Genomic DNA, 55740 nt, shown 5'->3' with positions numbered 1-55740 from the left:
CCGGGGTACCGCACCGAGCGGACTGCGGGGTGAGATCGCAGCGCAGCGGCCAGCGCTTCGGCGTTGCGGCACTGGCGTTCGAACCGCAGACCGGCGGTGCCCAGACTGCGCAACACCAGCCAGGCGTCGAACGCACCGAGAATCGGCCCGCTCAGCAGACGCTCTCCGGCCACCGCCGCAAGAATCTCCGGCCGGCTGCCCGCCACATATCCGGCGACAACGTCGCTGTGTCCGGCCAGAGACTTCGTCGCGCTGGCCACCACCACATCTGCGCCCAGCGCCAGCGGCTGCTGACCCAAAGGTGTCGCGGTGGTGTTGTCGACGACCAGCGTCGCACCGCGGCCCCGGCAGATCGTCGCCAACCGGTGCAGGTCCACGACATCGAGAAGCGGATTGACCGGCGACTCGGCCAGCACCACGTCGGCGTCGACGGCCGCGTCGTGCATCTGATCCGACGCCGCTTGGCGTACCGTGACACCTTGTGCGGCAAGGTATTCCGCCGCATATCGGCGCACCTGATAGTAGCCGTCGGCGGGCACCACGAGCACCTCGCCGGGCCGTGCCAATACGCGCAGCACCGCGGTGATCGCCGCCATGCCCGAGCCGAATACCAACGCCTGCGCCGCACCTTCAAGCCGCGCGATCGCTGACTCCAGTTGCCGCCACGTGGGATTGGACGCGCGACCGTAAGTGTCGAACTCGTCTGATTCGTCTGGTGAAAGGTGATACGCAGATGCCGGCACCGGCGCCGGTCCCAGCGGCTGGCCTGGAACCGACTGTGCTTCAACGGCTTTCACACAGCGAGTGGAGTCACCGTACGAGGCCGACACCGTCGCTCACTCCGGCCGGGTGCGCCGCCCGAGCAACAGCGCCATCGCGTCGTGCACAGAAAGACCGTAGTGGCACACCTGATTCACCGCGTCGGTCAACGGCATTTCGACGTCATAGCTCGACGCCAGCGCCAACACCGATTGGCACGATGTCACGCCCTCGGCGACGTGCCCGGCGGCGGCCTCCATGGCCGACTCCATGGTGCCGCCGCGACCCAGCCGCTCGCCGAAGGTGCGGTTGCGCGAGTACGGCGACGTACAGGTAGCCACCAGATCACCCACACCGGCCAGGCCCGCCAAAGTCGCCGGCTTCGCGCCGACCGCGATGCCCAAGCGCATGATCTCGGCCAGGCCGCGAGTGATGATCGCCGCGGCCGTGTTCTCGCCCAACCCCACCCCGGCCGCCATACCGCACGCAAGCGCGATGACGTTCTTGCACGCACCACCGATCTCGACGCCTATCACGTCGGCGTTGGTGTACGGCCGGAAATAGCCGGCGCTCAGCATTCGCTGCACTGCCACCGCGCGGCCGGAATCGCTGCATGCGATCACGGTCGCCGCAGGTTGGCGCTCGACGATCTCGCTGGCCAGGTTCGGTCCCGACAGCACCGCGACACGCGACGGGTCTGCGCCCGTCACCTGCACCACAACCTGACTCATCCGCATCAAGGTGTCCATCTCGATGCCCTTGGCCAGGCTGACAAGTGTCGCGTCTGCTTCGATCAGACCCGTCCATTCCGACAAGTTGGCACGCAACACCTGTGCCGGCACCGCCAGCAGCACAGTCGTCGCACCGGTCAGCGCCTTGGCCGGATCGGCGGTCGCCCGCACATCCGTCGGCAACTTCGCGTTGCCCAGGTAGCGGCGGTTGCGATGTTCGGAGTTGATCTCGTCGGCGATGTCGGGGCGTCGTGCCCACACCGTCACCGAATTGCCGGCATCGGCGAGCACTTGCGCCAGCGCGCTGCCCCAAGCACCCGCCCCCATCACCGCGACGTCACAAGTCGGTCGCTCCGTCCCCACCGCCTTACCCTAACCGCACATCCCCGGCTGGCAGGATGACCACTATGGGCGGTGACGTCGGTCTGATCATCGCCGTCAAGCGGCTCGCGGTGGCCAAGACCCGGCTGGCACCGGTCTTCTCGGCGCAGACCCGCGAGCGGGTGGTGCTGGCAATGCTGCTCGATACCATCACCGCGGCGGCGAAGGAGCCTTCGCTGGCGACCTTGACGGTGGTGACGCCGGATGACGTGGTCGCGGAGGCGGCGCGGCAGCTCGGCGCACACACTCTGGCCGATCCCACACCGCCCGGCCACCCCGACCCGCTCAACAACGCGATCCTCGCCGCCGAATCGGTGATCGCGGACTCATCGACTCCGCCGCCGAACAAGGTTGTGTTGCAAGGGGATTTGCCCGCGCTGCAAACCCAGGAGCTCGGCCAGGCGATCGCCGCGGCACGCGCACATCGACGAAGCTTCGTCGCCGACCGGCACGGCAGCGGAACGGTGGCGCTGTTTGCCTTCGGCACCGCGCTGAAACCGGCCTTCGGCGCGGATTCGGCTCGGCGGCACCGTGATTCGGGTGCAATCGAGCTGACCGGCGCATGGCCCGGATTGCGCTGCGACATCGACACTCCCGACGACTTACAAGCGGCCCGTCGACTCGGGGTGGGTCCGGCCACCGCTCGAGCGATCGCACTGTGCAGGTGAACGGAAATAGGACAGCGAGTTGCCGATCGTCACTTCTTCGGCGGTGAGTAGCCCGTCCGGCCGCCGATGAGGAATGATCGACAGGGTGACTGAAACCGAAGCCGACGTCAGTGCGCCAGAAACACAGTGGCGCTCCGCTGCCAGGCCTGGCGCGGTTGACTCAGCCCCGGAGGCGCCGCCGGCGGCCACCGCGGAAGAGGTCGTCGATGCCCTGCCCGACGACCGGTACCTCAACCGAGAACTGAGCTGGCTGGACTTCAACGGCCGTGTCCTCGCGTTGGCCGACGACACGTCGCTGCCCCTGCTCGAACGCGCCAAGTTCCTGGCGATCTTCGCGTCCAACCTCGACGAGTTCTACATGGTGCGAGTGGCCGGGCTCAAACGCCGCGACGAAATGGGACTGTCCGTTCGCTCGGCCGACGGGCTGTCGCCGCGGGAACAGCTGCGACGGATCGGCGAACGCACCCAGCAACTCGCGATCCGTCACGCCAGAGTGTTCTTGGACTCGGTCCGCCCGGCGCTCGCCGAAGAGGGCATCGTCATCGTCACGTGGGACGACCTCGACGACGTCGAGCGCGCCGAGTTGTCCACCTACTTCCACGAACAAGTCTTCCCGGTGCTGACGCCGCTGGCGGTCGACCCCGCACACCCCTTCCCGTTCGTCAGCGGCCTAAGCCTCAACTTGGCGATCACTGTCAAGCATCCCGAGGACGGCGGCCAACACTTCGCGCGAGTCAAAGTGCCCGACAACGTCGACCGGTTCGTCGAATTGGGCAGCCGCCGCGGCGTCGACGGCGCCGTGCGTTTCCTGCCGATGGAAGAGCTGATCGCGGCATTCCTGACTGTGCTGTTCCCAGGCATGGAAATCGTCGAGCACCACGCGTTCCGCATCACTCGCAACGCTGATTTCGAGGTCGAAGAGGACCGCGACGAAGACCTGCTGCAGGCCCTCGAGCGCGAGCTGGCCCGGCGGCGGTTCGGTTCCCCGGTGCGGTTGGAAGTCTCGGACGACATGACCGAGCACATGCTCGAGTTGCTATTGCGTGAGCTCGAAGTCGACCCGGGCGACGTGATCGAAGTTCCAGGCCTGCTGGATTTGTCGTCGCTGTGGCAGATCTACGGCGTCGATCGCCCGGCGCTCAAAGACCCTCCGTTCGTCCCGGCGACGCACCCGGCGTTCGGTGAACGCGAAACACCCAAGAGCATTTTCTCCACTCTGCGCGACGGCGATGTGCTGGTGCATCACCCGTACGACTCGTTTTCCACCAGCGTGCAGCGCTTCATCGAACAGGCGGCCGCGGATCCGAATGTGTTGGCCATCAAGCAAACTCTGTACCGCACGTCAGGTGATTCACCGATAGTCAACGCGTTGATCGATGCCGCGGAAGCCGGCAAGCAGGTGGTGGCGCTGGTCGAGCTGAAAGCCAGGTTCGACGAGCAGGCCAACATCAAATGGGCCCGCACGCTGGAGCAGGCGGGCGTGCACGTGGTGTACGGACTCATCGGATTGAAGACGCACTGCAAGACCTGCCTCGTAGTGCGCCGCGAGGGATCGGTCATCCGGCGCTACTGTCACGTCGGCACCGGCAACTACAACCCGAAAACCGCACGGCTGTATGAGGACATCGGTCTGCTCACTGCCGCACCGGACATCGGCGCAGACTTGACCGACCTGTTCAACTCGCTGACCGGATACTCGCGCAAGGTGTCGTACCGCAACCTGTTGGTCGCGCCGTATGGGGTGCGAAAAGGGATCATCGAGCGGATCGAGCGTGAAGTCGACGCCATGCGCGCGGGTGCGCAGGGCCGAATCCGGCTCAAAGCCAATGCGCTTGTCGACGAGCAGGTGATCGATGCGCTGTACCGGGCATCGCGGGCCGGCGTGCGGGTCGAGGTGGTGGTCCGCGGCATTTGCGCATTGCGGCCAGGGGCTGCCGGTTACTCCGAAAACATCAGCGTGCGTTCAATTCTGGGCCGCTTCCTCGAACACTCACGTATCTTCCACTTCAATGCAATCGACGAGTACTGGATCGGCAGCGCCGACATGATGCACCGCAATCTCGACCGGCGCATCGAGGTGCTGGCTCAGGTCAAGGACCCCAAGTTGACCGCCCAACTCAACGACATATTCACCTCGGCGCTGGATCCGTCGACGCGCTGCTGGGAACTCGGATCCGACGGTCAATGGACTGCGGCACCTCAGGCAGGTCATAGCGTGCGTGATCACCAGGTCTCGCTGATGGAGCGGCACCGGCATCCCTGATGGCAAAACCGATTCGTGCAGCCGGTGCGGTGCTGTGGCGTTTTGTCGACGGCTCTGCGGACATCGAAGTGGCATTGATCCACCGGCCCCGCTATGACGACTGGTCCCTGCCCAAGGGCAAATTGGATCCGGGTGAGACCGAACCGGCGGCAGCGGTGCGCGAAGTCTTCGAGGAGACGGGCCAACTCGCTCATCTGGGGCGCGCACTGGGCACGGTGCGCTATCCGATCGACGAGGGCATCAAACGTGTGCGGTACTGGGCCGCGCGTGGTCTGGGCGGGCACTTCACGCCCAACGGCGAAGTCGACGACCTCGTGTGGCTGTCGGCGACCGACGCGATGGGCAAGGTGTCCTATCCCCATGACCGGAAAATCTTGCGGCGCTTCGGCGAGCTGCCCCCGGACACGAAGACAGTGCTGATCGTCCGCCACGGCACAGCGGGCAGCAAAAAGCGGTACAAGGGTGACGACCGAAAGCGGCCGCTGGACAAGCACGGTCGCGCGCAAGCCGAATTACTGGTAGGCCAGCTGCTCGCGTTCGGCCCCACCTCGGTGTACGCCGCGGATCGTGCTCGATGCATCCAGACGGTTGCACCCCTTGCCGACGAGCTGCACACCGAAATCGCCGCAGAGCCCACGCTGACCGAAGAAGCCTATTGGCATGATCGCGACAAAGCGCGTCGGCGCGTACTGGAAATCGTCGAGCAGGACGGCACTCCGGTGATTTGCAGTCAAGGAAAGGTCATTCCGGACCTCATCCAGTGGTGGTGTGAGCGCGACGGGATCCGGCCGGCCAAGAGCCGAAACGCCAAGGGCAGTACGTGGGTGCTGTCGCTGCACGGCGGCAAGCTCGTCGCCGCTGACCACATCCCGAGCCCAGCGCCGCACTGACGGCACGTAGCTGCCGGCAACGCAAAACCGCCGCGGGCGTTTCGCACCCGCGGCGGTCAGCGTCGGTGAATCTACTTGCGGCCGCGCTTGGCCGGAGCCTTCTTGGCCGCAGTCTTCTTGGCCGGCGCCTTGGTGGCCGCCCGCTTGGTGGTGGCCTTGCGCGCGGTTGACTTCGCAGCAGTCTTCTTTGCGGGGCTCTTCTTGGCGGCCGACTTGGTGGCCGTCCGCTTGGTCCCCGCCTTCGTCGCGGTGGTCTTCTTGGCGGCCGACTTAGTAGCGGTCCGCTTGGTTGCGGCCTTCTTGGCGGGCGCCTTCTTGGCCGCCTTCTTCGCCGTGGCCTTCTTGGCTGGCGCACGCTTGGTTGCCTTCGACGCGGCAGCCTTCCTGCCCGAGCGACCGCCTCCACTCGATCCGCGCTTCACCGCTGGACCTTCGGCCGGGAGTCGCTGTGCGCCAGACACAATCGCCTTGAACTGTGCGCCGGGACGGAAAGCCGGAACAGAAGTCGGCTTCACTTTGACCGTTTCACCGGTGCGCGGATTGCGCGCGACGCGCGCCGCGCGGCGACGCTGTTCGAATACACCGAAACCGGTAATGGTGACGCTTTCGCCCTTCTGCACCGCGCGCACGATGCTGTCGACGACACCTTCCACGGCCTCTGTCGCGTGGCGACGATCCGAGCTCAATTTCTTTGTCAGTTCGTCGATGAGCTCTGCCTTGTTCATGCATACCCTCCGAAGCCAGCGGTCCCAATCCGGACCGACTAGAGGACACGGTAAACCCTCGACCTGCTGATTTCCAAGAGCCACGCGCAATTTCAGGCAAATTCGGACGAATTATCCGCAATCCGCTTGCCGCGCTTGGCAGGTGGTCGGAAGGCGCCGAAACGGCGGGCGACGCCGCCGATTTGGCCGATCTTGATCGCTCAGATCGCCGCCGACGTGGTTGGTTTCCACGCCGGCCGAGCCGCTTCGAAGGCTTCGATCTGATCGACTTTCCGCAGCGTAAGGCCTATATCGTCGAGTCCTTCGAGCAGCCGCCAGGCGGTGTAGTCGTCAATCGTGAACGGCACCACCACGGTTGCTGCTGCCACTGTCCGATCTTGAAGATTGACAGTGATTTCCAAGCCCGGATTCTGCTCGATCAGCTTCCAGAGCAGTTCGACATCCGGCTGGGCGACTTCGGCTGCCAGCAAGCCAGCCTTACCCGCATTGCCGCGGAAAATATCGGCGAATCGCGACGAGATCACCACCCGGAAGCCGTAGTCCATCAGAGCCCACACCGCATGCTCGCGGGACGAACCCGTGCCGAAGTCGGGGCCGGCCACCAACACCGACCCCTTGTCGAACGGTGCGATGTTCAATACGAAATTGGGATCGTTGCGCCAGGCGGCGAACAAGCCGTCGTCGAATCCGGTTCGGGTGACTCGTTTCAGATACACCGCGGGGATGATCTGGTCGGTGTCAACGTTGGACCGCCGCAGCGGAACTCCGATCCCGGTGTGGGTACGAAACGCTTTCATTGGCTGATCTCCTCAGAATTCAGTTCAGGTCCGCGGGGGCGGACAATCTGCCGCGGACGGCGGTTGCGGCGGCAACCGCCGGTGAGACCAAATGTGTCCGGCCGCCCTTGCCTTGGCGGCCCTCGAAATTGCGGTTCGACGTCGACGCGCACCGCTCGCCGGGCGCGAGCTGATCCGGATTCATGCCCAGACACATCGAGCAGCCGGCCTGACGCCACTCCGCTCCGGCAGCGGTGAATATCTCGTGCAGTCCTTCGGATTCGGCTTGCGCGCGCACCCGCATGGAACCTGGCACCACGAGCATCCGAACGCCGTCGGCGACTTTCCGGCCGCGCAACACGTCGGCGACCACCCGCAGATCTTCGATTCGCCCGTTCGTGCAGGACCCGACGAACACCGCATCGACGGCGATGTCGCGCATTGGCGTACCGGGGCGAAGGTCCATGTACGTCAACGCTTTTTCCGCGTCGCGGCGCTGGTCCTCGTCGGTCATCAACTCCGGGTCGGGCACTGCCTCCGACAGGGGAACGCCTTGGCCGGGATTGGTACCCCAGGTGACAAACGGGCTCAACGTGGAAGCGTCGATGTACACCTCGGTGTCGAACTCGGCGCCGTCGTCGGTGCGCAGCCGGTCCCATTCGGCGACCGCGAGATCCCACTGGTCGCCCGACGGCGCATGCGGGCGGCCGCGCAGATAGTCGTAGGTCGTCTGGTCGGGTGCCACCATGCCTGCGCGTGCGCCGGCCTCGATACTCATGTTGCAGATGGTCATCCGGGCTTCCATCGACAGCGATTCGATGGTGCTGCCCCGGTATTCGATGACGTATCCCTGGCCGCCACCCGTTCCGATCTTGGCGATCACCGCCAAGATGATGTCTTTGGCGGAAACACCGGGCGGCAGCTGGCCGTCGACATTCACCGCCATTGTCTTGAACGGCCGCAACGGCAAAGTCTGCGTAGCCAGAACGTGTTCGACTTCCGATGTGCCGATGCCCATGGCCAACGCGCCGAAGGCGCCGTGCGTGGACGTGTGGCTGTCGCCGCAGACGATCGTCATGCCGGGCTGCGTGAGACCGAGTTGCGGACCGATGACGTGGACGATGCCTTGCTCGGCATCTCCCATCGGATGCAGGCGGATGCCGAATTCAGCGCAGTTGCGGCGCAACGTCTCCACTTGAGTGCGCGAGACCGGGTCGGCAATCGGCTTGTCGATGTCGACCGTCGGCACATTGTGGTCCTCGGTCGCGATCGTCAGATCCGGCCGCCGCACCTTTCGTCCGGCAAGACGTAGCCCGTCGAAAGCCTGCGGGCTGGTGACCTCGTGGATGAAGTGCATGTCGATGTAGATCAGGTCGGGCTCGCGCGAGGCGCCACTGCCCGATCCACGGGCGACGACGTGCGCGTCCCACACCTTCTCTGCCATCGTGCGCGGGCGATCAGGGCTCATGACTAGCTATCTCACAATCTGGGACGTTAGTATCTCGATATGAGACAGGATAGCGGCATCGGAGTGCTCGACAAAGCGGTGGGGGTCTTGCACACCGTGGCGGATGCCCCGTGCGGGCTGGCGGAGTTGTGCGAACGCACCGGGCTGCCGCGCGCGACAGCTCACCGACTGGCCGCCGGCTTGGAAAAGCATCGGCTGCTTGCCCGCGATGGCCAGGGCCGGTGGCGACTGGGCCCCGCGCTGAGCGAGTTGGCAGGGCAGGCGGCGGATCCGCTTGTCGCCGCTGGTGCGGCAGTGCTGCCGCGGCTGCGCGAGCTCACCGGCGAGAGCGTGCAGCTGTACCGGCGCGAGGGAACCTGGCGGGTGTGCGTCGCCGCGATGGAACCGCCTGCGGGGCTGCGCGACACGGTTCCGGTGGGCACACGGCTGCCCATGACCGCAGGCTCCGGCGCGAAGGTCTTGTTGGCATATAGCGATGCGGCCACCCAGCAGGCGGTGCTGCCGTCGGCGAAGTTCACCGAGCGGACCCTGGCTGACGTCCGCCGCCGCGGGTGGGCGCAAAGTGTGGCCGAACGCGAGCCGGGGGTGGCCAGTGTTTCGGCACCCGTGCGCGACGGCCGGGGCAACGTCATTGCTGCTGTGTCGGTGTCCGGCCCGATCGACCGAATGGGCCGGCGGCCCGGCGCACGCTGGGCCGCCGATCTTCTGGCCGCCTCCGAGGCGCTGACGCGGCGGCTCTGATCGCCTGACAGACTGACCGCCATGGGCACTAACCAACGGGCGCAGATTGTGATGTCGCAGGCCGAGATCGACGAGTTCGTCGCCAAGAGCCGTAGTGGAACGCTGGCCACCATCGGACGCGACGGACAACCGCACCTGACGGCGATGTGGTACGGCGTCGTCGACGGCGAGATCTGGTTCGAGACGAAAGCCAAGTCGCAGAAGGCTGTCAATGTGCGCCGCGATCCCCGCATCACGTTTTTGTTGGAGGACGGCGACACGTACGACACGCTGCGTGGCGTGTCGTTCGAAGGCACCGGCGAAATCGTCGACGATCCGGACGCGATCTTCCGCGTCGGCGTCAGTGTCTGGGAACGCTACACCGGCCCGTACACCGACGAGGCGAAGCCGGCGGTGGACATGATGATGAAAAAGCGAATCGCAATTCGGTTGGCTGTCAAGCGCGTTCGCTCATGGGATCACCGGAAGCTGGGGATGCCTCCAATGCCGCTGGCCGGATCGACGGCACCGAACGCGTAGCAGTCAATCGTCGGCTCTGATCTCGGATCGCGATTTCACGCCTACGGATCGTCATCGTTTTCTCCTTCGAGATAGCGAAGGGGATGAAAGTAATTGTTGGTGACGGGTTTTCGGCGCAGGTGTGGCGGGGGCGTCCATTCGACGATGCCGTTGTCGTTGAGGTGGGCGCTCCAGCCTTCGTCGTGGAGCCTGTGGTCGGTGTGTGCGCCGAGCTTGGCGATCACCGCATCCAACGTTGCACGCAATTGCGGATCAGCGACGAGCGTGCCCCTGGTCATCCCGTCGCATCGTTGTGGCCCCCACCGGAAGCCGCGCTTGCGGGCGCGGTCGGCTTCGGAGAAATGGCCGTCGGGGTTTGTCAGCGCCGCCATCCGCTCCGCTGCCTTTTGCAACTGATCGGGCCGCAAGTCGGCGGCCATCGCCCCCAACATGGCCTCGTCATGTTCTCGCGCCTCGGCCGGAGAGGCGCCCGGCAACTCGTGAAAGAACTGACGGATCACCGCCAGATGCTCTTGACCGATCGTCCCTGCCCGCACCTGGCCTGCGGTGGTGAGCCAGCGCGGCGCGAGCCGCTCACCGGTGATCGTGCGCCGATGCCCCCACCTGTGCGGCTTCGGCGATCATCCGCCGCGCCGCCGAGGGCCGGATTCTGAGCCGGTCAGCCAGCGGCCCGCGCCAGCGGCCCGCCTATATCGGACGGCACAGCGCGCTGGTTGATCAGTTCGTACTGAGGTGCCGAGCACTTGCGGATGATTGTCGTGAGCCGCTCCATGACCGCCACACAGTCGAGCTCCGGCAACGCGTCGAACGACAGCCCCGCCAATGCGTCGGCCGCGGCCTCCAGCCGGTCCAACGCCGCAACCACCGTATTCGAACACATGAGCGAATGTTATCGCTTCAGTCCGACTACTTGTCCCCAACCGAAATGACCTGCGGCGAAGAACGATTCGGAGCAGCGGAAATGTCAGATGGTCATGCTATGGCCGCTGACGGCAACGCCGCATTTGTAGCCCCGATGGGATTCGAACCCACGCTACCGCCGTGAGAGGGCGGCGTCCTAGGCCGCTAGACGACGGGGCCGTGAACAAACCGGGTTGCCAGCATAACCGACGCACCGACGCGGACACTAATCCGCGACGCGCTGGGGTACCAGGACTCGAACCTAGAACGGCTGAACCAGAATCAGCTGTGTTGCCAATTACACCATACCCCAATGGTGGCCATCATCGCTGGTCAGCGCCCTAATAGACGAAGCCGACCGGCAATTACGGGCCGACGTGCAGGTTATCAAACATCTGAGCTCGCCCTCTCATTCCCCGGCACTGGCCACGAGGCCCCGGGCGTCGCGCAACCGCTCGAGGCTGCGCTCACGCCCTAACAGCACCAGCGACTCGAACAGCGGCGGGCTGATCGTCGAGCCGGTCACCGCCACCCTGATCGGCCCGAACGCCTTCCGCGGCTTGAGGCCTAGACCGTCGATCAGCGCGCCCTTCAGCGCGGCCTCGACGGCGTCCACCGACCACTCCCCGACCGCATCGAGCGCAGGCACCGCCGCGTCCAGCACCGGGCCCGCCTGCGGGCCGAGCTCCTTGGCAGCCGCCTTCTCGTCGATGACGTAGGCGTCGTCGTTCAAGAACTTCAGCAATCCCCACGCGTCCCCCAGCACGACAATGCGGGTCTGCACCAGTCGCGCTGCCTCACCGAACTGCTCGTCGGTCAGCCCGAGTGCGTATCCGCGCTCGGCGAAGAAACGGCGCAGCCGCGCTGTGAAATCCTCCGGATCGAGCAGCCGGATGTGCTCAGCGTTGATCGCGTCGGCCTTCTTCTGGTCGAACCGGGCAGGGTTAGCGTTGACGTCGGCGACGTCGAACGCGGACACCATCTCGGCGAGCGTGAACACGTCGCGGTCCGGCGCAATCGACCAGCCCAGCAGCGCAAGGTAATTCAGCAGGCCTTCCGGAATGAAGCCACGCTCGCGGTGCGCGAACAGGTTGGACTGCGGGTCGCGCTTGGACAACTTCTTCGTGCCCTCGCCGAGAACCGTTGGCAGGTGACCGAGTTCGGGCAGACGATCTGCGACGCCGATCCGCATCAGCGCCTGGTACAACGCAATCTGGCGCGGGGTGGACGGCATCAGGTCCTCCCCCCGCAGTATATGGGTGATCTTCATCAGTGCGTCGTCGACCGGATTGACCAGCGTGTACAGCGGTTCTCCGTTGCCCCGGGTCAACGCGAAGTCCGGGATACTTCCTGCGGCATAGGACATTTCACCGCGCACCAGGTCGTGCCAGCCGAGCTCGGTGTCGGGCATGCGCAACCGCACCACCGGGCGCCGACCCTCTGCGCGGTACGCCGCGCGCTGGGCCTCCGTCAAGTCGCGGTCGTAATTGTCGTATCCCAGTTTGGGATTGCGCCCAGCAGCCACATGTCGCGCCTCGACCTCCTCGGGGGTCGAGAAAGCCTCGTATGCCTCCCCCGTCTCGAGCAGCCGGTGCAGGACGTCGCGGTAGACCTCGAGCCGCTCGGACTGCCGGTACGGGCCATACGGGCCGCCAACTTCCGGCCCTTCGTCCCAATCCAAACCGAGCCACCGCAGCGCCTCGAGCAGCGCCAGGTAACTCTCCTCGCTGTCGCGCTGGGCATCGGTGTCCTCGATGCGAAACACGAACACCCCGCCGCAGTGGCGCGCATAAGCCCAGTTGAACAGTGCGGTGCGGATAAGCCCCACATGCGGCACCCCGGTTGGCGACGGACAGAAACGCACCCGGGTCGATGAACCGCTTCCGCGAAGAGCATCCATGTCGCTCATGACTTCCCCTTGCGCACAACGGGATTCGTCAATGTCCCGATGCTTTCGACTGTCACGCTGACCGTGTCGCCGTGTTCGATCGGCCCCACACCGTCGGGCGTTCCGGTCAAAATCAGGTCACCGGGCAGCAAAGTCATCACTGCCGACACCCATTCGATGATCGCCCCGACGTCGTGAATCATCAACGACGTGCGGCTGTCTTGGCGGACCTCACCGTTCACCTCGGTACGGATCGCCAGATCTGACGGGTCGACATCCGTAGCGATCCACGGCCCGACCGGACAAAACGTGTCATGGCCTTTGGCGCGCGTCCACTGTCCGTCTTTGCGCTGTTGGTCGCGCGCAGTCACGTCGTTGGCGACGGTGTACCCGAGGATGTTCTCGGCGGCCCGAGCGGCGGGAACGTCCTTGCACGGCCGCCCGATCACGGCGGCCAGCTCACCTTCGAAGTGCACCGGATCCGCGTTCGCCGGCAGCTGGATCGGCACATTCGGTCCGATGATCGCCGTATTGGGCTTCATGAAGATGATCGGGTCGTCGACCTGCCCGCCGCCCATCTCCTCGATGTGCGCCGCATAGTTCTTCCCGATGCAGACCACCTTGCTGGCCAAGATCGGCGCCAGCAGTCGCACGTCCGCCAGCGGCCACTGCCGGCCGGTGAACGTCGGCGTGCCGAACGGGTGCTCGGCGATTTCACGTGCCACCGCGTCGTCGTCGTGCCCTTCGATCGCGGCGAACGCGACGCCGTCCGGGCTGGCTATTCGACCAAGGCGCATTCCGAACAGCCTAACGGCGGGTGAGCATGCGCTGCGCAGGCCTCTGGTTCCCACATAGTAAGAACCTAATTCAACATCATGGGACATCGGTGCGACGATAGGCCGGTGAGCACCCACTCGATCGGCACCGCACGACGCTGGACGATGCTCGCAATCGCGTTGTCGTCGACCATGTTCGCCAACGTGTTCATCAACGGCGTCGCATTCCTCATCCCGACGTTGCACGAACGTCGCGGACTCGACCTCGCCGACGCCGGATTGCTGTCCGCGATGCCCAGCATCGGCATGGTGGTCACGCTGATCGCGTGGGGGTACGCGGTCGACCGCCTCGGTGAGCGACTGGTCCTCACAGTCGGTTCGGCCTTGACGGCCGCCGCCTCGTTCGCCGCAGCCGCATCGCACGGGCTGGTACTCACGGGCGTTTTCCTGTTGCTAGGCGGAATGGCGGCGGCGAGTAGCAACTCTGCCAGTGGCCGACTGGTGGTCGGCTGGTTCCCCGCTGAGCAGCGCGGCCTCGCCATGGGCATCCGGCAAACCGCACAGCCGCTCGGTGTTGCGTTGGGTGCACTGGTGATTCCGCGGCTTGCGCATGGCCACGGCATCGGTGCGGCCCTGCTTTTTCCCGCGGTCGTGTGCGCGCTCTCGGCGGTGGTCAGCGCCGTGGGCGTGCTGGACCCACCGCGCCCCCCGCGCGAGGACGCGGCCCAGCGCGACCTGGCCAACCCCTACCGGGACTCCTCGGTCCTGTGGCGCATCCACGCGGTCTCGGTGCTTCTTGTGGTGCCGCAGGTGGTGGTGTGGACCTTCACGCTGGTGTGGCTGATGACCGACCGTGGCTGGTCGGCGGGCGCGGCAGGCGTGCTGGTCACGGCCGCGCAGGTGCTCGGCGCTGCTGGCCGGATCGCGGCGGGCCGCTGGTCGGACCGAGTGGGATCGCGGCTTCGGCCCATCCGCTCGATCGCTGTCGGCGCGGCGGCCGCGATGGCGGCGCTGGCCCTCACCGACCACCTGAGATCTCCGCTAGCGGTCGCCGTGATGATCGTCGCCTCGGTGATCACGGTCAGCGACAACGGCCTGGCGTTCACCGCGATCGCCGAGATTGCCGGTCCGTTTTGGAGCGGCCGCGCGCTCGGCACCCAGAACACCAGCCAGTTGCTGACGGCAGGCATCGCGCCACCTCTGTTCGGCGGCCTGATCAGCGCTGCCGGCTATCCCCTTGCCTTCGCAGTGTGCGCGATCTTTCCGTTGATTGCGCTGCCCCTGGTTCCGGTGAAGACGGCGTCGACGGCACTGCCCGAAGCCAACGGCTGACCCTCCTACAGCAGCGCCAGAATGCGCTCGCCGATCTCCGTCGTGGAGAACGTCGCGTCGCCGCGGCTGGCCAAATGCCCCTCGACCGCTTTGTCCACGCGCGCAGCAGCATCCGGTTCGCCGACGTGGTCGAGTAGCAGCGCGATCGACATCACTGCGGCGGTCGGGTCGGCGAGCCCCTTGCCGGCGATGTCGGGGGCGCTGCCGTGCACCGGTTCGAACATCGACGGGTTCTTGCGCGTGGCGTCGATGTTGCCACTGGCCGCTAGACCGATGCCGCCACACACAGCGGCCGCCAAATCGGTGATGATGTCGCCGAACAGGTTGTCGGTCACGATCACGTCGAACCGACCGGGATCGGTGACGAGGTGGATCGTCGCGGAATCGACGTGCTGATAGGCCACTTCGACGTCGGGATACTCCTGCCCGATCTCCTGCACCGTCCGCCACCACAAATCGCCGGCGAACGTCAGCACGTTGTTCTTGTGCACCAGAGTGAGTTGTTTGCGGCGGCCCGCGGCCCGCGCGAAAGCGTCCTGGACCACCCTGCGCACACCGTAAGCGGTGTTGACGCTCACCTCCGTGGCGATCTCGTGCGGGGTCCCGACCCGAATCGCCCCGCCCGTGCCGGTGTAGGGCCCTTCGGTACCCTCGCGGACCACCACGAAATCGATGTCCGGCTTGCTGGCCAGCGGACTGCTCACACCGGGGTACAGCCGTGCGGGGCGCAGATTGATGTGGTGGTCCAGGGCGAAGCGGATCTTGAGCAGCAGCCCCCGTTCGAGCACACCGCTGGGTACCGACGGATCGCCGATGGCGCCCAACAGGATTGCGTCGTGACCGCGCAACTCGTCGAGCACCGATTCCGGCAGCACCTCACCTGTTTCGTGGTATCGCCGAGCGCCGAGGTCGTAGTGCGTTTTCTCGACATCGGGAACCACGGCGTCGAGCACTTTGACGGCCTCGCCGATGACCTCCGGCCCGATCCCGTCGCCGGCAATGATCGCCAGCCTCACGAGAGGTCCACCACCTCAAGCAGATTCGCGCCGACGGCCGGCGCGATCGACGACAGCACCTCGTCGGGCGGGCGCCGGTCGAGGCGCAGCAGGATCGTCGCGCCCGGACCTTCTGCGTCTTCCGACAGCTGCGCCGCCTGGATGTTGACGTTCGCCTCACCCAGCAGCGTGCCGATCCGCCCCAGCGCTCCGGGCCGGTCGATGTAGTTGATGATCAAGTTCACGCCCTCTGCCCGCAGATCGAAGTTGCGGCCGTTGATCTGGACGATCTTCTCCACCAGCTGCGGACCCGACAGGGTTCCGGCGACGTTGACCACAGAACCGTCGGCGGTGACCGCACGCACGTCCACGACGCTGCGGTGGTTGGGGCTTTCCGGTGCGGTGCTGATGCTTGCTTCCACGCCGCGCTCGGCCGCCAGCGCCGGGGCGTTCACGAACGTCACCGGATCCTCGATCACCGCGGAGAAGAGGCCGCGCAATGCCGAAAGCCGAAGCACCCCAACGTCTTCGGAGGCAAGCTCACCGCGCACCTGAACCGATACCGACGCCGGCAGTTCGGGCGACAACGCCGCGACCAGCAGTCCCAGCTTGCGCACCAGGTCCAGCCACGGCGCGACTTCGTCGCTGACCACGCCGCCGCCGACGTTCACGGCATCGGGCACGAATTCGCCTGCAAGCGCGAGCTTCACGCTCCTGGCGACGTCGGTGCCGGCGCGGTCCTGCGCCTCGACCGTCGACGCACCGAGGTGGGGCGTGACGACGACCTGCGGCAGCTCGAACAGCGGGCTGTCGGTGCACGGCTCTTTCGCGAAGACGTCGAGCCCGGCGCCGCGAACATGTCCGCTCGCGATGGCTTCGGCCAATGCCTGTTCGTCGACCAGCCCACCGCGCGCGGCGTTGACGATGATCACGCCCGGCTTCGTCTTCGCCAGCGCCTCCTTACCGATCAGCCCCGCCGTCTCAGGGGTTTTCGGAAGATGCACCGAAATGAAGTCCGCCACCCCCAACAGCTCGTCGAGGGTCAACAAGTCGATACCCAGCTGAGCGGCCAGCGCGTGCGACACGTACGGGTCGTAAGCCACCACCTTGGTGCCGAACGCTGCGAGGCGCTGAGCGACGAGCTGGCCGATGCGGCCGAGTCCCACCACGCCGACCGTCTTACCGAAGACCTCCGTGCCGTTGAACGACGAGCGCTTCCAGGTGTGTTCGCGCAGCGAGGCGTCGGCTGCCGGGATCTGCCGGGCGGCCGCCAGCAGCAGCGCGATCGCATGCTCGGCGGCGCTGTGGATGTTCGACGTCGGCGCGTTGACGACGAGGATGCCGCGCGCGGTGGCGGCTTCGACGTCGACGTTGTCCAGGCCGACTCCGGCACGCGCGACGATCTTGAGCTTGGTGCCGGCATTGAGTACCTCGGCGTCGACCGTGGTGGCCGAACGCACCAGCAGTGCGTCGGCCTCGGGGATGGCGGCCAGCAGCTTCTCCCGGTTGGGTCCGTCGACCCAGCGGACCTCGACCTCGTCGCCCAGCGCGGCGACAGTCGATTCGGCGAGTTTGTCGGCGATCAACACAACAGGCAGGCTCACTCGGCCAGCCTAATAGGGTCTACTTGGCGGGTGGACGTCACCGTGGTGGGCAGTGGCCCCAATGGGTTGGCAGCAGCTGTCGTCTGTGCACGCGCAGGGCTGTCGGTGCAGGTACTGGAGGCGCAACCGACGCTCGGAGGCGGCGCCCGCACGCTCGTCGACCCCGACTACCCTGGCGTCTCCCACGACGTCTGCTCGGCGGTGCATCCGCTGGCGCTGGGGTCACCGTTCTTCGCGCAATTCGACCTGACCGCTCGGGGCGTGAAGCTGGAAGTGCCGGAAATCTCGTACGCGAACCCGTTCGTCGGCCGGCCCGCTGCGATCGCCTACCGCGATCTCGACCGCACCGCCGAAGGGCTCGACGACGGCAAGTCGTGGCGGCGGCTGCTGGAACCGCTGGTGCGCCGAGCCGACAGGGTGGTCGAGTTCCTGCTCGGCGACAAGCGGTCGCTGCCCGCGGATCCGCTGACGCTGCTGCGGCTCGGGCTGCGAATGGCGTGGCAAGGTACTTCCGCATGGAACGCTACCTTCGCCGGCCGCGATGCCGAGGCGTTGTTCACTGGCGTTGCCGCACATACGATTTCCCCTCTGCCGTCGATCACATCGGCGGCCGCCGGGATGCTGCTCGCCAGCCTCGGCCACTCGGTGGGCTGGCCGATACCGGTCGGCGGCAGCCAAGCGATCGCCGACGCGTTGATCGCTGATCTGCGGGAGCACGGCGGGGTGCTGACGACCGATACCGAGGTGACCGAGCCGCCAGAGGGCGTGGTGCTGTTCGACACGGCACCCACCGCGCTGCTGAGAATCTACGGTTCGCGGCTGCCGTCGCGGTACGCAAAGAGCTTGCGGCAGTACCGTTTCGGGTCGGGTGTGGCCAAGGTCGACTTCGTCCTGTCCGACGACGTGCCGTGGTCGGACCCGAGGCTTGCATCTGCGGTCACCTTTCACCTCGGCGGCGACCGAACCGACATGGCCTACGCCGAGGCGCAAGTGGCCGCCGGCCGGCATGCCGAGCGGCCGATGGTGCTCGCAGCGCTACCGCACGTGGTTGATCCGTCGCGCATCGACGACGCCGGCCAACGGCCGTTCTGGACCTACGCGCATGTGCCGGCAGGCTCGACGGTGGACCAAACCGAGGCCGTCACCGCGGTCGTCGAGAGTTTCGCACCGGGGTTCCGCGACGTCGTCGTCGCCGCCCGCAGCGTGCCTGCCGCGCGGATGGTCGCCCACAACGCGAACTACGTCGGCGGCGACATCGCCGTCGGCGGTAATGACGCGTGGCGGGCGCTCGCCGGGCCGGTGGCGCGGCTGAACCCTTGGGCCACACCGCTTCCCGGTGTGTACCTGTGCTCCTCGGCGACGCCGCCGGGCGCCGGGGTGCACGGGATGTCGGGCTATTACGCGGCCCGCACGGCGCTGCGCCGCGAGTTCGGCATCAAGGCGATTTCGGTGCGCTTACCGGCGCTCAACGCACGCTAGCGCACCGAAATCCACAACGCACACCGCCTATGCGGTGTCCGTCAGCGGCCGGTCCACCCAGCTCATCAGCGCGCGCAGCTTCTTACCCGTGACCTCGATGGGGTGCTCGGCATTGCGCTTGCGCAGTTCCTCGAGCTCCTTGTTGCCGCCCTCGACGTTGGCGACCAGCTTCTTGACGAACGTGCCGTCCTGAATCTCGGCCAGTATCTGCTTCATTCGCTCCTTGGTGGCCGCGTCGATGATCCGCGGGCCCGACAGGTACCCGCCGAATTCGGCGGTGTCGGACACCGAGTAGTTCATCCGCGCGATACCGCCCTCGTACATCAGGTCGACGATCAGCTTCAGCTCGTGCAGCACCTCGAAGTACGCCAGCTCGGGTGCATACCCCGCCTCGACCATCACGTCGAAGCCGGTCTTCACCAGTTCCTCGGTGCCGCCGCACAACACCGCCTGCTCACCGAACAGGTCGGTCTCGGTCTCGTCCTTGAACGTCGTCTTGATGACGCCCGCGCGGGTACCGCCGATGCCTTTCGCGTACGACAGCGCAAGAGCCAGACCTTCGCCCTTCGGATCCTGTTCCACCGCAACCAAACACGGCACACCTTTGCCGTCGACGAACTGGCGGCGCACCAGGTGGCCCGGCCCCTTGGGCGCCACCATGCCGACGGTCACGTTCGCGGGCGGCTTGATCAGCCCGAAGTGGATGTTCAGGCCGTGCCCGAAGAACAGCGCATTGCCGTCTTCGAGATGTGGCTCGATGTCGCTGGAAAAGATGTCCGCCTGCGCGGTGTCGGGCGCCAACAGCATGATCACGTCGGCCCACTTGGCCACCTCAGCCGGAGAGCCGACCTCCAGACCCTGCTCGGCCACCTTCTCCCGCGATTTAGAGCCTTCGCGCAGACCTACTTTCACCTCGACGCCCGAATCGCGCAGGCTCAGCGAGTGCGCGTGTCCCTGGCTGCCATAGCCGATGACGCCAACCTTGCGGCCCTGGATGATCGACAGGTCGGCGTCGTCGTCGTAGAACATCTCAACTGCCATCAGTGCAATTTCTCTTTCTGTTTTCTGCTTACCGCTGGGTGATGCTGCGCGGACCACGGGTCATGGAGACCACACCGGACTGGACGATCTCCCGGATGCCGTACGGCTCGAGCACGCGCAGCAGCGCGTCGAGCTTTTCCTGCGTGCCGGTGCATTCGATGATCAACGACTCGGTCGATACGTCGATCACCTTGGCGCGGAACAGGTTCACCGCCTCGATGACCTGACTACGCGTGCCCGCATCGGCGCGCACCTTGATCATGGCCAGCTCGCGGTCGACCGAGTTCGCGGGATCCTGCTCGACCACCTTGATGACGTTGATCAGCTTGTGAACCTGCTTGCTCACCTGCTCGATCGTCATGTCCTCGACGGCCACGACGATCGTCATCCGCGACAGGTTCTTCTGCTCGGTGGCGCCGACGGCCAGCGACTGAATGTTGAAGCCACGCCGCGAAAACAGCGATGCGACGCGCGCCAGAACGCCGGGTTTGTCTTCGACGAGCACGCTCAGCGTGTGCGTGGAGATGGCCACTAGACCAGATCCTCCTCGTCGAACAGCGGCCTGATGCCCCGTGCCGCTTGGATTTCGTCGTTGCTGGTGCCGGCCGCGACCATGGGCCACACCTGGGCGTCGGCACCGACGATGAAGTCGATCACCACCGGCCGGTCGTTGATCGCACGCGCCTGCTGGATCACGTCGGCCACGTCTTCTTCACGCTCGCACCGCAATCCGACACAACCCAGTGCCTCGGCCAGCTTCACGAAATCGGGGATGCGGTGCGAGTGGGTGGCCAAATCCGTTTGGCTGTAACGCTCGTCGTAGAACAGCGTCTGCCACTGGCGCACCATGCCCAGGTTGCCGTTGTTGATGATGGCGACCTTGATCGGCGCGCCTTCGATAGCACAGGTGGCCAGCTCCTGATTGGTCATCTGGAAGCATCCGTCGCCGTCGATCGCCCAGACCTCGGCGTCCGGGCGTGCCAGTTTGGCGCCCATCGCCGCGGGGATGGCGTAGCCCATGGTGCCGAGGCCACCGGAGTTGATCCAGGTGCGCGGCTTCTCATAAGAGATGAACTGAGCGGCCCACATCTGGTGCTGCCCCACGCCGGCCACGTACACGGCGTCGGGTCCGGCGATCTTGCCCAGCGTCTGGATCACGTATTCGGGGCTCAGGCTGCCGTCGCTCTGCGGACCGTAGCTGAGAGGATACGTGCGTTGCACACCCTGCAGGTACGTCCACCAATCGTGGATATCGCCGCGGTGGCCCAGCTTGCGCAACGCCTCGGTGAGCTCGATGATGACCGCCTTGACGTCACCGACGATCGGCACGTCGGCGTTGCGATTCTTGCCGATCTCGGCCGGGTCGATGTCAGCGTGTATCACCTTGGCCTCCGGCGCGAACGACGACAGCTTGCCGGTGACGCGGTCGTCGAAGCGGGCGCCGAGCCCGATGATCAGGTCACTGCGCTGCAGACCCGCCACTGCGGCCACGGTGCCGTGCATACCCGGCATGCCCAGGTGCTGAGGATGGCTGTCCGGGAACGCGCCACGCGCCATCAGCGTGGTGACCACCGGGATGCCGGTCAGCTCCGCCAGCTCCCGCAGTTCGGCGCTGGCGTCGCCGCGGATCACACCGCCGCCGACGTACAGGACCGGTTTGCGAGCAGCCGCGATCAGCTTGGCCGCCTGCCGGATCTGCTTGGCGTGCGGTCTGGTGGTCGGCCTGTAGCCGGGCAGCTCCATCGCCGGCGGCCAGCTGAACGTGCACTGGCCCTGCAGTACGTCTTTCGGGATGTCGACAAGCACCACGCCCGGACGGCCCGACGACGCGATGTGGAACGCCTCGGCGATCACGCGCGGGATGTCGTCGCCATTGTTGACCAGGTAGTTGTGCTTGGTGATCGGCATCGTGATGCCCGAGATGTCCGCCTCCTGGAAGGCGTCCGTGCCGATCATCGACCGCCCGACCTGACCGGTGATCGCCACGACGGGAATGGAGTCCATCTGCGCGTCGGCGATCGGCGTGACCAGGTTGGTGGCGCCAGGGCCGGAGGTGGCCATGCACACACCGACACGTCCGGTCGCGTGGGCATAGCCGCTGGCGGCGTGGCCGGCACCCTGCTCGTGGCGCACCAGCACGTGGCGCAGCTTGCGCGAATCGAACAGTGGGTCGTACACGGGAAGCACTGCGCCGCCGGGGATTCCGAAGATCACGTCGACGCCCAGCTCCTCGAGAGAGCGCACAACCGCTTGGGCTCCCGTGAGTTGTTGCGGCGCAACTCTTTTCGTAGTGGCGGCACGATGGCCCGCCGTGTCAGCCCCGCCGTTGGGCGGATGCTCGGCCGCGGACCACTGCTGCGGTCGCGTGGTGGGTGCGCTCACGATGTCCTCTTCAGTCCTGTTGAATTCGACGATGGGCAAGAAAAAACCCCCGTCAGCGTCAGCTGCTGCGAGGGTTGCGCGTCGGTGGATGCTCGCTATAACCGGCTATGCACAGACGCGCCGACCAATTACTACGAGCAATCCATGGGCCTGCATAGCCTCTGACGTTAGCTTCCGCACTGGTCAACCGTCAAATTCCACCGCTGGTGCGATGATGGCGCAATGAGCACCGACGACCCTGACCACCGCGCCCCCGTCGTGCTGCGGCTTTCGCCGATGGCACATGTGGCCTCTGCTTTCGCCGCGGTGGGCTTGCTGGCCGTGGTGCTCGCCGTGCCGTTGACCGCGCCGCTGCTGGCCCTCCCGGTGCTCGCGTCGGTGATGATCGTGCGGCTGCGCACGGTGGCCGATGCACAGACGGTCACGGCCCGCACGCTTGTGGGCTCGCGCACGGTGTCGTGGTCGGACGTCAAGGGGCTGCGCTTCGTCAAGGGCGCCTGGGCACGGGCCGAGCTGACCTCGGGCGAGCAGTTGCGGCTGCCCGCCGTCACGTTCTCCACGCTGCCGCTGCTAGCGCAGGTCAGCGGCGGGCGGGTGCCGAACCCGTACGGGCCAGTCGCGGGCTGACAGAGCGGGTCAGGTGAGCGGGTTGCTGCCGTTGAGCAGGATCCAGGTGCCCACTCCCACGCCGATCCCGAGGATCAGCGCCCCCAGTGACCCGAGGAACGGCCGGCGCGCCCAGCCACGGCTGGCATCCAGTCCGTAACGGCCCGGACCGGCCAGGATGACCGCCGCCGTCGTCGCGATGAGAAGCAGCTGATACTCGTTGCCGTCGGGCAGGAAGAACCCGATGTAGCCGGCGTCGTACTGCATCGCGACGCTGGCCGCTAGTCCGTTGACCAGATACGCCAGTGCGGCAGCTCCGGCCAACGGCGTGAACAAGCCGAGAATCAGCAGCATCCCCGCGGTCAACTGCGTGCCCGCCGCCAGGTACGTGAGCAGACCGGCGTGCTGGTATCCCATGTCGCTCAGCGAGTTCCTGAAGCCGTCGAGGCCCTGACCGCCCCACAGACCGAACGCTTTCTGCAGTCCGTGCGCGATCAGGATCGCCCCGATCGCTGCCCGCAACAGCAGCAGGCCCAGGTCTTGGGTGCCGCGCCGGCGGGCCGCCGCCACGCGCGGGTCGACGTCGTCGTCGAACTCCGTTGCCGACGGCACCACACCGTGCCGGCCTGACCCGTCAGGGTCGACGTACGGCAACGGTTCCGGGTCGGCGAGCAGCTGAAGTCCGGACGGAACCGAATCGACGGAGTTGTAGTGCGGGATCGTGGTGGTTTCGAAGTCGCCACCGTATGTGGCTGACGGCAGGTCGTCCTCGGGGTCGACCAAGCGTGCCGAAGCGGGGCGCGAGGGCTGCGACGAGCCGCTTGCGCGAAGAGCGGACGCCTGCGACGCATTGTCCGGCCGTTGCCATGCGCGCGAGTCATGCGGGTGCATTGGGCCAGGGTAAGGGCAAGTAACCGCCGATCCGTGGATTGGTGCCGGGCCGTCACCGCACCTTTACCAGTCCGATGCCTGCGAGGGTTCCGCGGGAAGGGTGTCGGCGTGGCGGGCCCGACCCAGCTGTCCGTAACCTGGCGGGCATGCGGATGCGCGGACCGGTGCGAGCGGTACTGGCGACGACGCTTGCCGCCGCTCTGGTAGTCAGCGGTTGCGCCCGGTTCGACGACGCCGCGTCGCAGCCGTTCACCACCGAACCCAAGTTGGTGGCGCCGCCCACCAGCAGCCCGCCGCCGCCTCCCCCGCTGCCGGACAACCCGTTCCCCAAGCAGTGCCCCGCGCCCGGCGTCATGCAAGGCTGCCTGGAATCCACCAGCGGGCTGATCATGTTGCCGGACAGCAAGTCGGCGCTGGTGGCCGAGCGCACCACCGGCGCGGTCAAAGAGGTGTCCGTGAACGCCGAGCCGAAGGTCAAAGTCGTGCTCCCGGTCGACGGATCCGGTGACGGCGGCCTGATGGACATCGTGTTGTCGCCGACCTACGCACAAGACCGACTGATGTACGCGTACGTCAGCACCCCCACCGACAACCGCGTCATCCGGATCGCCGACGGTGACGTGCCCAAGGACATCCTCACCGGAATTCCCAAGGGCGCCAGCGGAAACACCGGTGCGCTGATCTTCACCAGCCCCACGACGCTGGTGGTGCTCACCGGTGATGCCGGCAATCCGGCACTGGCCGCCGATCCGAATTCGCTTGCGGGCAAGCTGATTCGGATCGAGCAGCCGACCACCGTCAACCAGGCTCCGATCACCACCGCGATGTCCAACATGGGGTCGGCCGGCGGACTCTGCACCGACCCGACCGACGGGTCGCTCTACGTCACCGACCGCACGCCGACCGCAGACCGGTTGCAGCGCATCACGGCCGACTCGAAGACGTCGACGGTGTGGACGTGGCCTGACAAGCCGGGCGTGGCGGGGTGTGCGGCACTTGCGGGCACGATCCTGGTGAACCTCGTCAACGCCAAACAGACCGTCGCGGTGCGGATGGCGCCCGAATCCGGTGCGGTCACCGGCGAGCCGGAGGTATTGCGCCAAGACGAGCACGGGCACGCCTGGGCGCTGGCCGTGTCGCCGGACGGCAACATCTGGGGTGCGACCGTGAACAAGACGTTCGGCGACGCGATGAAGCTCGACGACGTGGTGTTCCCGTTGTTCAAGACAGGCGGCGGCTTCCCGCGGCCGAAGGACGACCTGGTCTAGCTGCAGGCGGCGAGCACCAGCTCGCGCACCCGGGCCGCGTCGGCCTGGCCTTTCGTGGCCTTCATCACCGCACCGACGATCGCGCCGGCCGCTTGCACCTTGCCGCCGCGAATCTTCTCGACCACGTCAGGGTTGGCGGCCAGCGCCTCGTCGACCGCGGCCTGCAGCGCCGAGTCGTCGCGCACCAGCTCCAGCCCGCGCGCTTTCATCACCTGCTCGGGTTCGCCCTCGCCGGCCAGCACACCTTCGACGACCTGACGGGCCAGCTTGTTCGACAGCTTGCCGTCGTCGACGAGCTTCACCACGTCGGCCACCTGCGCCGGCGTGATCGGCAACGCGTCGAGCGGAATGTTCGCCTCGTTGGCCTTCTGCACCAGGAAGTTGCCCCACCACGCCCGGGCCGACTCGCTGGACGCGCCGTGCTCGACCGTTGCGGCGACGAGCTCGACGGCGCCGGCGTTGACCAGGTCACGCATCACCTCGTCGGAGATACCCCACTCCTGCTGAATCCGCTTGCGCCGCAACCACGGAAGCTCGGGCAGCGTATCCCTCAGCTTCGCCACCAGTTCTGCGCTGGGTGCGACCGGCTCGAGGTCCGGCTCCGGGAAATACCGGTAGTCCTCAGCGGATTCCTTGCTGCGGCCCGGTGAGGTGTAGCCGTCTTCGTGGAAGTGCCGTGTCTCCTGGTGCACGCGTCCGCCGGCGGTCAGGATCGCGGCCTGCCGGCGCATCTCGTAGCGAACCGCCACTTCGACGCTCTTGAGCGAATTGACGTTCTTCGTTTCGGTGCGAGTACCGAATTCTGCTGCGCCCCTTGGCATCAAGGAGACGTTGGCATCGCAGCGCAGTGAACCCTGGTCCATCCGGACATCGGAAACGCCTAACGCGCGCAACAAATCTCGCAGGGCCGTGACGTAGGCCCGCGCGATCTCCGGTGCCCGCTCACCGGCGCCGACGATCGGCTTGGTGACGATCTCGATCAGCGGCACACCGGCACGGTTGAAATCCAGCAGCGACTGCGTGGCGCCGGCGATGCGTCCAGTCTCGCTGCCCAGATGGGTCAGCTTGCCGGTGTCTTCTTCCATATGCGCGCGTTCGATGCCGACCCGGAAGGTGGTGCCGTCGTCCAGCGGCACGTCGAGATAGCCGTCGACCGCGATCGGCTCGTCGTACTGGGAGATCTGGTAGTTCTTCGGCATGTCCGGATAGAAGTAGTTCTTCCGCGCGAAGCGGCACCAATCCACGATGTGGCAGTTCAGCGCAAGGCCGATCCGGATCGCCGACTCCACCGCCGCCTCGTTGAGCACCGGCAGCGCGCCAGGCATGCCGAGGCACACCGGGCACACCTGAGTGTTGGGTTCCGCGCCGAACGCGGTGGGGCAGCCGCAGAACATCTTGGTGACAGTGGACAGCTCGACGTGCACCTCGAGTCCGAGCACCGGCTCGTAGCGCGCCACGACCTCGTCATAGTCGAGCAGGTCGGGAGCGGCGACAGTCATGTGGCCGAGTCTAGTTGGGTGCGCTCACCCGAGTTTGGGGTGCACACCCGGGATGAGTCCGGCCGCGGCCGACATTTTCTGCAGGTGACGCAGCACGGTCTTGCGTTCTGCGGCGGTCAGCGTCGCAGTGATCTCGTCCTCCTGCGCGCGGCCCTGCGCATCGAGCGAAGGCAGCAGCTCGCGGGCCTTGCCGGTCAGGGTGACGGCGAATGCCCGCCGATCCGCCGGATGGGGCATGCGCTTGACCAGCCCTTGGCGCTCCAGGTCGTCGATGACGCTCACCATCACGTTGCGATGGATGCCGAGCCGGGTCGACAGCTCGCGCTGCGACTGCCCGTTATCGGCGTTCAGTGACATCAACACCGCGTAGGTGCGCGGTCGAACCCCGAACGGTTCCAGTCGGCGGACGAAGTCTTCGGCGAGGTAGACACCGAGCTGTGACAGCAGGAAGGGGATCCGCTGGTGCAGCTCGGAGATGCCGGTCGAGGGCTCGCTCATGTACGAACGCTAGCACCCTCGATGATTATCATTTAGAGTGATAATCACTATTAGTGACTATCTAAGGAGGCGGCGTGAAGATCGTCATCTTCGGCGCCAATGGTCAGACGGGACGGCTACTAACCCACCGCGTGCTCGACGGCGGTCACGCCGCCGTGGCAGTAACGCGTCACCCCGAGAAGTTTCCGATCACTGGCGCCGCGCTGACCGTCGCGGCCGCCGACGTACGCGATGGCGCCTCGATCATCGAGGTCATCGACGGCGCCGACGCCGTGTTATCCACCTTGGGCGTGCCGTTCAGCATGCGTCCCATAGACACGTATTCAGTGGGCGTGCGCAACATCATCGCTGCCATGAAGCAGAACGGACCGCGACGACTCGTCGTGGTCAGTTCGACAGGCGCACACCACTATCCGAACCGTATCGACGCCCCGTTTGCATTGCGGATGGTCGAGCCGATCATCAAGCGCACCATCGGCAAGAGCACCTACGACGACCAGCGCCGCATGGAAGACATCGTTCGCGAGAGCGGCCTGGACTGGACGATCGTGCGGCCATCGGGCCTGTTCGACACAGATGCGCCGACGAAATACATTGCGGGCGAACGGGAACCGGTTGGCGGCTTCACCGCCCGCATCGACCTCGCCGACTACATGACCAGGCTGGCAGGCGATGCCGGCACTGCCGGCAAGGCCGTCGTCATTTCGACCATCGAGAACACCCCGACAGTGTGGCAGATGATCCGCCGCGAAGCCTTCAAGCGCGAGTGACCTCGACGCGCAAGCTGAGAACCTAGCCGAAGAACGCCGCCGCATCGTCGTAGCGGCTCTGCGGCACCAGCTTGAGCTGCCGTGTCGCATCGGCCAACGGCACCCGCCCGATGTCCTGCCCGCGCAGCGACACCATCATCCCGTACTCGCCGGCGTGCGCGGCGTCGGCGGCGTTGACACCGAAGCGGGTGGCCAGCACGCGGTCGTACGCGGTGGGTGTGCCGCCGCGCTGCACGTGGCCGAGAACAGTCACCCGGACTTCCTTGTTGATGCGCTTGTTCACCTCGACCGCCAGCTGCGCGGCCACCCCAGTGAACTTCTCGTGGCCGAACTCGTCGATGCCGCCCTCCGCCAACTTCATCGAGCCCGCAGCCGGCTTGGCGCCCTCGGCGACCACACAGATGAAATGCGACTGGCCGCGCTGGAAGCGCCGCTTGACCAGCCGGCACACCTCTTCGACGTCGAACGGCTGCTCAGGGATCAGCGTCATGTGAGCGCCCGACGCCAGCCCGGCATTCAGCGCGATCCAGCCGGCGTGACGGCCCATCACCTCGACGAGCATGACCCGTTGATGTGACTCGGCGGTGGAATGCAGGCGGTCGATGGCCTCGGTGGCGACGGTCAAGGCGGTGTCGTGGCCGAATGTCACGTCGGTGCAGTCGATGTCGTTGTCGATGGTCTTGGGCACGCCGACGACGGGCACGTTCTCTTCGGACAGCCAGTGGGCGGCGGTCAGTGTGCCTTCACCGCCGATCGGGATCAACACGTCGATGCCGTTGTCGTCGAGCGTCTGCTTGATCTGGTCGAGCCCGGCGCGCAGCTTGTCCGGATGCACCCGCGCGGTGCCCAGCATGGTGCCGCCCTTGGCCAGCAGCCGGTCGTTGCGGTCGTCGTTGTGCAGCTGGACTCTGCGGTCCTCGAGCAGCCCGCGCCACCCGTCCAGGAAGCCGACCACCGAGGAGCCGTAGCGGGAGTCGCACGTGCGTACCACTGCGCGGATCACCGCGTTCAGGCCCGGACAGTCGCCGCCGCCGGTGAGGATTCCAATGCGCATGTGGCCCATCTTGCTACCTGCCCCGGGCCTGCGCGAGCAGACGCAGAATCGCACTACCGAGCGCGGGATTGTGTGATTTGGTGTCTGCTCGCCGAGCGTCAGATCGCGGTCGGCAGCGGGCCACGGGCGGCCTCGTAGGCGGCTGCGACCCGGTACAGCCGGTCGTCGGCCAACGCCGGCGCCATGATCTGAAGTCCCACCGGGAGCCCGTCGTCGGGCGACAAGCCCGACGGCACCGACATCCCCGCGTGTCCGGCCAGGTTCAGCGGCAGCGTGCAGAGGTCGAACAGGTACATCGCGAGCGGATCGTCGACCTTCTCCCCCAGCCGGAACGCCGTGGTGGGCGTGGTCGGCGACACCAGCACGTCGACGTTCTGGTACGCCGCATCCAAGTCGCGCGCGATCAGCGTGCGCACCTTCTGCGCCTGGTTGTAGTACGCGTCGTAATAGCCGGCCGACAGCGCGTAGGTGCCAATCATGATGCGCCGCTTGACTTCTGGGCCGAAGCCTGCCGCGCGTGTCAGCGCCATCACCTCTTCGGCGCTGCGCGTGCCGTCGTCGCCGACGCGCAAGCCGTAGCGCATGGCGTCGAAGCGGGCGAGGTTCGACGACACCTCCGACGGCAGGATCAGGTAGTACGCCGCGAGCGCGTGCTCGAAATGCGGGCACGACACCTCGCTGACCTCCGCGCCGAGCTTCGTCAGCTGCTCGACCGCCGCGTTGAACGACTCCAGCACGCCCGGTTGGTAGCCGTCACCACGCAGCTGGCTCACCACGCCGATGCGCACGCCGGTCAGATCGCCTGCCGCGCCTGCTCGCGCCGCGGCGACGACGTCGGGCACCTCGGCTTCTACCGACGTCGAATCTTTGTGGTCATGCCCGGCGATCACCGCGTGCAGCAGCGCGGTGTCCAGCACGGTGCGCGCGCACGGACCGCCCTGATCCAGCGACGACGCGCACGCCACCAATCCGTAGCGCGACACCGTGCCGTAGGTGGGCTTGGCGCCGACGGTCGCGGTCAGCGCCGCCGGCTGGCGGATGGAGCCACCGGTGTCGGTGCCGATCGCCAATGGCGCCTGGAACGCCGCCAGCGCCGCGGCACTGCCACCGCCCGAGCCGCCCGGCACGCGTTGGACGTCCCACGGGTTGCGTGTGGGACCGAACGCGGAGTTCTCGGTCGAACTGCCCATTGCGAATTCGTCCATGTTGGTCTTGCCGAGGATCGGAATGCCCGCCGCACGCAGCCGCTGCGTGACCGTCGCGTCGTATGGCGAGCGCCAGCCCTCGAGGATCTTCGAGCCGCATGTCGTTGGCATGTCGGTGGTGGTGAACACGTCCTTGAGCGCCAGCGGCACTCCGGCCAGCGCCGACGGCAGCGCCTCGCCTGCGGCCACCGCGGCGTCCACGCGGGCGGCTGCGGCCAGCGCCGCGTCGGCAGCAACGTGCAAAAACGCGTGGTAGCGGTCGTCGGTGGCCTCGATCTGGTCGAGGCAGGCCTGCGTCACCTCGACCGACGACACCTCACCGCTCGCGATCTTTTCGGCCAGCGTCGCAGCATCCAGACGAATCAGCTCGGTCACTGCGGCTCCCCCAGGATTCGCGGCACCGCGAACCGCCCGTCGACAGCCTCGGGCGCCTCGGCCAGCGCCTGCTCCTGAGTGAGGCACGGCTCGACGACGTCGGGGCGAGTGACGTTGACGTCCTTGAGCGGGTTGCCGGTGGGTTTGACGTCGGTGACGTCGACGCTTTGCACCTGGCTGACGTAGCCCAAGATCGCGTCGAGCTGCCCGGCGAAGCTGTCGAGCTCGGTGTCGGTCAGCGCAAGGCGCGCCAGTTTGGCCAGACGGGCCACCTCGTCGCGAGAAATCTGTTGAGCCACGTTCGGACAGCCTAGTCAGGCGCCCCTCACCCGGCCTGCTTGGCCGAGGCTGCTGTGCGACAGTGTTGGCCGTGCCTTCCTATCTGCTGCGAGTTTCGCTGGTCGACCGACCGGGCAGCCTCGGCTCCCTGGCTGTGGCGCTCGGCTCGGTGGGCGCCGACATCCTCTCCCTCGACGTGGTCGAGCGACTCTCCGGCCTGGCCATCGACGACCTCGTCGTCGACCTACCGCCCGGCGCCATGCCCGACACGCTGATCACCGCGGCAGAAGCGCTCAACGGCGTTCGCGTGGACAGCATCCGGCCGCACACTGGGCTGCTGGAGGCACACCGCGAACTGGAGCTGATCGATCACGTCGCGGCGGGACGGGACCGGCGCAGCAAGTTGCAGATCCTCGCCGACGAGGCGCCGCGAGTGCTGCGCGTCGGCTGGTGCACGGTGGTGCGGTTGCACGACCATGGCTTCGAGCGGATCGTCGGCAGTCCGAGCTCTCCTGAGACGGTCGCCGAGGAGGCGCCGTGGTTGCCGCTCGACCACCCGGCCGCGCTGGACGGCACCGCCGACTGGGTGCCGCGCGTATGGCGTGACATGGACACCACGTTGGCAGCTGCGCCGCTGGGCGATCCGAACTGCGCGGTGCTGCTGGGCCGTCCGGGCGGTCCGGATTTCCGGCCGTCGGAGGTGGCCCGGCTGGGTTATCTGGCCGGCATCGTCGCGACGATCCTGCGCTAGCCCGTCACTCGCTGTTGTCGCCGGACGCGTTGGCGTCGTCGAGCAGCACCCGTAGCTTGTCGAGTGGGTCGCCGCTGCCCGGCTCGAGTTTGTTGGCGGCCGGCGACTGTCCGTCGACAAGCGGTAAGCGATCCGGCGAGACGCCGTTGAGCGCGCTCGGCCCCTGCGGGTCGGGTGCCGAGTCGCTGGGGCCGATCACCGGCACGGGCGGCCCGTTCGATCCAGGTGTTGGAGGCGGCGGCTGGGGCGCCGCGGCGGGCGGCGAAGTCGGCGGCGACGTTGGTGCACTCGGTGGTTCGGGAATCGGCGCAGACGTGGGAGTCAGCGACGTAGGTGGCGGCTGCGGCGGAAGCGCTTGCGGCGGCTGAGGCGGCGCGGCGGGTGGTGGTGGCGTCGTCAAAGCGGCGATCTTGCGGTCCAGTCGGTCCGGGGTGTCGGTCAGGACGGCGCGACGTTCGATGTTGGGATCGGTGCTGTCGCGAAAGCAGCCCGCAGGAGCGTCGGCAACCACCGCGCGTGCCTGTTCGTACCAAGCCACTGCGGCTTTGGTATCGCGGTCCCCGACGGCCCTGTCCCCCAACGTTTCTCGCACCAGCACCAGGTTGATACGGATTGGGCACGACTGCTGCCCGGTCACGCGGGGCAGCGCGCGGGCGAACGACTTCTCCGCGTCGGTCAACCGGCCCTCGAGAAGCTCGAGGTCCCCGTCGGCGAAGCCGGCTTTGGCGGGTTCGATGATCGCGAAGGTCTGCAACAAGGAGACGTCCGAGCGCAACGCGTCGAGGTTGTGCTGCGCGAAATCGCTACGCGCAGAGTTGCTTTTGATCACCAGGGTGATCATCACACCCGTTGCGGCGAGCATCACGACCACCACGGGTGCGGAGTACAGGAACAGACGCCGACGCAGCCTGCGCCGCGACGGCCCCGACTGAAACCACAGCCCGATGCGGGACAGCGGCGACCCGTCGGCTCTGCGCAATCTCATCGCGTCACTTTCGCTGAGAGGGTGTGACTCAACCGGTTGCGGCGGAATTCGCGCACAGTGGCAACGACCTCGACGAGAAGCAACGCGCATGCCAGCAGGGTGAATACCCAGTAGAGCTCGGTGCGTTCGATGACCCGGATGCGCTGGGATACCTGAGCTGAGGCATCGCCGGCGGTCGGCGGCAACGACGGAACCACCATCGCGATGTTGTTCTGGGGCGACCTGTGGAAGTACGGCACACCGAGGTGAGTGGCGACGGTCTTGAGCCGCGTCTCGTCGATCGCCGACACCACCGGTTGCCGCGTCTGTTCGTCGACGGCGTAGAGCGCTCCATTCGCGCCGATGCCCACCGGGATGAGGCCGCCGGCCTCGGTTCCGTATCCGAGCACTGCGCCACCGGCGATTGCACCGTCGGGCGGAGTGAACGCGGTCTGGCTCGCGTCCGAGCCGCCGGCACCTTCGCCGAAGTAGAACACCACGTTGTGCGAACCCGGGTACAGCTTGTGGGCCAGCTCGAGCTGACGGGAGAGCTCTTGCGCGGCGGCGCCCGAATTGACCCGGTGGACGGCGTCGCGCGGAACGACGATGTAGGGCGAGAGGCCTTTGAGCATGGACCGCAGGCTCCACACATCGTCGGAGAGCGGCCATTCCAGCGCAGCCTTGGCCGAGAACCCGATGACCGCGAACCGCGCACGCGGGAACTCGTCAGCCAGCGCGAGCGCGTCGGCCCGGATCGCGGACATCCTCGATTGCTCGGGCGCGTAGTCCTCGACCCGCGAATCGACCGACCGGTCGATCACCAAGAAGACGTTGACGTCCGGATCGGCGACGGCGTTCTGTCGCGTCTGCGGGCCCCGTTCGCCAGGTTCCAGACCGGGGCGGAACGCCGCGATGAACAGCAATAGAAGCGCCAAAGTCAGCCCGCTCCAACGCAATACGACACGCCGGTACCCGCCGCGTCCGGTGCGCACCAGCACCCGGTACAGGGCGACCATCCGGATCACCAGCACCAGACCGGTCAGCGCCAACAGCAGCTCCGGGCGCACGATGGGAAGGAACGTCATCGGCGCAACACCGCCAACGAGGTCACCAGCAGCGCCCCGCACACCACCGTGATCAGCAGCACCGTGTTCGGTGCGTCCCAGCTGCGCGCAGAGATCGTCTTGCCGCCGGGAGTGACCGCCTCCGGCGGGTGACTGCGGATCTCGTCGAGATATCCCGCCAGCGGCGACCCGTTCGCCGTTCCGGCACTACCCTGCGTGCCAACAGGGTTGTACGAGAAGAACTTTCCGCCGGTACCCGCAGTGATGCCCTTCAGGGTGTCGTCGGCGCCTGACGGCAGGTTCGGCGCGTCGGCGCGTGCGATCGCGTTGACCTGGACGCCTTGTCGGGCGGCCATCTCGGTGACCTGCTCGGCGGTGTACAGCGACGGCCTGCGCTCGTCGGAGCCGTGGAACGCGCTGTATCCGAGGTAGACGATCGAGCGGCGGTGAGTGCCCTTGTCCTCAGGCCGTGGGAAGCCCGTCATGCACAGGGCGAGAACGTCTTCGACGCTGCGGGCGTAGTCGACGTAGGTCACTGTTCTGGAGAATCGCGTGATGCCGGCATCGAGCGCCTGCACGTCGGCATCCGACATCGGCCGGTGGGCCTGGTAATCAGCTTGCAGCGCAGGTAGTTTCGCGAACTCGTCGAGCCGGCGGGACACGAAGTCGTGGTCACGGGTGAGCGGCAGCACCCGCAGTGTCGGCGACGTCACGCCCAGCCGTTGATCGGTGAATCCCTTTGAGGCACGGGCGAAGTACTGCAGAAAATCAGCCGTCGCCGGGTCGGTGACGGGTTGGCCGACACACAGCATGATGTCCTCAGGGAAAAGGGCGTCGAATTCCCGCACGGTCGCCGAATAGCCCTGTGGCCGCGACGCCGCCAGCAGCGCGGCTGCAAACAACGTGACGAGCAGCACGCCGGTGACGAGTACCGACAGGAAGTACGTGCGATACACGCGACGGTATGCCGGCAGCCGAGTCAGGCGTTCGACGTTGGCCAGCGGTCGCAGCCACCGCTGAACCTTGGTCATCGGGCTCATGGCAGCCGCCACGACGCATCCGGCCAGAACGACGACGCCGACGGCCAGCAGCGGCCACCACCTCAGGTCCACGCTGAGATCACCTGCTCGGCCGAGCGCCCGACCGCGTCGACGTCGACGGCCGCGTCGGCGACGTACTGGCCGTCGACCAGGACCGCCATCACCGGCGCAGCGGGCGCCAGCGGCCCGGCGCTGATCTCGTCGAGCGTCAGGTACTGGGCCCGAACACCCGTTGCGGCTGATAGAAAGCTGCGCAGCGTGCGGCTGATCGCTGCGCAGGCTTCCCGCGTGGCGATACGCCCGGCGCGGTGATCGGCGCGGATGCGCCCGATGGCCGAGACGAACTTGCGGCGCAGCACCCGGCCGTGGATGGCACGCAAGACAGGAAGCTGCCGCAGCGTAGCCGGCGGCAGTGTCCAGACATAAATCACCGACCACCACAGCAGCACTGCGGCGACGACCAACCCTGCCGCGACATACCACCACGGGGAGTACGGCAGCGGAGCGCCGATGTAACGCAGCAAATCGCGGTCAGTCGGCACGGCGGTTCCCCGCAGTCAGTGTGACGACGCCGCGCCGGATGCCGCCGCTGCCGGTGATCCTGGCGTGCCGGATGCGATGCCCGGACAGGAAACCGTCCAGTGCAGCCATCCGTGCTTCTTCGGCGGCATGGTAGGCGTGCACCACGCGCGGACCCAGCGTGGCACCGTTGAGTACGTATCGGCCGCTGGCCACGTCGTATCCGTCGTGCTCGTCCGCGGGGGTGCCGACCGCCGGCATGTCGGCGATCAGTGCCCAATAGACGTCGTGGCGACTGGCGAGGTCGGATAGAACCGCCGCCAACCGGTCGGAGATCTCCGGTTCGTCCGACACCACGACCAGCACCAGCCGCTTACGAAAGTTGTTGCGTACGTAAGTCAATTGCTCGATGACGTCGCTGCCGGCCGACGGCGAGGCGGTGAGGCCGACGAATCGCGCCAGCATGCTTTCCACGTGAGTTTCGCCGCGCCGGTTCGGAATTCGCGCCGAGCCGCGGGCGTCCCCGACCACCATGCCGATCTCGTCGTGCCGGCTGATCCCGATCAGCCCGATAGCGCCCATCACGTTGGCGGCGACATCGCGCTTGACCTCACCGCTGGGCGCGAGCGCCGACATGTTGTGTCCGGCGTCCGCGACCAGCACCATCTTGTGGTGGCGTTCGGTGACGAACCGCTTGACCAGCACGGAGCGCGACCGCGCCGACGCCTTCCAGTCGATGTCACGCACGTCGTCGCCGGCGACGTAGGGGCGCAGCTCGTCGAATTCCAGGCTGCGGGTGTGCAGCAGCGCGTAGTGTCCGCCTTCCAGCAGGCCTTTGGTGTCCGTGCCGAAATGGGTTCGAGCGCGGTTGAGCAGCTTGGTCATTCGGGCTAGGGCACCCGCACGGCGCGCAGGACGTTGTCGACGATCACGTCCGGGGTCACACCCTCGGCTCCGGCCTCGAACCCGAGGATCAGCCGGTGCCGCAACACGCGGTGTGCGACTTTTTTGATGTCGTCGGGCACGACGTGGTTGCGGCCGGACAGCACCGCGACCGCACGCGACGCCTTAGCGAACGCGATCGTGGCGCGCGGGCTTGCGCCGTATTCGATGAGCCTGGCCAGTTGCGGGCTGAGGTAGCGCGACGGGTTACGGGTGACGTCGACGAGCTGCGTAACGTAATGCACCAGAACGGGATCCATGTGGATGTTGCGGACAACATGCTGCAGCTGGCGCACTTGGTCAAGGCTGATCACCGGCGGGGTAGAGCCGTCGCCGTCGTACACCCCCGCGTCGATGCGGAACACGACTTCGGCTTCCTCCTGGGGCGACGGGTAGGCCAGCAGGTGCTTGAGCAAGAACCGGTCCGACTGCGCCTCGGAGAGCGGATAGGTGCCTTCCTGGTCGACAGGGTTCTGAGTGGCGACGACGAGGAATGGTTCGGGAATCTTGTGCACCTCACCGGCGATGGTGGTTTGGCGCTCCTCCATGGCTTCCAGCATCGCGCTCTGGGTTTTTGCGCTTGACCGGTTGATCTCGTCGAGCAGCACGATATTGGCGTGCACCGGGCCCAGTTGTGTGGTGAACGAATTGGTGGTCGCGTCGTAGACCTGAGTGCCCAGGATGTCGCTGGGCAACAGGTCCGGTGTGCACTGGATGCGGCGGAAGGTGCCGTGAATCGCGTTCGCCATCACCCGTGCCGCGGTGGTCTTGGCCAGCCCGGGCACGCCTTCCACGAGGACGTGGCCGCCGGTCAGCAGGCCGATCAGCAGTGACTCCTGCAAGCCGGACTGCCCGACCACCTTCGCCGAAAAGGCTTGTGAGACTGCGCCGATGATGCGGTACGCGAACTCCATCTCGTCACGGTTGGGCTGGACGCGCGTTGCGGTCATGGACACCTTTCAGGCTGGTGTGAAGGCGAGCGGGTTCTTGGTGAGGTCGACGGTTCCATTGATGAAATCCTTCGATTCGAGCTCGGTTGGCCCGTTGCGGCCGTTGGCGGCGAGGATGGCCCGCGTCGATCCCATCACTTGCGCCTGCATCGTGTACTCGTTGACGAAGATGTTGAGCTTGTCCAGGCCTTCGGCCGACTTGTAGCTCACCGAGCGGGGATCCACGCCGGCCGGATAGGTGTAGTTCTCGCAACCTGCGGCCGGGGTGGCCGAGAAGCAGCTGCGCAGCCAACCTTCGACGGAAGCGGCGATGGCCTTGCGACCTTGGCCATTCAACGTCACCTTGGTGTTCAGCCCGGTCCCGGCGTCACCGCCGCTCAGCGCTTCCAAGAACACCGGTTCGGCCTTGATGTCGATGTACGGATTCGACGACTTGATGTCCAGCGCACCCGGGAACACATACACGTTGTCGGCGCCGTTGGTGGGAACGCCGAAGATCGTGACGGTCTTCAGCGCTGCATTCTCGACACTGGGAGGGCTGATGGTCAACTTGATCGCAGCGGTGTCGAGCTTCCATTCGTCGCGAAACTGCTTGACCCACAGTTCAGTTCGTGAATCGGTACCACCGAAGCTCGCGGAGACTTCGACCTTGGCGCTGCCGAGTTCGTTCTTGTTGTCGTCGCCGGTGACGACGATGTCGGTGATCGGCGCCTTCTCGATCTGCTTCTTCAGGATCTCGTCGGTGAGGAACTGCTTCGACCCGGGGGTGGATCTGCCCAGAGCCAGTGCCGCGTCGGCGTCTCCGTGGGCGAGGGCGTCCATGTACGCCTGCACGGCGTCTTTGGCAGATCCGCCGCCCGACTTGCTGTTGCCCCCGGTGGTCAACACGATTGCGGCCACCACGACCGCGACGGCGAGCACCACCGCCGCGGTGAACAGCGTGACGCCCAGTGCCCTGCGTTTGCGTGGAGGCGGCGGCATTGCACCGCCCATCCATGGTTGCGCGGGCTGACCGAACGGCGGAATCGGCGGGTGCGGCGGCGTCGGCCCACCCGGCGGCAGCGGCGCACCCGGCGGAACCTGTGCACCCGGCGGGAGCTGTGCACCCGGCGGCATCGGCGGTTGAGCCGAGCCCCACCCTTGAGGCGGTACGCCGGTGGGCACAGGGCCCGGGTGTGGTGGCGGGCCGGCCGGCGTGGCGCCACCGACCGGATTCGGCCCGCCATATCGGCCGGGAGAACCGTCGTCTGGCTGCCCGCCCCACGGCGGTCCTGGGTAGGTCACGAATGTCACTCCGTTGCGCTCAGTGCGTTCTCATCTTCACAGTGGGGGGGTTCTGGCTGAGGTCAGCGTCGCCGTAGACAGCGGCATCGACCGTGGTCGTCACTGTCTCGCCCGATCGGGTTTGCGCGGTCAAGCCGAACTGCACGTCGCCAGAGAAGCTGACTGTCATCTCCTCGGCGTCGAAGTAGCCCACCGAGATCGGGCTGCTGTCGGGTTCGCTCCACTGTGCGGTGCCGTCGGCCAATCGCGGATCGAAGACCTCTTGCGGACAACCTTGCGGCTCAAGGGATTTCGATTTCGCACACGATGCCAGAGCGTTCTTGACGGCTTGCAGTGTCGCGGTGCGGCCGGCGTCGCTGATGTCGAACTTGAAGTTCGTCAGGACGGTGTCGAGGATGCCGGTCATCGAGTTCAGCAGAAGCGGCGGCCCGCTGACGATGATGTTGGGATTGGTGGTGCCGAAATCCACCCAGCCGGGGAACACGTACGCCACGCCGGATTTGGTCACCGGCTGGCCGAAAATCGTGAGCGTCTTCAATGCGGCGCGGTCGAGCGACACAAGCGGCTGGTTGAGGTCGATCTTCACGGCCACTTGCCGCAGCTTCCACCTTCCGTCCTTGCGGTCCAGCCACAACGTCTCGTCGGAGACGGTGTCGCCGAAAGTCGCGGCCACGTGCACCATGCCGATCGGGGTGTCGCTGCCCTGCGTCGAGTCGCTGAGGATTCTGATGTTGGTGATCGGCGCCTTTTGGAGCTGCTTCTTGAGGATGTCGTCGGTGAGGAACTGCTTGGAGCCCGGCTGATCGGCGCCGTAGGACAGCGCCTTGTCCGCGTCGCCGCGCGCCAGTGCCTGCAGGTAGCCGGTCACCACGTCGGCGGCGGAGCCGGCGGCCTCTGGCGATTCCGGCGAGGACCGCAGCGCAAAGATCACCGCCCCGACGACGGCAGCGATCACGACGACCACCACCAGCGCGATGATCAGTGGCTTCTTCGGCGACCGCGGTGGCTGGTACTGCGGTTGCATCGGCGGCTGAGCCGGCGCAGCGGGCCACCCCGGCGTCGGTGCGCCGAACTGTCCGGGAGCCCCCTGCCCCGGCGGCCCTGGCACGAGCTGAGGCGGCGGCCGCCACTGCGGAACGGGTTCGGCGGCCTGGTCGGACGGCGTCGGGGGCCCGACCGGATTGGGCCCTCCGTAGCTTTCGTGTGGCTGCGACGGTGGAACGGGACCGCTCAGGTCAACCTCCTCATTCGGCAATGCGCGCCGAGCCCGCGCAGCCGCGCCGCTCCACACCCTCGCCACCAGCGAAACATGCGACGCGGATGATTCTATGGGGCACCTGAGCGCCCGCGCTCACCAACTTGGCCGACGGCCTTCGCCGGCTAGGCCGACGGTGGTCCGTGCCGCAGCAGCTCACGGAAGCCCTCCTCGTCGAGGATCGGCACACCCAGCTCGACGGCCTTGTCGTACTTGGAGCCAGGTGAATCGCCGGCCACCACGAAATCGGTCTTCTTCGACACCGATCCGGAGGCCTTTCCGCCGCGGGCGATGATCGCCTCTTTGGCCTCGTCGCGCGAAAACCCGGTCAGCGAGCCCGTCACCACGATGGTCAGGCCCTGCAGCGTCGGCTCCACCCCCGCTTCGCGCTCGTCGGCCATCCGCACGCCTGCCGCGCGCCACTTCTCGACGATCTCTCGGTGCCAGTCGACGGTGAACCATTCCGTCAGCGCCGCCGCGATCGTGGGGCCGACGCCTTCGACCTCCGACAGCTGCTCTTCGGACGCGGCCATGATCGCGTCGAGACTGCCGAACGCGACGGCCAGTGCGCGCGCGGCCGTGGGGCCGACGTGCCGGATCGACAACGCCACCAGCACCCGCCACAGCGGACGGTCCTTGGCCTGCTGAAGGTTTTCCAGCAGCCGGGCGCCGTTAGCCGACAACCGGCCGTCTTTGGTCCGGAACAGGTCCGTGCGCAGCAGGTCGTCTTCGGTGAGCGTGAACAGGTCACCCTCGTCGGTGATCACGCCGGCCTTGAGCAGCGCGATCGCCGCCTCGTAGCCGAGGCCCTCGATGTCGAGCGCGCCACGGCTCGCGACGTGAAAAACCCGCTCCCGCAATTGAGCTGGGCATGATCGCGCATTGGGACAGCGAATGTCCGCGTCGCCTTCCTTGGCCGGCGCCAGCGCAGTGCCACATTCGGGGCAATGGGTGGGCATGACGAACTCGCGTTCACTGCCGTCACGCAGGTCGACGACGGGGCCCAGCACCTCGGGGATCACGTCGCCCGCCTTGCGGATCATCACGGTGTCGCCGATCAGCACGCCCTTGCGCTTGACCTCCGACGCGTTGTGCAGCGTGGCCAGCCCGACGGTGGAACCGGCGATGCGCACCGGGGTCATGTACGCGAACGGCGTGACCCGGCCGGTGCGTCCCACGTTGACCCGGATGTCGAGCAGTTTGGTCTGCGCCTCCTCGGGCGGGTACTTGTAGGCCACCGCCCACCGCGGCGCGCGGGAGGTGGCGCCGAGCCTGCGTTGCAGCGCGACGTCGTCGACTTTGACGACCACACCGTCGATTTCGTGCTCGACGGTGTGGCGGTGTTCACCCCAGTAGGCGATCCGCTCCTGAACGGCGTCCAGTCCGCGCACGCGGCTGGTGTGCGCGGAGACCGGCAGCCCCCAGGCTTTCAGCGCGGTGTAGGCGTCATGCAGACTCTGCGGACTGAAACCTTCGGTGTAGCCGAGTCCGTGGCAGACCATGCGCAGTTTGCGTTTGGCGGTGACCGCCGGGTTCTTCTGCCGCAGGGAGCCGGCCGCACTGTTGCGCGGGTTGGCGAACGGCGCCTTGCCCTCCTCGACGAGTGCGGCGTTGAGGTTCTCGAAGTCCGCGATCCGGAAGAAGACTTCGCCGCGGACCTCCAGCACCCGTGGCATCGGGAATTCGCTTGAGCTACTGAGTCTTTCAGGCACATCGTCGATGGTTCTGGCGTTGAGAGTGACGTCCTCGCCGACGCGGCCGTCGCCGCGGGTGGCCGCTCGTTCGAGTCTGCCGTCGCGATACACCAGCGCCAGCGCGACACCGTCGACTTTCAGTTCGCACAGGTAATAGGGGTCGCGGCCGATCTCGGTTTCCACCCGGTTGGCCCACGCGATGAGTTCGTCGGTGTTGAAGACGTCGTCCAAAGACAGCATCCGCTCGAGGTGCTGCGCCTCGGTGAAGTCGGTGGCGAAGCCCGCTCCCCCGACGAGCTGGGTGGGTGAGTCGGGAACCCGAAGCTCCGGGTAGCGCTCCTCGAGGGCGACGAGCTCGTTGAACAGCCTGTCGAACTCCGCGTCCGAAATGATCGGCGCATCCTTGACGTAGTACCGGAATTGGTGTTCACGGACTTGGTCGGCCAGGTCCTGCCACCGCCGCCGCACGTCGGGGTCGACTGGATCGACCTCCGGTGTTGCCTCTTGCGCCACTCTCGCAGGCTATCGGAGCACTCCGACAACCCACCCGGGCGCCGATACGCTGTAGCCGTGCCGCATCCGGTCATGTTCCGCGACGACGACTTCGGCCTGCGCGAACTGCGCGGCATCGCGCTGAGCTTTCCGGGCGCGTTCGAGAAGGTCTCGTGGGGCCGGCCGGTGTTCTGCGTTCCGAAGATCTTCGTGATCTACGGCGGCAACGCGAAAGGACCCGACGGCATGGTCGCATTTCCGTATTCGATGCTGGTCAAGGTCGACGAGGTGGACCGGGCCGCCCTCGAGCAGGACAGCCGCTTCTTCTACCCGGCGTACATGGGTCCGCACGGGTGGCTGGGGATGGATTTCTCGGCCGGCAGGGTCGACTGGGGCGAAGTGCGCGAACTCGTCGACGCGTCCTACCGGCTGGTGGCGCCGCGCAAGCTGGTCAAGGAACTCGACAGCCGCTAGATCGCCTCCGGGTCTTCGGCAAGCACGTCAGCGACTTTCTGCGTCAATTCCGTTGCGGTGCGGGCCCATTCGATGTCCGCGCCGGCCAGGCCGCACGACGGCGTCACGCCGACGCGCCGCGCGAGGATCTGCCGCGCAAATCCCAGCCGGTCGGTGATCCTCGCCGCTGCTTCGGCCAGTTGCTCAGCCGAGGGCCTGCGCTGCGGGGTGACCGACGGCACCAGGCCCAGCAGCACTGTGCGTCCGCTGTCGAGGAATTCGGCGAGGCCGTCGACGTGGTCCTGATCCAAGCGGGACCAGTCGATACTCAGCGCCGCAATCCTGCTGCGCTGCAACACTTCCCACGGTAGCTCGGCGGCACAGCAGTGCACCGCGACGTCATCGCCGGCCGCGGCGGCACACGCGTCGAGCAGATCCACCGCCTCCGTCTGCTCCACCGGCGCAACCGGCGTCAACGCGGTGACTCCGGCCAGCGTGCCGGCCACCGCCGCCGGCAGCGACGGCTCGTCGAGTTGCACGACCACCGGGCAGTCGAGACGTCTGCCCACCTCCCTGCGATGCGCCGCAAGGCCCTCCGCCAGCGACGCCGTCACGTCCCGCAGCGCACCGCGGTCCGTGATCACCCGGTGTCCGCCGGGCAGTTCCAACTGTGCGGCCAGCGTCAGCGGCCCGGGCGCCTGCACCTTGAGCGCGCGGTCGCCGCCGCGCAGACCGGCCCGTTCCCACGCTTCTTCGAGCGCGTCGATGTCCTCGTTCAGCAAGCTGCGCGCACGCCGGCTGACGGCACCGGGCCGGGCCGCCACCCGGTATCCGCGGGGTGTGGTGTCGATTGCGATGTCGACCAGCAGCGCGCCAGCCCGTCCGATCATGTCCGCGCCGACACCGCGCGCCGGTAACTCCACCAGATGCGGCAACGAATGTAGCTCGCCGACCACCACTTCGGCGGTCTGCCGCGCGGACGTGCCCGGCCAGGAGCCCACACCCGTGGCGGCGGCGAAAACGCTCATTGGCCAACACTATTGGATGGCGCCGGGATAGTCTGACCGCATCATGGCCCGACGCAGCCGCACGCTGCTTTGCTGCCTGGCCGCGGTGACGCTCGCCAGCGGCTGCACCAACATGGTCGGCGGTATCGCATCCATGCCGCCGACCGAAGGTCCTTATCTCGACGGCATGGACGTCGACGACCTCCTGCTCACCACATCCGAGCTGCGCGACATCACCGGCGCCGGCACTGACCTCAACGGCATCCCAGGTATGGATTCCCGATACACCGTCGACGACGAACAGCTCGTCCAATCCGCGCCGGCGCCTTGCCATTTCGTGTTTCTCGAAAGCCAGGTCTTCGGACCGGACGTCAAGCAGTTCCACAAGACAAGCTTTCAGACGCCGCCCAGGTCGGCACTGCTGTCCGAGGCGGCCGCCGCGTACGCCGATGCCGCCGCCGCCCGGCGCGCATTCGACAACCTCACCGGTCAGGTGCAGGCATGCGGCGACACCCCGTCCGGGTACGCCTTCGTCGACGAATGGACCACCGACGACCACACGTTGCAAGCCGAAAGCCTCGGTGACTGCGGGCGCATCTACCGGCTCGAGTCCACGGTGCTCATCGAAGTCACCTACTGCGGCTATAGCCACGTGGTGCCCAACTTGGTCGCCGCACGCATCGCGGCGCGGGTGGGCACTAGGTGATCGTCGCGCTGCCGATGACTTCGTCGCCGTCCGGGTCGCGACGGTAGAGCACCATGGTCTGACCCGGCGCCACCCCCCGCAGCGGCGTGCGCAACCGCGCCTCGAGCTCATCGCCCACCAGCTCGGCCACCGCGTCGACCACGCCGCCGTGGGCGCGCACCTGCACCTGGCACTCGACCGGCCCCGCCGGAGCCGCACCCGAGGTGAACACCGGCCGCTCGCCACGCACGTGCCAGACGTCCAGGTCGGCGGCCTCGCCGACTGTGACCGTCGCGGTGCGGGCGTCGATCGCAGTCACGTAGCGCGGCCTGCCGTCGGGCCCCGGTCCGGCGATGCCCAAGCCCTTGCGCTGGCCGATGGTGAACCCGTGTACGCCCTGATGGTGGGCGAGCACCGTCCCGGCCCGGTCGACGACCGCGCCGCGGCGCAGGCCGATACGCGACCCGAGGAATGCACGCGTGTCACCTGACGGGATGAAGCAGATGTCGTGGCTGTCCGGCTTGTCGGCGACCGCGAGCCCCCTCGCGGCGGCTTCGGCGCGTATCTGCGGCTTCGGGGTGTCACCGACCGGAAACAGCGCATGGCGCAACTGTTCTGCGGTGAGCACGGCCAGCACATACGACTGGTCCTTGTCCGCGTCGACGGCCCGCCGCAACCGCCCTGCCGACAGCCGCGCATAGTGGCCCGTGGCCACCGCGTCGAACCCCAGCGCCAACGCTCGTGCGGCCAGCGCGGAGAACTTGATCTTCTCGTTGCAGCGCACACACGGGTTGGGCGTCTCACCTCGCGCGTACGCCGACACGAAGTCGTCGATCACGTCCTGCTTGAAGCGATCCGCGAAGTCCCAGACGTAGAAAGGAATTCCGAGCTTGTCGGCGACACGGCGCGCATCGCCGGCATCTTCTTTCGAGCAGCAGCCTCGCGAGCCAGTGCGCAGAGTTCCCGGCGCCGACGACAACGCGAGATGCACTCCGACCACGTCGTGGCCTGCGTCCACCATCCGCGCGGCGGCCACCGACGAATCCACACCACCGCTCATTGCGGCGAGCACTCTCATTTCGCCCCCGCGCTGGCCAATGCCGCCTGCCGGGCCCGCGCCACCGCGCCGGGCAAGACGTCGAGCACCGCGTCGACGTCGTCGACAACGCTGGTACGCCCCAGCGAGATCCGGATCGAGCCTCGCGCCGATGCGGTGTCGGCGCCCATCGCCAACAGGACATGGGACGGCTGCGGGACACCTGCGGTGCAGGCCGACCCGGTGGAACACTCGATCCCGTTGGCGTCCAACAACATCAGCAGAGCATCGCCTTCGCATCCGGTGAACGTGAAGTGCGCGTTGCCCGGCAGCCGGTACTGCCGAGAGCCGTTGAGCCGCACGTCGTCGATCGCCGTCAGCACCCCGTCGATGAGGCGGTCACGCAGCCCCGTGAGCTTCTCGCAGTGAGCCCGCAAGCCGTCGACCGCAAGCCTGGCCGCAACGGCCATTCCGACCGTGCCCGCGACATCGGGTGTGCCCGAACGCACGTCGCGTTCCTGGCCGCCGCCGTGCAGCAGCGGCACGCACGGGATGTCGCGGCGCAGGACCAACGCGCCGACCCCGGTGGGGCCGCCGAACTTGTGCGCGGCGATGCTCATTGCCGACAACCCGCTCGCGGTGAACGAGACCGGCAGCTGGCCGATCGCCTGAACCGCGTCGCTGTGCATCGGCACCTCGAATTCAGCTGCAATCGAAGCTAATTCGTGGATCGGCATGATCGTGCCGACCTCGTTGTTGGCCCACATCACCGAGACCAGTGCGACGTCGTCGTGCGACTGCAATGTCTCGCGCAACGCCGACGGCGACACCGAACCGTCGGACTCTGTAGGCAACCACGTCACCTGCGCGCCCTCGTGCTCGGCCAGCCACTCGACCGCGTCGAGGACGGCATGGTGCTCGACGGCGCTGACGACGATCCGGCGGCGGCGCGGATCAGCGTCGCGTCGCGCCCAATAGATTCCCTTGACGCCGAGGTTGTCGCTTTCGGTGCCGCCCGCTGTGAAGACGACCTCCGATGGTCGGGCACCGAGCTTGTCGGCGAGCAGCTCCCGCGACTCCTCCACCGTGCGGCGGGCGGCACGACCTGCGGAGTGCAGCGACGAAGCGTTGCCGACGGTCGCCATCACAGCCGTCATCGCCTCGACGGCATCGGGATGCATCGGGGTGGTGGCGGCGTGGTCCAGGTACACGGGGGCAGACCTCATGGCCCGTCCAGCTTAGCCGTCGTCGGCAATTCCCCGACTGGGCCGCTCAGGCCGCCAGTGCGTGCCCGTGGCGCGAGGTTTGCGTGCGGCGCACCGCGCGTTGGCAACGCCGGGCAAGGTCACGGCGGTCGTCGCGCGGCAATTGCAGCGCACCGACATACACGTGTGCGACGGTCCTCGGAGCCGACAGCACGCGGCGCAAGGACCGGCCGAGGGTGTCGTCGCCGACGAACGCGGGGATCGTCGACGGGCGGCCGTCACGGTGGTGGTAGCGCAGTCGCAGCGGCTGCACGGGCCGGCCCGCGTCGATTGCGGCCTGGAACATCGCCGGCCGAAAGCGCCCGTTGGCCAGCCCGCACCAGGTGGTGCCCTCCGGGAACGCGACCACTGTCCGGCCCGACCGCAGCCGGGCCGCCACAGTGCCCACGACGGCGGGCAGTCCGCGCAGCTGCGCACGGTCGATCGGGATGACGTTCATCACACTCGCGAGGGCGCGCAGTGCCGGCCAGCGAGTGAGTTCGGCTTTCGCGACGAAGTGACCCGGCATCAGCGCCGAAATCACCAACACGTCCAGCCACGACACGTGGGGGCTGACCACCAGCACGCCGGCGACATTGCGGATCGGTCCGCCCGTGGTGGTGACATGCACACCCATGCAGCGCAGCACGGTTCGCAGATACAAGCGCACAGGCGCGGACCAGATCAACAGCACGGGAACCAGTGGCAGCAGCAGCGACACGAACACGCACCGGTACGTCGCACGCCACGCTCGCAGTGTGCGGCTGCTCTGCTGCTGTACGCAACGCTCGTCGCACGTGGCGCGCGGCAGCCAGCCGTGCGTCATCGGGCCGCCATGGCGGTGGCCGCAGCGACCGATCGCAGCCGTTTAAGATAGCGGGTGTCGGCCTGGCGTTTGTCCAGCAGCGCCATGAAGTCCGCGACCCCGAAGTCCGGGTCGTAGGCCGGCTCGCCGCAGATCCTCGCGCCGAGCCGCAGGTAGCCGCGCATCAGGGGCGGCACCTGCGCCTGCGGTGGCACTGAAAGCGGGTTTAACGGCAGCGGCCGATACGGCCGCACGCGATAGTCGCACCCATACCGCTGCAGGACGGCGTCGCGGACGCCACGGGCATGCGCCAGTGGCACCGAGACGCAGCCGGTCACGTAGTTGTAGCCGCAGCGGTCCAGGTACGCCAGGATGCCGGCCCACATCAGCAGCACGACTCCGCCGTTGCGGTGGTCGCCGCGAACGACGGCACGGCCCATCTCCACCAGCGACGGACGCAGCGGGTCGAGGGCGCGGACGTCGAATTCGGTCGCGGTGTAGAGGCCGCCGGCGGCGATGGCACCGGCCGGCGGCAGCATGCGGTAGCAGCCGACGAGCTCGCCTGAAGTGTCCTCGCGCACCAGGAGGTGGTCGCAGTACTCGTCGAAGCGGTCGGCGTCAGTGCTCGAGATCAGCCGAAACCCCGGCTCGTCGGCGAACACCTCGTAGCGCAGCTGCTGCGCGTCTTCGACGAGGCGGGGGTCGGTGGTCAGCAGCAGCGTGTATTGCGGGGCGGCTGTCGAGGAGTCGGAATCGGTGGCCAGCAGGACAGATGCAGCGGTCATGGCTGCACCGTGGCTGAGCAGCCTCTCCCACGGACAGCCGTGGGGTGACGTGTCCGTGCACACCCAGTGACGATTTCGGGGCGCTTTCCAACGCTGAGCGTGGGAAAGCGCCCCGAAACCGCTTGAGGATCAGCCCTTGCGGGCTTTGACCGCCTCGGTCAGCTGCGGCGCGACCTTGAACAGGTCGCCCACCACGCCGTAGTCGGAGATCTCGAAGATCGGCGCCTCTTCGTCCTTGTTGACCGCGACGATCGTCTTGGACGTCTGCATGCCGGCGCGGTGCTGGATGGCCCCGGAGATGCCGAGCGCGATGTACAGCTGCGGCGACACGGTCTTGCCGGTCTGGCCCACCTGGAACTGGCCCGGGTAGTAGCCGGAGTCCACCGCGGCGCGCGATGCGCCCACCGCCGCGCCGAGCGCGTCGGCCAGTTCCTCGACCACATGGAAGTTCTCGGCGCTGCCGACGCCGCGGCCACCGGCGACCACAATGCTGGCTTCCGTGAGTTCCGGACGGTCGCCGGCCACGGCCGGCTCGCGCGAGGTGATCTTGGTCGCGTTCTCCGGCGGCTGCGGCACCTCGACGTTGACCACCTCGCCCGCGCCCTCGCTCGGCTCGGCGTCGATGGCGCCTGGCCGCACGGTCATCACCGCGACGTCGCCTTCGACCTGCGCTTCGACGGTGAACGCGCCACCGAAGATCGAGTGCACACCCTTGTTGCCGGGCTGCACGTCGACGACGTCCACCAACACACCGCTGCCGATGCGCGCCGCCAGGCGGCCCGCAATCTCCTTGCCGTCAGCGCTGGCGGCCAGCAGCACGGCCGACGGGCTAACCGACTCCACAAGGGAGGCAAGCACATCCAGCTGCGGCACCAACAGGTAGTTGTCGACGAAGTCCGCCTCCGCGACGTAGATCTTCTGTGCCCCAGCCGCTTTCAGCTCGCCGATCAACGGCTCTGCGGTACCGGGCGCGCCGACGACAACTGCCGACGGCTCACCCAATTTCCTTGCGGCGGTGAGCAATTCGGAGCTCACCTTCTTGAGGGCACCCTCCGCGTGCTCGATGAGTACAAGTACTTCAGCCATGAATGATCGCTGCCTTCTCTCAGATGCTCTTAGGTGCTTCTAGATGATCTTCTGCGAAATCAAGTACTGGGCGATCTTGTTGCCGCCCTCGCCGTCGTCTTCGACCTTCTCGCCCGCGGTCTTGGGCGGCTTGGGCGCCGAGGACAGCACCTTCGAGCCGGCGTTGGCCAGACCCACTTCGTCAGGCTCGACGCCGATGTCGGCCAGCGTCAGCGTGGTGACTTCCTTCTTCTTGGCGGCCATGATGCCCTTGAACGACGCGTATCGCGGCTCGTTGATCTTCTCGGTGACGCTCACGACGGCCGGCAGCGACGCCTCGAGGGTGAACACCCCGTCGTCGGTTTCGCGCTCGGCGGTGACCTTGCCGTTCTCCACCGTCAGCTTCCGCACATGGGTCAGCTGCGGCAGGCCCAGGTACTCGGCGATGATCGCCGGTACTGCGCCCCCGACACCGTCGGTCGCCTCGTTGCCCGCGATCACCAGCTCAGTGCCCTCGATGGTGCCGAGCGCCTTGGCCAGCACCCAGCCGGTCTGCACCATGTCGGAGCCCTTGATCCCGTCGTCGAGCACGTGCACGGCCTTGTCAGCGCCCATCGACAGCGCCTTCCGGATGGCCTCGGTCGCACGCTCGGGGCCGGCGGTCAGCACGGTCACGGTGCTCTCCGTACCGTTGGCGGCCTCTTTCTCCTTGATCAGCAGCGCTTCTTCGACAGCGCGCTCGTTGATCTCGTCCAGCACCGGATCGGCGGCGTCGCGGTCGAGCGTGAAGTCGTCTTTGAGTTTGCGCTCCGACCAGGTGTCAGGGACCTGTTTGATCAGGACCACGATGTTCGTCATGGGTGTGGTTTGCCCTCCTCGAATAAGCCGGCGTAGGACCGGCCGCGCCCAATAGTGCGGATATGTCCGATTCGACCGCACGCCGTGTTACTGGCGGGTAACTTTGCGTGGTTCGCCTGTACACCATATCGGGTCGTCGCAGGTCGCCTGACTGCGCGTGCCTGCTACCTCTCCCGAACAACCTGATTAGCGTTAGCCTGCGATGCGATGAGCGCACACGACTCCTTGGCCCTGACCGGCGAGCGCACGGTGCCCGGCGTGGCCGAGGAGAACTACTGGTTCCGCCGCCACGAGGTGGTCTACCGGCGGCTGGTCGAGCACTGCCGCGATCGTGACGTGCTGGAAGCCGGCTGCGGAGAAGGCTACGGCGCCGATCTGATCGCCGACGTGGCCGCAAGCGTGATCGGGCTCGACTACGACGAACTCACCGTCGCCCACGTGCGCGCCCGCTATCCCCGAATCGACGTGCGCCACGGCAACTTGGCGGCACTGCCGCTGCCGGACGCCGCGGTAGACGTGGTGGTCAACTTCCAAGTCATCGAACACCTCTGGGATCAGCCGCAATTCGTCGCCGAATGCTTTCGCGTGCTGCGCCCCGGCGGACTGCTGATGATGTCGACGCCGAACAGGATCACTTTCTCTCCCGGCCGCGACACCCCGGTCAACCCGTTCCACACCCGGGAACTCAACGCCGCCGAACTGACCGAGCTTCTCGAGGCCGGCGGCTTCACGGTCGAGTCGATGAGCGGGGTGTTCCACGGAGCGCGGCTGGCGGCGCTGGATGCCAAACACGGCGGCTCGATCATCGACGCGCAGGTGCGACGCGCGCTGGCCGACGCGCCCTGGCCCGCCGAGTTGCTGGCCGACGTGGCTTCGGTGAGCGTCGACGACTTCGAGCTGACGTCCGATCGTGATATCGACGACAGCCTGGATCTGGTGGCGATCGCGGTCCGGCCATGACCGACAACTCACCCCACCCCGACGTCGCCGCCCAGGTGGCTCCCCACCCGAATGTCGCCGCCGCAGCGGCTCCGGGCATGTTCACGTTGGTGCTGCACACCCACCTGCCATGGCTGGCGCACCACGGCCGCTGGCCGGTCGGCGAGGAGTGGTTGTACCAATCCTGGTCTGCGGCGTACTTGCCGCTGATGCGGGTGCTGCGGCGGCTGGCCGCTGAAAACCGCACTGGCCTACTGACTCTGGGCATCACACCGGTGGTGGCCGCCCAGCTCGACGATCCGTACTGTCTCGACGGCATGCACCACTGGCTGGCGAACTGGCAGCTTCGCGCGCTGGAGGCGACGACGATTCCGTCGTTGCGTCAGTTCGGAATCCGCGAGTATGCCGAGACCGAGGAGGCGCTCGACGATTTCGCGAACCTGTGGCGTCACGGCGCCAGCCCGCTGCTGCGGCAGCTGATCGACAGCGGCACCATCGAGTTGCTGGGCGGCCCGCTGGCGCACCCGTTCCAGCCGCTGCTGCATCCACGACTGCGCGAGTTCGCGCTGCGAGAAGGCCTCGCCGACGCCCAGCAGCGATTCGCACACACCCCGGCAGGCATCTGGGCTCCTGAATGCGCCTATGCACCGGGTATGGAATTCGATTATGCCGCAGCAGGAGTCGGCCATTTCATGGTCGACGGCCCGTCGTTGCACGGCGACACCGCGCTGGGCCGGCCGGTCGGCACCACTGACGTGGTGGCGTTCGGTCGCGACTTGCAGGTGAGCTATCGGGTGTGGTCGCCGAAATCGGGTTACCCGGGCCACGCCGCCTACCGCGACTTCCACACCTACGACCACCACACCGGGCTCAAGCCGGCTCGGGTGACCGGACGCAATGTGCCCGCCGACCAGAAGGCGCCGTATGACCCCGCGCGGGCCGAGCGGGCGGTCGACGCGCACGTGGCCGATTTCGTCGACGTCGTCCGCCGCCGCCTCGTCGCCGAGAGCGAACGGCTCGGCCGCCCCGCGCACGTCATCGCCGCATTCGACACCGAGTTGTTCGGGCACTGGTGGTACGAGGGTCCGATGTGGCTCGAGCGGGTGCTGCGGGCACTGCCGGCGGCCGGTGTGCGGATCGGCACGCTGCGCGACGCCGCGACCGCCGGGTTCGTCGGCTCCCCCGTCGAATTGCCGCCCAGCTCTTGGGGTTCCGGCAAGGACTGGCAAGTGTGGGCGGGCGAACAGGTGGCCGATCTGGTGCAGCTCAACGCGGAAGTGGTCGACACCGCGCTGACTACCGTCGACAAGGCGTTGGAGCAGACCGACGCACCGCACGCCCGCGACTTCGTCGCCGACCAGATCCTCCGCGAAACGCTGTTGACGGTGTCTAGCGACTGGCCGTTCATGGTCAGCAAGGATTCGGCCGCTGACTACGCCCGCTACCGCGCCCATCTTCACGCCCACGCAACCCGAGAGATCGCCGGCGCGTTGGCATCTGGGCGCCGCGACGCGGCGCAGCGGCTCGCGGACGGCTGGAACCGCGCCGACGGCCTGTTCGGCGCGCTCGACGCGCGCAGGCTCCCGCGGTGACTTCCCCGCCCCGCGAGCGTGCGTGTCTGCTCCGCGACACGCCGCAGCGCGCGTGCCACAGCGCACCCTCGCGGCCGACGAAGGTGCGCCAGTGAAGGTTTTGATGCTGTCGTGGGAGTACCCGCCGGTGGTGATCGGCGGCCTCGGCCGCCATGTCCATCACCTCGCGACGTCCTTGGCGGCGACCGGTCATGAGGTTGTGGTGTTGAGCCGCCGGCCTTTTGACACCGACCCGGCCACCCATCCCACCACCGACGAAGTCCATGACGGCGTGCGCGTCATAGCCGCCGCGCAAGACCCGCACGACTTCACGTTCGGCACCGACATGATGGCCTGGGTTTTGGCGATGGGCCACGCGATGGTGCGGGCCGGGCTCGCGTCGCGCTTCACTCCGGACGTTGTCCACGCGCACGACTGGCTGGTAGCGCACCCCGCGGTTGCCCTCTCCGAATTCCTCGACGTGCCATTGGTCTCCACCCTGCACGCCACAGAGGCCGGCCGGCATTCGGGATGGCTCAACGGGCGGGTCAGTCGTCAGGTTCACGCGTTGGAGTACTGGCTGGCTCATCAGTCCGACGAGCTGATCACGTGTTCGGCGTCGATGCGTGAGGAGATCACCACGCTGTTCGGCCCCGACCTGCCGGATGTGAGTGTCATCCGAAATGGGATCGGTTCCAGCACTTGGCCTTTCGCGCACAGGAAGCTGCGCAGTGGACCGGCGCGGTTGCTGTTCGTCGGCCGGCTGGAATACGAGAAAGGCGTCCACGATCTCATTGCCGCCTTGCCGCGGATCCGGCGGACCCATCCGGGCACCACGCTGAGGATCGCAGGCGAAGGCACACAACAGGATTGGCTCGTCGAACAGGCTCGACGCCATCGAGTGCAGAAGGCTACGGTATTCCTCGGACATCTCGACCACAGTCAATTGCTCCAAGAGCTGCACGACGCCGACGCGGTCGTGTTGCCCAGCCACTACGAACCGTTCGGCATCGTCGCGCTCGAGGCAGCCGCCGCCGGCGCGCCGCTGGTGACGTCGAACGTGGGCGGCCTCGGTGAGGCAGTGATCGACGGTCACACTGGAATGTCTTTTGTCCCAGGAGATGTCGCGGGATTGGCGATGGCAGTGCGCCGCGTGCTCGACGATCCGGTTGCCGCGCAGCACCGAGCAGACGCCGCACGGCAACGGCTCACGTCCGACTTCTCCTGGAGCACCGTCGCCGACGAGACCGCACAGGTCTACATGGCCGCCAAACGCCGTGAGCGCCAACCACTGGCGCGGCCCGTCATCGCCGAACGGGCATTGCCCGACCGCTAGTTCCGCGCGGGACGATTCGATCGGCGTCGAATCGTTCCGGCCATACCGTGCGGGTATGGGCACCAACAGAATCACGTACAGCTCGATCGTGACGTTGATCGCGGCATACCTCGGACTGTTCGTCGGCCTGATCGACGCGAATGCGGTGAACCTGGCACTGCCTGCGATTCGCGCGGACCTGGGTGGAGGAATCTCCGGAGCGCAGTGGACGATCGACGCCTACAACGTGGCGTTCGCGGCCGTGCTGTTGACGTCGGGATCGGTCGGTGATCGCTTCGGCAGGCGCGCCGTGCTGCGCGTGGGCCTGCTGGTCTTCGTTGCCGCGTCGCTGGGTTGCGCATTGACGCCTTCCCTGCCGTTGCTGCTTGCCGCCCGCGCGGTGCAGGGCCTGGGGGCCGGACTCATGCTGCCGCAAGGCTTGGCCATCGCGGCCCACGCCTTCCCTGATGCGGCGGACCGGGCCAGAGCGACGGCAGCATGGGCGGTGGCGGCAGCCAGCAGTACAGCGTTGGGCCCGGTGCTGGGCGGCGTACTCACCGACACGCTGGGTTGGCGGTACATCTTCTGGCTCAACGCTCCCGTCGGCGTTCTGGCTTTGGTGATGACATACCGCCATCTGTCCGAATCGCGCGATCCCGATGCCGGCCGAATCGACCTGCCGGGGCAGGTGTTCGCGATCTCGAGTCTGGCGACGCTGACGCTCGTGCTGGTCGAGGGCCGGACGATGGCGCCGGCATGGGCGGCCGCACTGGCGCTGCTTGCCGTGGTGTGCGGCGGGGCGTTCGTCTGGACGCAGCAGCGGGGAGACGATCCGATGCTCCCTTTGCACTTGCTGCGCAGCCGCCCCCTGATCGCGGCGTTGGCCGCGACGGTAGCGATGACATTCGGCACTTACGGCATGCTGATGATCAATAGCTTTGCGTTCCAACAACAACGCGGCGAAACCGCGTTGGCGACGGCTGTCGAATTCCTGCCGATGCCGCTCACATATCTGGCGCTGGTCCCGCTGGTCAACGTCGTGGCGCAGCGGACCGGTCCGAGGCTGCCGATGGTCGCCGGTCTGGGTCTGATGGCAGCGGGCATGTTCCTGTATGCGATCGCCGGACCGAACGGCCGGCTGTGGGTGCTGGAAGTGGGTTTCGTCTTGACGGGTGCAGGGCTGGCGTTGAACACCGCTCCGGCTGTCGCGTTGGCCATGGCCTCGATCCCGGTCACCCGCGCCGGTCTCGCGTCCGGTGTGGTCAACCTGGCCCGGCTGATCGGCATCACGGTCGGTGTTGCCGCGCTGGGTACGGTGATGGCACTCGGCGGGGTGTGCGCCGCCCTGGCGGCGGGCGGAGTGGTCGAAGTGGCGGCGGCGGTCGTCGTCCTGCGGTGGGTCACCCGCCGGGCGGCCCCCGCGCCGGACAGCAAGGAGACGTGCCATGCGTGACGCAGCCGAACTGCCGTCGGTCGGTGACGCGGACATCGCCGCGGTGGCATCGCTATTCGCCGATTCCGCGCGTTGCGCTGTGCTGCTGGCGCTGGACGACGGGCGCGCGCTGCCCGCCAGCGTTTTGGCTGAGGAGGCGGGAATCAGCAGGTCCACTGCCAGTAGCCATCTGACGAAGCTGACCGAGGCGGGTCTGCTGCGGGTCGAGACACACGGCCGGCACCGCTACTACCGGCTGGCCGGTCCGCATGTTGGCGAGCTGCTGGAGCACCTCGTCCGGCTGGCGCCTCCTCGGCCGGTCCGGTCGCTGCGGGAGGGCACCAAGGCGGCCCGATTGCGCTCGGCCCGAACGTGTTACGACCACCTGGCAGGACGCCTCGGCGTCGAGGTGATGACCAGCTTGCTGAGGCAGCAGGTGCTGATCGGCGGCGACGGCCGATTCGACGCCGACCGGGACAACCGAGACGCGCTCAGTAGCCCTGGCCGTGACGTCCACTATGAGCTGACGGACACGGGACGCAGCTTTCTCGCCGGGCTGGGAGTCGAAATCCCGGCGGGCAAAAGGCCGTTGATCCGGTACTGCGTGGACTGGACCGAGCAGCGCCACCACTTGTCCGGCGCACTGGGCCGTGCGGTCCTCGATCGGTTCGTAGCCGCCGGCTGGGTGAAGCGGATGCCGCGCGGGCGGGCGGTCAAAGTCACACCGGACGGTCGCACGGCACTCGCCGACTGGTTCGGCATCGACTGGATGGATTAAAGCGCCGAGACTCCCTGCGCCGAACGTGAACCCACGGCGGAATTTCGGC

54 protein-coding genes and 2 tRNA genes (1 of these 56 only partly in view) are annotated in these 55740 nt (G+C 67.1%); 18 read left to right on the top strand and 38 right to left on the bottom strand.

Features of this window, described 5'->3' with window-relative positions:
- Both AC5Y4C_RS05190 and AC5Y4C_RS05185 read right to left on the bottom strand, forming a co-directional pair.
- Window positions 1–830 carry the 5' portion of a cystathionine gamma-lyase gene (locus AC5Y4C_RS05190; protein WP_499948229.1) on the bottom strand. The gene continues 271 nt to the left of window position 1, outside the view, so only the first 830 of its 1101 coding nucleotides appear in the window; its start codon is at window positions 828–830; its stop codon lies beyond the left edge, outside the window.
- Between the two features lie 6 nt (window positions 831–836).
- Window positions 837–1817 (bottom strand): NAD(P)H-dependent glycerol-3-phosphate dehydrogenase, encoded by a 981-nt coding sequence (locus tag AC5Y4C_RS05185; protein ID WP_499963251.1) that lies wholly within the window; start codon window positions 1815–1817, stop codon window positions 837–839.
- An 80-nt stretch (window positions 1818–1897) separates the two neighbouring features.
- Here AC5Y4C_RS05185 and cofC point away from each other — a divergent pair, with 80 nt between their 5' ends.
- The 3 genes from cofC (at window position 1898) to mutT1 (ending at window position 5692) form a co-directional block, all read left to right on the top strand.
- A complete protein-coding gene (gene cofC / locus AC5Y4C_RS05180; RefSeq protein ID WP_499908016.1) occupies window positions 1898–2539 on the top strand; it encodes a 2-phospho-L-lactate guanylyltransferase in 642 nt (213 codons plus the stop codon).
- A gap of 73 nt (window positions 2540–2612) precedes the next feature.
- A complete protein-coding gene (locus AC5Y4C_RS05175) occupies window positions 2613–4802 on the top strand; it encodes an RNA degradosome polyphosphate kinase (protein ID WP_499908015.1) in 2190 nt (729 codons plus the stop codon).
- On the top strand, window positions 4802–5692 hold the full coding sequence (gene mutT1, locus AC5Y4C_RS05170; RefSeq protein WP_499963184.1) for an 8-oxo-(d)GTP phosphatase MutT1: 891 nt from the start codon (window positions 4802–4804) through the stop codon (window positions 5690–5692). Before AC5Y4C_RS05175 ends, mutT1 begins: the two co-directional genes overlap by 1 nt.
- A gap of 71 nt (window positions 5693–5763) precedes the next feature.
- Here the strand turns inward: mutT1 and AC5Y4C_RS05165 are convergent, their stop codons facing one another.
- The 3 genes from AC5Y4C_RS05165 to leuC all read right to left on the bottom strand — a co-directional run bounded on the left by AC5Y4C_RS05165 (window position 5764) and on the right by leuC (window position 8661).
- Window positions 5764–6417 (bottom strand): HU family DNA-binding protein, encoded by a 654-nt coding sequence (locus tag AC5Y4C_RS05165; protein ID WP_499908083.1) that lies wholly within the window; start codon window positions 6415–6417, stop codon window positions 5764–5766.
- Window positions 6418–6617: 200 nt separating this feature from the next.
- Complete coding sequence (gene leuD / locus AC5Y4C_RS05160) at window positions 6618–7214, bottom strand: 3-isopropylmalate dehydratase small subunit (RefSeq protein ID WP_499908013.1); 597 nt, start codon at window positions 7212–7214, stop codon at window positions 6618–6620.
- A gap of 19 nt (window positions 7215–7233) precedes the next feature.
- On the bottom strand, window positions 7234–8661 hold the full coding sequence (leuC, locus tag AC5Y4C_RS05155) for a 3-isopropylmalate dehydratase large subunit (RefSeq protein ID WP_499963186.1): 1428 nt from the start codon (window positions 8659–8661) through the stop codon (window positions 7234–7236).
- Window positions 8662–8700: 39 nt separating this feature from the next.
- Between leuC and AC5Y4C_RS05150 the strand changes: the two genes are divergently transcribed.
- Entirely contained in the window at window positions 8701–9402 is a 702-nt protein-coding gene (locus tag AC5Y4C_RS05150; RefSeq protein WP_499963188.1) for an IclR family transcriptional regulator, read from the top strand.
- Window positions 9403–9423: 21 nt separating this feature from the next.
- Window positions 9424–9921 carry a pyridoxamine 5'-phosphate oxidase family protein gene (locus tag AC5Y4C_RS05145; protein ID WP_499963190.1) on the top strand — a complete coding sequence of 166 codons (498 nt, stop codon included), beginning with the start codon at window positions 9424–9426 and terminating at the stop codon, window positions 9919–9921.
- 41 nt (window positions 9922–9962) lie between these two features.
- On the opposite strand, the gene AC5Y4C_RS05140 is transcribed toward AC5Y4C_RS05145, so the two are convergent.
- From AC5Y4C_RS05140 to AC5Y4C_RS05115, 6 genes are all read right to left on the bottom strand, one after another.
- Complete coding sequence (locus AC5Y4C_RS05140; RefSeq protein ID WP_499963253.1) at window positions 9963–10505, bottom strand: DUF222 domain-containing protein; 543 nt, start codon at window positions 10503–10505, stop codon at window positions 9963–9965.
- A 74-nt stretch (window positions 10506–10579) separates the two neighbouring features.
- Window positions 10580–10801, bottom strand: coding sequence for a hypothetical protein (locus AC5Y4C_RS05135; RefSeq protein WP_499963192.1), 222 nt, complete (start codon window positions 10799–10801; stop codon window positions 10580–10582).
- Window positions 10802–10928: 127 nt separating this feature from the next.
- A tRNA-Glu gene (locus tag AC5Y4C_RS05130) sits at window positions 10929–11001 on the bottom strand.
- 61 nt (window positions 11002–11062) lie between these two features.
- Window positions 11063–11134, bottom strand: a tRNA-Gln gene (locus AC5Y4C_RS05125).
- Between the two features lie 96 nt (window positions 11135–11230).
- On the bottom strand, window positions 11231–12721 hold the full coding sequence (gene gltX / locus AC5Y4C_RS05120; RefSeq protein ID WP_499963255.1) for a glutamate--tRNA ligase: 1491 nt from the start codon (window positions 12719–12721) through the stop codon (window positions 11231–11233).
- 5 nt (window positions 12722–12726) lie between these two features.
- Entirely contained in the window at window positions 12727–13506 is a 780-nt protein-coding gene (locus AC5Y4C_RS05115) for a fumarylacetoacetate hydrolase family protein (protein WP_499963194.1), read from the bottom strand.
- Between the two features lie 78 nt (window positions 13507–13584).
- Between AC5Y4C_RS05115 and AC5Y4C_RS05110 the strand changes: the two genes are divergently transcribed.
- On the top strand, window positions 13585–14817 hold the full coding sequence (locus tag AC5Y4C_RS05110) for an MFS transporter (RefSeq protein WP_499963196.1): 1233 nt from the start codon (window positions 13585–13587) through the stop codon (window positions 14815–14817).
- A gap of 5 nt (window positions 14818–14822) precedes the next feature.
- Here AC5Y4C_RS05110 and AC5Y4C_RS05105 read toward each other — a convergent pair whose 3' ends face one another.
- A complete protein-coding gene (locus tag AC5Y4C_RS05105) occupies window positions 14823–15833 on the bottom strand; it encodes a 3-isopropylmalate dehydrogenase (RefSeq protein WP_499908006.1) in 1011 nt (336 codons plus the stop codon).
- Entirely contained in the window at window positions 15830–17416 is a 1587-nt protein-coding gene (serA, locus tag AC5Y4C_RS05100; protein WP_499914179.1) for a phosphoglycerate dehydrogenase, read from the bottom strand. The genes AC5Y4C_RS05105 and serA overlap by 4 nt, the downstream gene beginning before the upstream one ends.
- A 30-nt stretch (window positions 17417–17446) precedes the next feature.
- On the opposite strand from serA, the gene AC5Y4C_RS05095 reads away from it, so the two are divergent.
- On the top strand, window positions 17447–18895 hold the full coding sequence (locus tag AC5Y4C_RS05095) for a phytoene desaturase family protein (protein WP_499963198.1): 1449 nt from the start codon (window positions 17447–17449) through the stop codon (window positions 18893–18895).
- A gap of 27 nt (window positions 18896–18922) precedes the next feature.
- On the opposite strand, the gene ilvC is transcribed toward AC5Y4C_RS05095, so the two are convergent.
- The 3 genes from ilvC to AC5Y4C_RS05080 are packed head-to-tail and all read right to left on the bottom strand — an operon-like array spanning window position 18923 to window position 22318.
- Window positions 18923–19924, bottom strand: a complete 1002-nt coding sequence (gene ilvC / locus AC5Y4C_RS05090; RefSeq protein WP_499914189.1) for a ketol-acid reductoisomerase — start codon at window positions 19922–19924, stop codon at window positions 18923–18925.
- Between the two features lie 40 nt (window positions 19925–19964).
- Entirely contained in the window at window positions 19965–20468 is a 504-nt protein-coding gene (gene ilvN / locus AC5Y4C_RS05085; RefSeq protein WP_499908003.1) for an acetolactate synthase small subunit, read from the bottom strand.
- Window positions 20468–22318, bottom strand: coding sequence for an acetolactate synthase large subunit (locus tag AC5Y4C_RS05080; protein ID WP_499963200.1), 1851 nt, complete (start codon window positions 22316–22318; stop codon window positions 20468–20470). The genes ilvN and AC5Y4C_RS05080 overlap by 1 nt, the downstream gene beginning before the upstream one ends.
- A 222-nt stretch (window positions 22319–22540) precedes the next feature.
- On the opposite strand from AC5Y4C_RS05080, the gene AC5Y4C_RS05075 reads away from it, so the two are divergent.
- Window positions 22541–22945, top strand: a complete 405-nt coding sequence (locus tag AC5Y4C_RS05075; protein WP_499908001.1) for a PH domain-containing protein — start codon at window positions 22541–22543, stop codon at window positions 22943–22945.
- A gap of 9 nt (window positions 22946–22954) precedes the next feature.
- Here AC5Y4C_RS05075 and AC5Y4C_RS05070 read toward each other — a convergent pair whose 3' ends face one another.
- Entirely contained in the window at window positions 22955–23815 is an 861-nt protein-coding gene (locus AC5Y4C_RS05070) for a DoxX family protein (RefSeq protein ID WP_499914173.1), read from the bottom strand.
- A 146-nt stretch (window positions 23816–23961) separates the two neighbouring features.
- Between AC5Y4C_RS05070 and AC5Y4C_RS05065 the strand changes: the two genes are divergently transcribed.
- Entirely contained in the window at window positions 23962–25083 is a 1122-nt protein-coding gene (locus AC5Y4C_RS05065; RefSeq protein WP_499963202.1) for a PQQ-dependent sugar dehydrogenase, read from the top strand.
- On the opposite strand, the gene gatB is transcribed toward AC5Y4C_RS05065, so the two are convergent.
- Window positions 25080–26582 carry an Asp-tRNA(Asn)/Glu-tRNA(Gln) amidotransferase subunit GatB gene (gene gatB, locus AC5Y4C_RS05060; protein WP_499914169.1) on the bottom strand — a complete coding sequence of 501 codons (1503 nt, stop codon included), beginning with the start codon at window positions 26580–26582 and terminating at the stop codon, window positions 25080–25082. The two genes, AC5Y4C_RS05065 and gatB, sit on opposite strands and share 4 nt — an antisense overlap.
- A gap of 24 nt (window positions 26583–26606) precedes the next feature.
- Window positions 26607–27080 carry a MarR family winged helix-turn-helix transcriptional regulator gene (locus AC5Y4C_RS05055; protein WP_499963204.1) on the bottom strand — a complete coding sequence of 158 codons (474 nt, stop codon included), beginning with the start codon at window positions 27078–27080 and terminating at the stop codon, window positions 26607–26609.
- A 74-nt stretch (window positions 27081–27154) separates the two neighbouring features.
- On the opposite strand from AC5Y4C_RS05055, the gene AC5Y4C_RS05050 reads away from it, so the two are divergent.
- Window positions 27155–27850, top strand: coding sequence for an NAD(P)-dependent oxidoreductase (locus AC5Y4C_RS05050; RefSeq protein WP_499963206.1), 696 nt, complete (start codon window positions 27155–27157; stop codon window positions 27848–27850).
- Window positions 27851–27872: 22 nt separating this feature from the next.
- Here AC5Y4C_RS05050 and AC5Y4C_RS05045 read toward each other — a convergent pair whose 3' ends face one another.
- The 3 genes from AC5Y4C_RS05045 to gatC form a co-directional block, all read right to left on the bottom strand.
- Window positions 27873–28904, bottom strand: coding sequence for an ATP-dependent 6-phosphofructokinase (locus tag AC5Y4C_RS05045; RefSeq protein ID WP_499907995.1), 1032 nt, complete (start codon window positions 28902–28904; stop codon window positions 27873–27875).
- A 98-nt stretch (window positions 28905–29002) separates the two neighbouring features.
- Complete coding sequence (gatA, locus tag AC5Y4C_RS05040; RefSeq protein ID WP_499963208.1) at window positions 29003–30484, bottom strand: Asp-tRNA(Asn)/Glu-tRNA(Gln) amidotransferase subunit GatA; 1482 nt, start codon at window positions 30482–30484, stop codon at window positions 29003–29005.
- Window positions 30481–30783, bottom strand: coding sequence for an Asp-tRNA(Asn)/Glu-tRNA(Gln) amidotransferase subunit GatC (gene gatC, locus AC5Y4C_RS05035; RefSeq protein WP_499907993.1), 303 nt, complete (start codon window positions 30781–30783; stop codon window positions 30481–30483). The genes gatA and gatC overlap by 4 nt, the downstream gene beginning before the upstream one ends.
- 71 nt (window positions 30784–30854) lie before the next feature.
- Here gatC and AC5Y4C_RS05030 point away from each other — a divergent pair, with 71 nt between their 5' ends.
- Window positions 30855–31514: an ACT domain-containing protein gene (locus AC5Y4C_RS05030; protein ID WP_499907992.1), complete on the top strand. Its 660-nt coding sequence runs from the start codon at window positions 30855–30857 to the stop codon at window positions 31512–31514.
- 4 nt (window positions 31515–31518) lie between these two features.
- Here the strand turns inward: AC5Y4C_RS05030 and AC5Y4C_RS05025 are convergent, their stop codons facing one another.
- The 9 genes from AC5Y4C_RS05025 to ligA form a co-directional block, all read right to left on the bottom strand.
- The gene (locus AC5Y4C_RS05025) at window positions 31519–32499 is read right to left on the bottom strand and encodes a hypothetical protein (protein WP_499914160.1); all 981 of its coding nucleotides are present in this window, start codon (window positions 32497–32499) and stop codon (window positions 31519–31521) included.
- A complete protein-coding gene (locus AC5Y4C_RS05020; RefSeq protein ID WP_499914158.1) occupies window positions 32496–33563 on the bottom strand; it encodes a vWA domain-containing protein in 1068 nt (355 codons plus the stop codon). Before AC5Y4C_RS05020 ends, AC5Y4C_RS05025 begins: the two co-directional genes overlap by 4 nt.
- Complete coding sequence (locus AC5Y4C_RS05015) at window positions 33560–34654, bottom strand: vWA domain-containing protein (protein WP_499963210.1); 1095 nt, start codon at window positions 34652–34654, stop codon at window positions 33560–33562. The genes AC5Y4C_RS05020 and AC5Y4C_RS05015 overlap by 4 nt, the downstream gene beginning before the upstream one ends.
- The gene (locus AC5Y4C_RS05010; RefSeq protein ID WP_499963212.1) at window positions 34645–35124 is read right to left on the bottom strand and encodes a hypothetical protein; all 480 of its coding nucleotides are present in this window, start codon (window positions 35122–35124) and stop codon (window positions 34645–34647) included. Before AC5Y4C_RS05010 ends, AC5Y4C_RS05015 begins: the two co-directional genes overlap by 10 nt.
- On the bottom strand, window positions 35114–35986 hold the full coding sequence (locus AC5Y4C_RS05005; protein ID WP_499907987.1) for a DUF58 domain-containing protein: 873 nt from the start codon (window positions 35984–35986) through the stop codon (window positions 35114–35116). The genes AC5Y4C_RS05010 and AC5Y4C_RS05005 overlap by 11 nt, the downstream gene beginning before the upstream one ends.
- 5 nt (window positions 35987–35991) lie before the next feature.
- Window positions 35992–36993, bottom strand: coding sequence for an AAA family ATPase (locus AC5Y4C_RS05000; protein WP_499963214.1), 1002 nt, complete (start codon window positions 36991–36993; stop codon window positions 35992–35994).
- A 9-nt stretch (window positions 36994–37002) separates the two neighbouring features.
- Window positions 37003–38277, bottom strand: coding sequence for a hypothetical protein (locus tag AC5Y4C_RS04995; RefSeq protein ID WP_499963216.1), 1275 nt, complete (start codon window positions 38275–38277; stop codon window positions 37003–37005).
- A 19-nt stretch (window positions 38278–38296) separates the two neighbouring features.
- On the bottom strand, window positions 38297–39577 hold the full coding sequence (locus AC5Y4C_RS04990) for an Rv0361 family membrane protein (protein ID WP_499914149.1): 1281 nt from the start codon (window positions 39575–39577) through the stop codon (window positions 38297–38299).
- Window positions 39578–39657: 80 nt separating this feature from the next.
- The gene (gene ligA, locus AC5Y4C_RS04985; protein ID WP_499963218.1) at window positions 39658–41739 is read right to left on the bottom strand and encodes an NAD-dependent DNA ligase LigA; all 2082 of its coding nucleotides are present in this window, start codon (window positions 41737–41739) and stop codon (window positions 39658–39660) included.
- 57 nt (window positions 41740–41796) lie between these two features.
- On the opposite strand from ligA, the gene AC5Y4C_RS04980 reads away from it, so the two are divergent.
- The gene (locus tag AC5Y4C_RS04980; protein WP_499907982.1) at window positions 41797–42192 is read left to right on the top strand and encodes an MmcQ/YjbR family DNA-binding protein; all 396 of its coding nucleotides are present in this window, start codon (window positions 41797–41799) and stop codon (window positions 42190–42192) included.
- On the opposite strand, the gene AC5Y4C_RS04975 is transcribed toward AC5Y4C_RS04980, so the two are convergent.
- The gene (locus AC5Y4C_RS04975; protein WP_499963219.1) at window positions 42189–43199 is read right to left on the bottom strand and encodes a methionine synthase; all 1011 of its coding nucleotides are present in this window, start codon (window positions 43197–43199) and stop codon (window positions 42189–42191) included. The two genes, AC5Y4C_RS04980 and AC5Y4C_RS04975, sit on opposite strands and share 4 nt — an antisense overlap.
- Window positions 43200–43242: 43 nt before the next feature.
- Between AC5Y4C_RS04975 and AC5Y4C_RS04970 the strand changes: the two genes are divergently transcribed.
- Window positions 43243–43884, top strand: a complete 642-nt coding sequence (locus AC5Y4C_RS04970; protein ID WP_499963220.1) for a sensor domain-containing protein — start codon at window positions 43243–43245, stop codon at window positions 43882–43884.
- Here AC5Y4C_RS04970 and mnmA read toward each other — a convergent pair.
- The 6 genes from mnmA to AC5Y4C_RS04940 form a co-directional block, all read right to left on the bottom strand.
- On the bottom strand, window positions 43877–44941 hold the full coding sequence (mnmA, locus tag AC5Y4C_RS04965) for a tRNA 2-thiouridine(34) synthase MnmA (RefSeq protein WP_499963222.1): 1065 nt from the start codon (window positions 44939–44941) through the stop codon (window positions 43877–43879). The genes AC5Y4C_RS04970 and mnmA overlap by 8 nt on opposite strands.
- Window positions 44938–46125, bottom strand: a complete 1188-nt coding sequence (locus AC5Y4C_RS04960) for a cysteine desulfurase family protein (protein ID WP_499963224.1) — start codon at window positions 46123–46125, stop codon at window positions 44938–44940. Before AC5Y4C_RS04960 ends, mnmA begins: the two co-directional genes overlap by 4 nt.
- A 46-nt stretch (window positions 46126–46171) precedes the next feature.
- Window positions 46172–46969, bottom strand: a complete 798-nt coding sequence (locus tag AC5Y4C_RS04955) for a lysophospholipid acyltransferase family protein (RefSeq protein WP_499963226.1) — start codon at window positions 46967–46969, stop codon at window positions 46172–46174.
- Window positions 46966–47733, bottom strand: a complete 768-nt coding sequence (locus AC5Y4C_RS04950) for a GNAT family N-acetyltransferase (RefSeq protein ID WP_499963228.1) — start codon at window positions 47731–47733, stop codon at window positions 46966–46968. Before AC5Y4C_RS04950 ends, AC5Y4C_RS04955 begins: the two co-directional genes overlap by 4 nt.
- A 129-nt stretch (window positions 47734–47862) precedes the next feature.
- Window positions 47863–48819 carry an electron transfer flavoprotein subunit alpha/FixB family protein gene (locus AC5Y4C_RS04945; RefSeq protein ID WP_499907975.1) on the bottom strand — a complete coding sequence of 319 codons (957 nt, stop codon included), beginning with the start codon at window positions 48817–48819 and terminating at the stop codon, window positions 47863–47865.
- A 39-nt stretch (window positions 48820–48858) separates the two neighbouring features.
- Window positions 48859–49656: an electron transfer flavoprotein subunit beta/FixA family protein gene (locus AC5Y4C_RS04940; protein ID WP_499907974.1), complete on the bottom strand. Its 798-nt coding sequence runs from the start codon at window positions 49654–49656 to the stop codon at window positions 48859–48861.
- A gap of 207 nt (window positions 49657–49863) precedes the next feature.
- Between AC5Y4C_RS04940 and AC5Y4C_RS04935 the strand changes: the two genes are divergently transcribed.
- The 5 genes from AC5Y4C_RS04935 to AC5Y4C_RS04915 all read left to right on the top strand — a co-directional run bounded on the left by AC5Y4C_RS04935 (window position 49864) and on the right by AC5Y4C_RS04915 (window position 55691).
- A complete protein-coding gene (locus tag AC5Y4C_RS04935) occupies window positions 49864–50616 on the top strand; it encodes a class I SAM-dependent methyltransferase (protein WP_499963230.1) in 753 nt (250 codons plus the stop codon).
- 77 nt (window positions 50617–50693) lie between these two features.
- Window positions 50694–52187: a 1,4-alpha-glucan branching protein domain-containing protein gene (locus tag AC5Y4C_RS04930; RefSeq protein ID WP_499963257.1), complete on the top strand. Its 1494-nt coding sequence runs from the start codon at window positions 50694–50696 to the stop codon at window positions 52185–52187.
- Window positions 52188–52278: 91 nt separating this feature from the next.
- On the top strand, window positions 52279–53502 hold the full coding sequence (locus AC5Y4C_RS04925; RefSeq protein ID WP_499963232.1) for a glycosyltransferase family 4 protein: 1224 nt from the start codon (window positions 52279–52281) through the stop codon (window positions 53500–53502).
- A gap of 55 nt (window positions 53503–53557) precedes the next feature.
- Window positions 53558–54934: an MFS transporter gene (locus tag AC5Y4C_RS04920; protein ID WP_499963234.1), complete on the top strand. Its 1377-nt coding sequence runs from the start codon at window positions 53558–53560 to the stop codon at window positions 54932–54934.
- Entirely contained in the window at window positions 54927–55691 is a 765-nt protein-coding gene (locus tag AC5Y4C_RS04915; RefSeq protein WP_499907970.1) for an ArsR/SmtB family transcription factor, read from the top strand. Before AC5Y4C_RS04920 ends, AC5Y4C_RS04915 begins: the two co-directional genes overlap by 8 nt.
- The last annotated feature ends 49 nt before the right edge of the window (window positions 55692–55740 follow it).

It is taken from the genome of Mycobacterium sp. NGS35, assembly GCF_059812855.1.
Note: the sequence above shows the minus strand (reverse complement) of the source record. Positions and strands in the feature narration are given on the sequence as shown.

What these genes read in the sequence shown, in the direction of transcription:
- AC5Y4C_RS05005 (WP_499907987.1), bottom strand. Translation starts at nt 35,986, where the DNA reads ATGACCAAGCTGCTCAACCGCGCTCGAACCCATTTCGGCACGGACACC.
- mnmA (WP_499963222.1), bottom strand. Translation starts at nt 44,941, where the DNA reads ATGAGAGTGCTCGCCGCAATGAGCGGTGGTGTGGATTCGTCGGTGGCC.
- AC5Y4C_RS05185 (WP_499963251.1), bottom strand. Translation starts at nt 1,817, where the DNA reads ATGGGGGCGGGTGCTTGGGGCAGCGCGCTGGCGCAAGTGCTCGCCGAT.
- cofC (WP_499908016.1), top strand. Translation starts at nt 1,898, where the DNA reads ATGGGCGGTGACGTCGGTCTGATCATCGCCGTCAAGCGGCTCGCGGTG.
- ilvC (WP_499914189.1), bottom strand. Translation starts at nt 19,924, where the DNA reads ATGTTCTACGACGACGACGCCGACCTGTCGATCATCCAGGGCCGCAAG.
- AC5Y4C_RS05055 (WP_499963204.1), bottom strand. Translation starts at nt 27,080, where the DNA reads ATGAGCGAGCCCTCGACCGGCATCTCCGAGCTGCACCAGCGGATCCCC.
- gatB (WP_499914169.1), bottom strand. Translation starts at nt 26,582, where the DNA reads ATGACTGTCGCCGCTCCCGACCTGCTCGACTATGACGAGGTCGTGGCG.
- AC5Y4C_RS05065 (WP_499963202.1), top strand. Translation starts at nt 23,962, where the DNA reads ATGCGGATGCGCGGACCGGTGCGAGCGGTACTGGCGACGACGCTTGCC.
- gltX (WP_499963255.1), bottom strand. Translation starts at nt 12,721, where the DNA reads ATGGATGCTCTTCGCGGAAGCGGTTCATCGACCCGGGTGCGTTTCTGT.
- AC5Y4C_RS04915 (WP_499907970.1), top strand. Translation starts at nt 54,927, where the DNA reads ATGCGTGACGCAGCCGAACTGCCGTCGGTCGGTGACGCGGACATCGCC.
- AC5Y4C_RS05150 (WP_499963188.1), top strand. Translation starts at nt 8,701, where the DNA reads ATGAGACAGGATAGCGGCATCGGAGTGCTCGACAAAGCGGTGGGGGTC.
- AC5Y4C_RS05135 (WP_499963192.1), bottom strand. Translation starts at nt 10,801, where the DNA reads ATGTGTTCGAATACGGTGGTTGCGGCGTTGGACCGGCTGGAGGCCGCG.
- AC5Y4C_RS05070 (WP_499914173.1), bottom strand. Translation starts at nt 23,815, where the DNA reads ATGCACCCGCATGACTCGCGCGCATGGCAACGGCCGGACAATGCGTCG.
- AC5Y4C_RS04960 (WP_499963224.1), bottom strand. Translation starts at nt 46,125, where the DNA reads ATGAGGTCTGCCCCCGTGTACCTGGACCACGCCGCCACCACCCCGATG.
- AC5Y4C_RS04975 (WP_499963219.1), bottom strand. Translation starts at nt 43,199, where the DNA reads ATGAGCGTTTTCGCCGCCGCCACGGGTGTGGGCTCCTGGCCGGGCACG.
- AC5Y4C_RS05115 (WP_499963194.1), bottom strand. Translation starts at nt 13,506, where the DNA reads ATGCGCCTTGGTCGAATAGCCAGCCCGGACGGCGTCGCGTTCGCCGCG.
- AC5Y4C_RS04920 (WP_499963234.1), top strand. Translation starts at nt 53,558, where the DNA reads ATGGGCACCAACAGAATCACGTACAGCTCGATCGTGACGTTGATCGCG.
- AC5Y4C_RS04955 (WP_499963226.1), bottom strand. Translation starts at nt 46,969, where the DNA reads ATGACGCACGGCTGGCTGCCGCGCGCCACGTGCGACGAGCGTTGCGTA.
- AC5Y4C_RS04950 (WP_499963228.1), bottom strand. Translation starts at nt 47,733, where the DNA reads ATGACCGCTGCATCTGTCCTGCTGGCCACCGATTCCGACTCCTCGACA.
- AC5Y4C_RS04935 (WP_499963230.1), top strand. Translation starts at nt 49,864, where the DNA reads ATGAGCGCACACGACTCCTTGGCCCTGACCGGCGAGCGCACGGTGCCC.
- AC5Y4C_RS04970 (WP_499963220.1), top strand. Translation starts at nt 43,243, where the DNA reads ATGGCCCGACGCAGCCGCACGCTGCTTTGCTGCCTGGCCGCGGTGACG.
- AC5Y4C_RS05045 (WP_499907995.1), bottom strand. Translation starts at nt 28,904, where the DNA reads ATGCGCATTGGAATCCTCACCGGCGGCGGCGACTGTCCGGGCCTGAAC.
- AC5Y4C_RS05075 (WP_499908001.1), top strand. Translation starts at nt 22,541, where the DNA reads ATGAGCACCGACGACCCTGACCACCGCGCCCCCGTCGTGCTGCGGCTT.
- AC5Y4C_RS05175 (WP_499908015.1), top strand. Translation starts at nt 2,613, where the DNA reads ATGATCGACAGGGTGACTGAAACCGAAGCCGACGTCAGTGCGCCAGAA.
- leuC (WP_499963186.1), bottom strand. Translation starts at nt 8,661, where the DNA reads ATGAGCCCTGATCGCCCGCGCACGATGGCAGAGAAGGTGTGGGACGCG.
- AC5Y4C_RS05025 (WP_499914160.1), bottom strand. Translation starts at nt 32,499, where the DNA reads ATGAGATTGCGCAGAGCCGACGGGTCGCCGCTGTCCCGCATCGGGCTG.
- AC5Y4C_RS04930 (WP_499963257.1), top strand. Translation starts at nt 50,694, where the DNA reads ATGTTCACGTTGGTGCTGCACACCCACCTGCCATGGCTGGCGCACCAC.
- mutT1 (WP_499963184.1), top strand. Translation starts at nt 4,802, where the DNA reads ATGGCAAAACCGATTCGTGCAGCCGGTGCGGTGCTGTGGCGTTTTGTC.
- AC5Y4C_RS04940 (WP_499907974.1), bottom strand. Translation starts at nt 49,656, where the DNA reads ATGACGAACATCGTGGTCCTGATCAAACAGGTCCCTGACACCTGGTCG.
- AC5Y4C_RS05110 (WP_499963196.1), top strand. Translation starts at nt 13,585, where the DNA reads ATGGGACATCGGTGCGACGATAGGCCGGTGAGCACCCACTCGATCGGC.
- leuD (WP_499908013.1), bottom strand. Translation starts at nt 7,214, where the DNA reads ATGAAAGCGTTTCGTACCCACACCGGGATCGGAGTTCCGCTGCGGCGG.
- AC5Y4C_RS05020 (WP_499914158.1), bottom strand. Translation starts at nt 33,563, where the DNA reads ATGACGTTCCTTCCCATCGTGCGCCCGGAGCTGCTGTTGGCGCTGACC.
- AC5Y4C_RS05000 (WP_499963214.1), bottom strand. Translation starts at nt 36,993, where the DNA reads ATGACCGCAACGCGCGTCCAGCCCAACCGTGACGAGATGGAGTTCGCG.
- AC5Y4C_RS05145 (WP_499963190.1), top strand. Translation starts at nt 9,424, where the DNA reads ATGGGCACTAACCAACGGGCGCAGATTGTGATGTCGCAGGCCGAGATC.
- AC5Y4C_RS05165 (WP_499908083.1), bottom strand. Translation starts at nt 6,417, where the DNA reads ATGAACAAGGCAGAGCTCATCGACGAACTGACAAAGAAATTGAGCTCG.
- AC5Y4C_RS04945 (WP_499907975.1), bottom strand. Translation starts at nt 48,819, where the DNA reads ATGGCTGAAGTACTTGTACTCATCGAGCACGCGGAGGGTGCCCTCAAG.